Raw genomic sequence first — 57,147 nt, forward strand, 5'->3', positions numbered from 1 at the left:
CAGTGCCAGGGAGGGCGGGCCGGCTGTCGCCGTGTGACAGCCGGAACGCCCGAGCCTTGTCTTGACGTCAGCGTCACGCCCCCGCGTGCGGTGTCGTCAGGGCAGGGATGCAGTGGCTGTTCCTACTCAAGGAGTCATCCCCCAATGTCTGAATCCTTGCCGCAACTGTCAAGCAGGGGCGTATGCCCATGTCCACCTGAAGCACCGCGTGTCTGGTTATTACAGGCCTTCGCCGCGGTGCTCATGGCGGTGTCCCTCCTGGGAGCTTCCGAGGCCCGTGCGCAGACGAACGTCGCGCTGAACAAGGTCACCTCTACCTCCACCGCGGAGGGTCCATTCCTGGGCCAGTACGCGGTGGACGGCGACGGTGGCACCCGCTGGGCCTCCGGCTTCACGGCGAATGAATGGATCACCGTGGACCTGGGCCAGACGCGCACCATCTCGCGCGTGGTGCTCACCTGGGAGGCGGCCTACGCCACGGCGTATAAAATCCAGGTCTCCACCAACAACACGACCTTCACCGACGCGCTGGTGGTGAACAACGGCGACGGCGCGGTGGACGACCTGTCCCTGCCGGCGGGAACCACGGGCCGCTACCTCCGCATGCAGGGTGTCACGCGCGCGCTGCCCGCGTATGGCTATTCGCTGTGGGAGCTCGCCGTCTACGAGACGGGCGGCACGCCTCCGCCCACCAACACGGACCTGGCGAAGAACAAGCCCGCCACCGCGTCCAGCGTGGAGGCGAACGCGGCCGGGCTGCAGCCGGGCTTCGCGTTCGACGGCGACGTCAACACGCGCTGGGCCTCCGCGCAGGGCGTGGACCCGCAGTGGATCCGCGTGGACCTGGGCACGTCCCAGGTCGTGGGCAAGGTGGTGCTGGACTGGGAGGGTGCGTACGGCAAGACGTACACGATTGACGGCTCCAACGACGACGCCAGCTGGACGACGCTCAACACGGTGACCAACGGCGCCATCGGCCGCCGGGAGATTCCCGTCTCCGGCACCTGGCGCTACCTCCGCATGCGCGGCACGGAGCGCGGCACGGGCTACGGCTACTCGCTGTGGTCCTTCGAGGTCTACCAGAGCGGGGGCACCACGCCGCCGCCCACGCAGACCACGAACCAGACCATCAAGCTGAACTTCCCGGAGCTGGCGTACGCGAAGATCAACGTGTCGCCCACGCCGCTGTCCGTGACGCCGGTGCCGGAGGAGGGCAACACCACGCCGTCCGTGCGCAACCCGCCCGGCCCGTTCACCTACCAGCTCACGTTCCCGCCCAACACGACGGTGACGCTGTCGAAGAACCAGTTCTCCCCCACGCAGCCCAACACGGACATCCGCCTGGCGGTGGTGGACTACAACGGCGTGCAGCAGCGCGCGCAGTCCGTCACGGCGCTGGCGGTGCAGGGCGCGGACTGGAACGTCGAAATCTATTCCACGGGCGGCGGCAACCCGCAGGACCCGCGCGACCCCACCATCATCCCGGACCCGTACGTGGCGCCCGCGCCGCCGCCGGTGGCCGGAGCGTTCCGCCTGGCCGCGCCAGCCAACAACACGATGGTCACCGCGACCCGCCGCCCCACGCTGTCGTGGGCCCCGGTGACGGGCGCGACGAACTACAAGCTCTACGTCAACCTCACGCGCAACGACTACGACTGGATGGCGGCGGGCAACCTGCTGGACAGGTACACGCAGGTGGCGTCGCAGACGGGCACGTCCTTCACCTTCACGGAGGACCTGCCGGACCGCTGGACGTACAAGTGGTACGTCGTGGCCACGCTGGCGGGTGGCAGCACGTCGCGCTCGGACATCGGCAACTTCAGCGTGTACCTGCCGGTGGTGGAGACGCAGGCGGACGGCGTGAACGTCATCAACGGCGCGCGCGACCTGAACAAGAACGGGACGATTGAGCCGTACGAGGACTGGCGCAACCCCATCTCCGTGCGCGTGAACGACCTCATGGGCCGCATGACGCTGCACGAGAAGGCGCTGCAGATGTTCTACGACGCCAAGACGTACCCGGAGGCGGGCTTCCAGATGGGGCCCCTGTCGCCCACGGACATCCCCATGTTCCAGAGGGCGTCCGCGGCCACGCGGCTGGGCATCCCGCACATCGACGCGGGTGACACCATCCACGGCTACAAGACGAGCTGGCCCACGCAGCCGGCGCTGGCCGCCACGCGCGACCTGGACACCATCCACGAGATGGGTGACATCCAGCGCCGCGAGCAGCTGGCCATTGGCAGCCGCGGCACGCTGTCACCGCTGGCGGAGGTGAACACCAAGGTCCTCTATCCGCGCATCCAGGAGGGCAACGGCGAGGACGCGGACCTGGCGGCGGGCATCACCCGCGCGCTCATCGCGGGCCTCCAGGGCGGTCCGGAAGTGAACCCGTCCTCCATCTGGGTGACGACGAAGCACTGGCCGGGGCAGGGCGCTGGCGGTGAGGCGGGCATCACCTACGACGGCACCACCATCCACTACCACATGCGTCCGTGGCACGCGGCCATCGAGGCGGGTACCAGCGGCATCATGCCGGGCTACGCGGGCAGCTGGCTCTTGGGGCCGGAGGGCTACGGCGCGGGTGACAACCCGGGCATCCTCAACTACCTGCGCACGAAGCTGAAGTACGACGGCGTCATCTGCTCGGACTGGCTGCCTTCGGGCGCGTGGGTGCGCTCGGCGACGGCGGGCTCGGACGTGATGGGCGGCGCGACGCCGCAGTACCTGGGCAACTTCGAGAACGAGGTGCCGCTGTCGCGCATCAACGACTCCGTGCGCCGCATCCTCGACCTGAAGTTCCGCCTGGGCATCTTCGAGGACCCGTACAAGCAGGGCCCTGCGGGCACGTCCCAGTGGCACACCGCGGACAGCAAGGCGGCGGTGCGCCGCGCCTCCCAGGAGGCCATGACGCTCTTGAAGAACGACGGCGCGCTGCCCATCCGCCTGCCGGCGGGCGGCAAGCTGGTCATCGCGGGCCCTCGCGCGGACGACATGTCCTGCATGGTGACCTGGCGCTCGGACTTCCACGGCTACGAGTTCGGCGACCCGACCATCTACGCGGCGGTGAAGGCGCGCGCGGAGGCCGCGGGGCTCACGGTCTACAAGGACAACGCCCCCGCGGGCGTGACGCCGGACGCGGCCATCGTCGTGGTGGGCGAGAGCTACTTCACGCACGGCACGGAGTGGGACAAGGAGAAGCCGTACCTGCCGGGTGACCCGATTGGCCCGGCCCACGAAGCGAAGTGGGGCGACCAGTACGGCATCATCAACAGCTTCAAGTCGCGGGGCATCCCCACGACGGTGGTGGTCATCAGCCCCCGGCCGTACGTGCTGACGAACGTGGTGCCCCTCTCCAACGCGCTGATGCTGGCGTACCGCCCCGGCGACATGGGCGGCTACGCGGTGGCGGACGTGCTGTTCGGTGACGTGCTGCCCCGCGGCAAGACGCCGTGGCAGCTGCCGCGCTCCATGAGCCAGATCGGCACGGACGTGGAGAACAACCAGCTGGAGAAGTGGGACCTGCCGTTCGACCTGGGCGCGACAGACGCGGAGCGCACGGCCATCCGCCAGAAGATCGCGGCGGGCCAGCCGGTGCCTCCCACGTACGGCAACCCGCTGTACCAGTACGGCGCGGGCATCCAGGGCTTCGGCCTGACGGACGCGACGGCGCCGGTGGCGTTCAACCTGATGACGCCGTCGAACAACCTGGTGATTACGGGCACGCGTCCGGCGTTCACCTGGTCCGCGAGCAGCGATCCGCAGACGGGCATCCAGCGCTACGAGGTGTACCTGGACGGCGGCGCGATGCCGGTGGCCATCACCAAGACGCCGTCGGCGGCGCTGGACGGACTGAAGCTGGCGAACGGGACGCACACCTGGTTCGTGAAGGCGTTCAACTGGGCGAACGGCGTGACGCAGTCCGCGACGTTCACCTTCACGCTGAACGACACGACGCCGCCCGCGGCCTTCGCGGCGCTGTCGCCGTCGGCGGGCCAGGCGGTGCCGGGCACGTCCACGCGCTTCATCTGGGAGCAGACGACGGACGTGGGCGCGGGCGTGGCGGAGTACGTCCTCATCGTGGACGGCACGGACCGCACGCCCTCCATCCTGCGCAGCACGCCGGTGGCGGCGGGCACGAACCTGGCGCGGGGCAAGAACGCCTACGCCACGTCCGTGGAGTTCGGCAGCGCGAACGACGCGGTGGACGGCAGCCTGACCACGCGGTGGTCGAGCGTGGGCACGGCGACGACGGGTGACACCGACTCCATCACGGTCGACCTGGGGGCCATCTACTCGCTCAAGCGCATCGTGCTGAACTGGGAGGCCGCGTACGGCCGCCGGTACGTGCTGGAGGCGTCGCTGGACGGCTCCACCCACTGGACGGCGCTGAGGACGGTGGACACCGGCGACGGCGGCATCGACGACTGGACGGTGGCTGGCGTGGGCCGCTACGTGCGCATGCGCGGCGTGCAGCGTGCGACGGCGTACGGCTACTCGCTGTGGGAGTTCGAGGTGTACGGTGTGGGCACGGAACAGACCACGCTGAACGGTCTGTCCACGGGCTCGCACACGTGGCGCGTCCGCGCGGTGGACGGCGCGAACAACACCACGCTGTCCTCGGGGCCCATCACCTTCACGAAGTAGGGGTGACGTCTTGAGATGAGGGGAGGGGCGGCCGGAGTCACGGGCCGCCCCTCTTTCTTTTCCGGGACGACCCGAGCGGGCGCTTGGGTCCGTATCCGGGCCGTGCTCCGTCTCCTGTGCTTGCTGTGTTTCGTCTTGGGCGCGGCGGGCTGCGAGTCCGGGGAGCCGCCGCTGGCGCCACCGGAGCGGCTCGAACCTCCGGACGCCGGTGGAGCGCCGCTGGCATACACGGTGGACCGCTACGACTTCGCGTTCGACCTTACGACGGGACAGGCGGCCTCGCGGTTGTGGCTGGACGTGGAGGCGGGGGCACGGGGCTGCGTCTCCCTGTCGGCGCCAGCGGAGGTGACGGACGTGCGGTGGGGGAAGTCGGCTCCCACGGGCTTCCGCGTGGCGGACGGGCAGCTGGAGGCCTGTGGCGCGGCGCCGCTGGAGGGGCCGCTGTGGCTGGACAGCCGGTTGCGTGTTCCGGAGGCCACGGCGCCGTACACGCAGGTGGGGTTCTCCCGGCGGCTGGATGCGCAGGGGCGTCCCTTCACGTACCTGCTGGGGTGGCTGGAGTCCTGCGACCGCTTCGGTCCGTGTGACACCGCTCCCGGCCGGCTGGCGCACTTCACCTTCGACGTGACGCATGCGCCCGGCGCGGTGGTGCTGTGTCCCGGGAGCCTGTCGCGGCGGGATGAAACGCATACACGCTGCGAGCTGCTGGGCACGCGCGCCCCCACGTACTCCGCCTTCATGATTGCCTCGCATCCGGCGTGGATGCGCACGCGGCTGGTGGACTCGGACGTGGGGCGGGTGGAGTTGTATGAGCCTCCAGGAGGACTGCTCGGACCGGCGATTGACGCGGGCGCGGTGGCGGAGTTCCTGGCGTGGATGACGGCGCGCTTCGGGCCGTTGCCCTATGGGCCCGAGCTGCGCGTGGCCAGCGGGCGCACGGACTGGCTGGGCATGGAGCACCCGGCCAACATCATTCTGCGCGACGACCTACCGTGGATTGGCGGGGCCTACGCCAACGTGACGATGCACACGTTGATGCACGAAATCGTGCACCAGTGGGCCGGTGACCGGACGACGCTGGCGAGCGCGGAGGACTACCCCTGGAAGGAGGCGGTGGCGGAGTACCTCACGTATGTCTTCGAGGACGAGCACCGGAGCGACGAGGCCGCCGCCACGCTGACGTACTGGGACCGGCTGGCCCGGACGTCGTCCTATTACCTGCGTCCACGAGACACGCCCGCGCCGCCGTTCCTCTCCTTCGTGAATGACATCTACGGCACGGGCCCGATGATCCTCCTGGTACAACTGGAGTCCCTGCTGGGGCGGCCTCAGGTGCTCGCGGGGCTCCAGGCGTTCCTGGCCGAGCCAGGAGTCCGGAGCATCGAGGACCTGCGCCGGGCGCTCGAAGCCGCTTCGGGGAAGGAGCTCCAGCGCTACTTTGACACCTGGGTGGACGGGGAAGGGGAGCCGGACTGGCCCTACTTCCAGGTCGAGTGGACTCAGGAGGACGCGCTGACGCTGACCGTGACACAGCGGACGCAGACCGGGAAGGTGTATCCCTGCGAGGTGGAGCTGGAGCTCCAGGGCGTGGCGCCGGAGGAGCGTCGACGGGTCACGGTTTCATACGGCCTGGAGCCGGAGTCCGCGACGGCGCGGCTTGTGGTGGAGGAACCGGAGTGGGCCGTCCAGCAGATCGTGGTGGATCCACGCAGCCGGCTGGTCAATCGCAGGAGTCCGGGGCTGGTGCGGGAGCCCGCGCCTCACGCCTGGAGGTTGTGAGAACGACAAGGCCCCTCGAGCCTGGGAGGCGCGAGGGGCCGGGAGTCACGAGGCGGACGCCGTGGGACTACGGCGTGGGTGCAGCGACGGCGGGCGCAGGCGCGGCGGCGGCAGCTTCCTCGGCGGCCTTGGCCTCGGCAGCCTTGGCCTCGGCGACCTTGCGAGCGGCTTCGGCCTCCGCGCGCTTCGTGGTCTCGGCCTGGGCGGCGGTCTTCAGGCTGGCGAGGCCCTTCTCGAAGTCCTTGCCGATCATCTGGTCCATGTCCATGACGAGGCACATCGCCTTGCTCATGAAGTTGTGGTCACCGGCCATGGTCCAGGTGACGGTCGTGCCGTCCGTGGCGGGCTTGAAATTGAAGGTGGTGATGCTGGTGTCGGCGAAGGGCTTGATGAACTCCAGCTTGATGCGGACGGACTCGTTGGCGGCGACCTCTTCGATGGTCATGCGGCCTTCGCCCACGTCGTCATTGCCCGTCCACCCATAGATGGCGCCAACGCCCGCCTCCGCGCCGGTAAAAGTCTTCTTCATGTTCGGGTCGAGGGCTTCCCAGGGAGACCACTGGTTCCATTGGTGGAAGTCATTGACCAGCCCGAACGCGATGTCGGGCGTGCCCGGCACGGTGGTGGTGCGCGTGACGGTGTAGGTATCGGGGCGGGTGGCGATGACGCCGACGAGCAGCAGGAGCGCGGCGGCGAAGCCAATGGCAATCTTCTTGAACATGGAGGTCCTCGGAACGGGATCCCGGACAGGGAGGACGCGTCTTAGGTCGCCCGCTCGCTCCGGCTCAAGCCCCCCTGCGAGCGGCCCTCCTTGACGCAGCGTGCGGTGCGGGTCATCGCGGCCTCGCCACCTCTGAAACCGCTTCAAGCTCCGCGCTCGAGCAGCTAAGGCGACGTCTCCCGGACCCGCGCCATGCTCACGCCTCCCTTGCTGCTGACCCCTGACACCGCGAGACACCTGTCGCTGCTGCGGACGCTGGGCGAAGCGGAGCTGTCGCCGTACTCCCGTTGGCAGTGGCTGGGGTGGGACGCGTCGTCGCGCTACCTGCTGTCCGTGCAGAAGCAGGGCGGGATGTCGCTGCGATGGTGGGACCTGCACTCGGAGGGCGCGGATCCGCTCGCTGCGCACTTCATCTCCGGCTGCGTGGCCGCGTGGTTCCTTCCCGGCTCCCAGCGGCTGCTGTCCGTGACGGTGCGCGGCACGCTCCAGACGTGGTCCATCTCCGACGGCCGGCTGTTGTCCTCCGTGGAGACGGGCGGCACCGTCTCCCATGCCTTCCTGTCCTCGGACGGGACGCGCCTGCTCCTCGTGGCGAGCGTGGGCCGCGTGCTGCTCTGGGACCTGGAGCGGCGCTGGCTCGTCTGGAGGAAGGAAGAGCCCTGGCAGCTCCACGACTGCGCGCTCTCACCGGATGGCGCGTTCGCCGCAGTGGGGGCTGCCGAGGACCAGCAGGACCTGGACACCCGCGCGGCCCTGCTCCTGTGGGACGCGCGGACCGGCAGGCGCATCACGACCCGGGCCTTCGATGCGCGGCGCATCTGGGCCGTGGCCTTCACGCCCTCGGGCGAGCACCTGGTCGCCGCGAACTCCTCCGGGGAGCTGCTGTTCCTGACGCTGCCCACGCTGGAGACCGCGCGAACCCTGAGGGCGCCCGCATCGTTCGCCCTGCATCTGGAGTTCAATCCCGAGGGCACCTTGCTGGCGGCCAGCCCGGACACGAGCGCGTTCGCCGTCATCAACGTCCGGGATGGACAGCGCGTCTTCGCCTATTCCGACCTGGACGACCAACAGGGGAGCACCGCGAACTTCTCTCCGGATGGCCGTTTCGTGGCCTGGGGCATGGACGACGGCAAGGTGGGCCTCTGGGGCGTGAAGCCCAAATCCTAGCCCTGGGCGGGTGGCTGCTCGCGGGCCTCGTCTGGCGGCCCCGCCGCGCGCAACCCGGCAGGCAGCGTCCCTCGCTCAGCGGCCGGATGGGGCGCGGGATGTCCTGAGGAAGAGTGCTCCCGCGAGCGCGACAACGAGCGCGGCGATGGCAAGCACGCTGACGCCATCGTACTTGGACAGGTCGAGCACGATGACCTTCCGGGCGATGGCGATCAGGGCGACCTCCAGGACGATTTCAACGTGAACGACGTTGTCTCGCAGGTACGCCTTGATGGTCTCCAGCAACTCCACGCCGATGAGGATGAGGAGAACGAAGCCGAAGATCTCCAGCAGTTCATCCACCTCCAGCAGGAGGATGGGCGGCGTGATGATGTCCTGGAGGATGATCCATCCCAGCTCCAGGGTGGAGAGGAATAAGACCACCATCATCATGACGATGATCGAGACGATGACGAAGCGCTCGAACTTCTTGATGACGAGACCCAGTCTCCCCCCTGGAGATGGAGTGCTTTCAGTGCTCATGGGCCGGCCTCCTTCTTCTCCTGGGAAACTTCGGAGCAGATGCCTGTCGGGCCCCTGACGAGCGCCTGGCCTCGTGGTCGCTGCCGCGAGAGGGCCCGGGCGCTTCCCCCTGGAGCGAAACTGGGCGTTGGGAAGCGGGTTGGCAATTCTTCCGGATGTTGCCGGCCAACGAACCGCACCAGGCGGGGGCTCCGCCTCCTGCCCGGGGATGATTAGCGTTCACCCAACGGGAGGTGGACGTGGCGAAGCCGCGCCAGGCGGTCCGGAAGCAAGCTCGCACGCCGCATGAGCGGCGGCATGACACCGCGCTGCTCATCATCGACGTCATCAACGACCTGGAGTTCCCCGGCGGAGAGAACGTCCTGCCCTGGGCCCTGCGCATGGTGGAGCGCCTGAGCCCCTTCGCCGAGCGGATGCGCAAGGCGGGCGTCCCGGTCATCTACGTCAACGACAACTTCGACCACTGGCGCAGCAGCTTCACGGACGTCTACAAGCACTGCACCCGCAAGGACAGCCGGGGCCAGCGGGTCGCCCGCGCGCTCAAGCCCCAGCCGGACGACTACTTCATCCTCAAGCCCAAGCACTCGGCCTTCTTCGCCACGTCGCTGGTGCCGCTCCTGGAGCACCTGGGCACGAAGAAGCTGCTGCTCGCGGGCATCGCCACCAACCTGTGCGTCTTCTTCAGCGCCCACGACGCGCACATGCACGAGTACAAGATCACCGTGCTCAGCGACTGCTGCTGCGCGGAGAGCGACAAGGACCACGACCTGGCCCTGGATCAGCTCCAGCGCTTCTTGAAGGTGCGCGTCTGCCGGGGCGACGAGGTGCACCTGGAGCCCCGCTCGCGCCGCCGGGCCACGCGCCGGCCCCCGCCGGAAGGAAAGTGACGGGGGCCGCCTGACGACAGGACCGGCTCAGACGTCCTTGTCGTCGTCGTCCTCGTCATCCTCGTCGTCATCGAGGATGTGGCACTTGCCGGCATCCTCGTCGAGCGCCTTGCCGATGAACTCCTTCACCAGGTCGTCGCCGTTGAGGACCAGGGAGAAGTCGACCGTCTCGCCGCCGACGTCCTCCTTCTTGTCCAGGCGGAGCTTGCCGCCCAGCGCCGTCGCGCTGCCGTCGACGTGCGCGCCCGCGGGCACCCGCACCTCGCCGCCGATGGACACCACGTCGCCCTTCACCCGCGCGCCGGGCTCCAGGATGACGCGGCCCCGGACGGCGGCCACGTCGTTGTCCACCACCGCGCCCTTCTTCACGATGACGTCGCCGTCCACCGCGACCGCGTCCTTGATCTTCTCCCCGGGCTCGACGACCAGGTTCGTGCCCTGGACCGCCTTGCTCCCGTCCTTGGCGTTGACGCAGATGGTCTTCGCGGGCGCCTTGGACGGCGTCTTCGCGGGCTCCGCCGCCAGCGCGGGCACGGCCAGCGAGCAGGCGAGGAGGAGGGTGGGCAAGAGCGGGCGGCGCATGGTGGAGACCTCCGGGACGCGGAAGGGGAGCGGCATGCCCTTCCTACGGCCGGCCGCATCCCCCATTGCATCCCGTGCTCCGCGTCAGCCGAGCACGCCCTTCGCCGCGTCGATGGCCTCGTGCGTCCCCGCGAGCGCCAGGATGTCGCCCGCGCGCAGCACCTCCTGCGCGGTGGGCACGAGCACGCCCGCGTCGCCCCGGCGGATGGCCAGCACCGTGGCCCCCGTCATGCCGCGCAGGTTGAGCTCCGCCAGCGTGCGGCCCACCGCCGCGCTGGACTCGCCGAGCGCCACCGACTCCGGCTCGCCAATGCCGGGCAGCATCTGACGCACGCCGTGCAGCACGTCCGGTGCCGGCTCGTCCTCCTCGCCCTTGGCGTGGGACTGGGCCGCGAGCGCCTCGACGATGACCTGCGCGCCCGCGCGCATGTGCCCCTGCAGGTTCGTGGCGCTCTTCCAGAAGGCGAAGCCCATCACCCCCAGGGACACCAGCAGCAGCACCGCGCCCGGCACGCCTGGCAGGAACGGCTGGGTGATGGCCAGCACCGGCACGCCCACCATGAAGACACTGGCCAGCTGGAGCGCCACCACCAGCACCCGCCGAGGCGCCGCCGCCAGGTCCACCCTGCCGTTGGCGGCCGCCGGCAGCGCGCCCTCCGCCAGCACCACGCCCAGCCGCCGCCCCATCCGCACGATGCCCACGCAGAAGGGCAGGGCCAGCGCCACGGCCAGGCCAATGACGACCCAGGGCGTCAGCGTGGTGCCCCAGCCCATGCGCTCGTCGATGAACGCCGTGATCCGCGGCAGCAGCACGGACGTGCCGATGACGATGAGGGTGATGAACGCCGCGTCCAATAGCATCAGCAGCCCCATGCGCCGCACGCGCGCGCCCACCGTCTTCTGGCGCGGCGACGTGCGCAGGTTCTCCACCCAGCTGCCGTACAGGGACGCGAACGTCTGCAGCGGCGCGGGCAGCTTGCGGTCCACCCAGTTGGCGATGGGGCCGGACGCGCGGATGAGCCACGGCGTCGTCAGCGTGGTGATGGCCGACACGGCCACCGCCACCGGGTAGAGGAACAGGCCGGTGGCCTTCAGGGACAGGCCCAGCCCCGCGATGATGAAGGAGAACTCGCCAATCTGGGACAGGCTCAGCCCCGCCTGCACGGACGTGCGCGTGCCGTTGCCGGTGAAGAACGCGCCCAGCGACACGCTGAGGATCTTCCCCAGGATGACCACGCCGGTGAGCACCGCGATGGCGGCCCAGTGCTCGCGGATGAGCGCCGGGTCGATGAGCATGCCCACCGACACGAAGAACACCGCGCCGAACAGGTCGCGCACCGGCTGCACCAGGTGCTCGATCTCCTTGCCCTCGCCGGACTCCGCCACCAGCGAGCCCGCGAGGAACGCGCCCAGCGCGACCGAGTAGCCGAACGCCTGCGCCAGGAGCGCGATGGCGAAGCAGATGCCCACGCTGGTGACGAGCGTCGTCTCCGGCCGCTGGAGCTTCGTGATGGCGCGCATGAGCCGCGGCACCACGAGCAGGCCAATGGCGACCAGCCCCACGAGGAACGCCGCCAGCTTGCCCACGGTCAGCACCAGGTCCCACGCGGACAGGCCGGAGCCGGTGGACACCGCGGTGAGCATGGCCATCAGCAGGATGCCGATGAGGTCCTCCACGATGAGGATGCCCACCACGATGCTCCGCAGCGCGCCCCGGATGTTCTGCTCGTCGAACGCCTTCGCGATGATGGTGGTGCTGGAGATGGCGATGCAGCAGCCGGTGAACAGGCTCTCCAGCATCGTCCAGCCGAAGGCCCGGCCGACGACGAAGCCCAGCCACACCATCACGCTGCACTGGATGACGGCGGTGAGCCCCGCCGTGGGCCCCACCTGGAAGAGCCGGCGCAGGCTGAACTCCAGCCCCAGGGAGAACATCAGCAGGATGACGCCCAGCTCCGACAGCGTCTGCACGATGCCCGGGTCCGCCACCAGGGGGACGGGGACGTGGGGGCCGATGATGAAGCCCGCGAGGATGTAGCCCAGCACCACCGGCTGGCGCAGGCGCTGGAAGAGGACCGTGGTGACCGCCGCGACACAGAGGACGGTGGCGAGGGCTTGGAGGAACGCGTGGGCGTCGTGCATGGGAAGGCGCCTCTGGAGGTGATGGGACTCGCGATGCCCGGCCCCGCCCGCGGTGCGCGGGGCCGGATCCACAGGAAGTTAGGGCGGGCTCAGGCGCATCGCTCGAGGGCGATGGCTCCGCCGATGATGAGCAGGCACACCAGGCCGCTCCACAAGAGGCGCGCACCCTGCCATTGGTCGTGGGTGGCGCCGCCCTGCTGGGGCGAGGTGGAGGTGGGTTCAGGGGAAGGGGACGAAGACATGGAAGAAGCTCTCGCGCGGCCGCGAAGGGCAGACCGCGTGTGGAAAAGGGTTGCGTTGGAGGGAGGGCCTGCCCGCCTGGCCACCGGAGGTCACACCGGAGCCGCCCGGACGCGGCGCCCTCGAAAGAAGAAGAGGGAAGGAAGACCGCTCAGCCCCGGACGGGCGGACCCTGGGCCGGGCAGTTCACCGTCCAGGGACGGTCCGCCAGCGGCGTGAGCCGGGGAGGCAGCGCGCGGGCAAGCAGCCCCTGGGCGTGCGCCAGCACCCGGGCGTCGTAGCGCGCGAGCAGCGCGCGAAGGGTGTCCCCCCGAGGAGTCAGGGGCGTCGGAGGACGGAGGTTGATGTTTCCCCGCTCCACGTGATCGCGCGGGCCCGGCTGCGGCGCGCCCACGTCGGAGCCGTGCGGCAGCCCCGCCTTCTCCCACCCAGGCTTCGGGCTGGAGGACGGGCGCGACGCCTGGAACGTCCGGGCCGCCGCCACGTCCGCGCGGGTCCCCTGGAGGAGCCCGGACCGGGGCCCCGCCAGCCCCAGGAACGCGGCCACCACCGCCGCGCACACGACCGCCGCCACGGCGAACCGGGTCTCGCGGAGGGCTTCACGCCCGGTGTGGGGAAGGGCCGGCGTCATGGGTGGGAGCGCTTAAGTGTGTCGCACCGGATGCGACAGTCGATGGACGACACAAAACCGTGTCAGCGGAAGGCCTTTATACGCAGCCGGGGGATCACGCACCTCGGAAAATCGCGCCCTTGGCGTTGGAATGGTCACGCGGCGACGCACCGGGATGATTTCAGCGGCCCGCGACATTGACGTTGCCACCCTCCAGGGGATATCCCCTTTCGGCAACAGAAAATGAGAACCATTCTCAACTTCGACGACGGATTGGGTGCTGCCCCGACGCTGCCTCAGGCTGTGACCGCCCGTGTGGATGTGGTGCGGGTCCCGGTGGGGCTCTTCCAGTCCGCGACCGCGTCGGTGGAGGGTGGGTGGGGCCGCTGGAGCGGGGCCCTGCTGGCCGCGACCGCGGCGCACGTGGTGGCGCTGGCGGTGGGGCTGACGATGGCGACCCGGCCGGCCCCTCCGGTGGCGAAGCCGGAGCCGGAGCTGGTGCTGATGGCGTACGCGCCGCCCCCGCCGCCGCTGGGCGGTGGCGCGCTGAAGCAGGCCTCCGTGGAGCCCGTGAAGCCGGTGGCGCACAAGCCCCGTCCGAAGCGGCAGGAGCTGGTGGTGCCCGCGAAGGTGCCGGAGCCGGTGAAGGAGACGCCGGAGCCGGTGGAGCAGGTCGCGGAGACGCCGGCCGTCACGGAGGTGGCCACGGCCGCGTCGCAGGCGCCCGCGGGGCCGGGCGTGCCGGAGGGCGCGGTGGGTGGCGTCGTCGGGGGCGTGGTGGGCGGGCTGGTGGGCGGCAAGGTGGGTGGGCAGGGCAAGGCGCCGCCCATCTATTCGCCGCGCGAGGTGATGAAGCTGCCGGTGCTGCTGTCCGGCAAGCCGGAGTATCCGCGCCGCGCGCGTGAGGACGGCATCACCGGCGTGGTGATGGTGATGGTGGTCATTGGCACGGACGGCTCGGTGGAGCCCGGCTCGCCCCGCATCCAGCGCTCGGTGCCCGGGCTGGACGAGGCCGCGCTCGAGTCCGTGGCGAACTGGCGGTTCTCGCCGGCCCTGGGACACGACGGCGCGCCGGTGCGCGTGAAGGTCGTGATCCCCGTGAAGTTCGCCCTCAGGTAGTTCCTTCGCAGTCACGCAGACGCCTTCATGAATCCCAAGCTCCGCTCGGTTCTCTTCTGGATCCACCTGGTGTCCGGCCTCGTCGTGGGGCTCGTCGTCGCGGTGATGTCGTTCACTGGCGTGGCGATCGCGTTCGAGTCACAGATCATCGACTGGGCGGACCGTGACGCGCGCCACGCGGCGCCTCCCGCGGAGGGAACGCCCCGGCTCACGCTGGAGGAGATGATCGCGAAGGCGAAGGAGGCGAAGCCGGCCGCGCAGCCCTCTGGCGTGACGGTGTCCCCGGAGGCGGACCGCATGGTGACGGTGGCCCTGGGCCGCGGCGCCGCGGTCTACGTCCATCCCTACACCGGCGAGGTGCGCGAGCAGGGCGCGCAGGGCTGGCGCGCGTTCTTCCACACCATGGAGGACCTGCACCGGTGGCTGGCGGCCTCTGGCGACAACCGCGCCGTGGGCAAGGCCGTCACGGGCGTGAGCAACCTGGCGTTCCTGTTCCTGGGCATCACCGGCCTGTTCCTGTGGTGGCCGCGCAAGTGGACGCTGCGCTCCATGCGGCCCACGCTGTGGTTCCGCCGGGGCCTCAAGGGCAAGGCGCGCGACTTCAACTGGCACAACGTCATCGGCTTCTGGTCGCTGCCGGTGCTGGTGGTGCTGACGGCGTCCGGCGCGGTGATCTCCTACCGCTGGGCGTCGAACCTGATCTTCACCCTCACCGGCAACGAGCCGCCGGCCGCGCAGGGCCCCATGGCCGCGGCGCCCGTGCCCGTGCCCACGCCCGCGCCGGGGACGAAGCCCCAGCCGCTGGACGCGCAGTTCGCGGCGGTGATGAAGCAGGCCAACGCCTGGGAGACCATCACCCTGCGGCTGGCCACGCCTCCCGGCGCCGGTGGCCAGGGTGGCCCGCGCGCTGAGGGCGGAGCCCCTCGTGGCGAAGGTGGCCCGCGCGCTGAAGGGCGCGGCGGCCCGGGCGGCGCGAAGGGCCCACAGGCCAGCGCGTTCACCGTCCGCGAGCAGGAGCGCTGGCCGCTCTTCGCCGCCAACACGGTGTCGGTGGATCCGTTCTCGACCCAGACCCTGAAGACGGAGACCTACGCGGACTTCAACAGCGGCCGGAAGGTGCGCACCTGGCTGCGCTACCTGCACACCGGCGAGGCGTTCGGGTGGTTCGGGCAGCTCATCGCCGCGCTCGCGTCCTTCGGCGCCGTGTTCCTCGTCTACACGGGCTACGCGCTCTCCTGGCGGCGGTTCGTCCCGCGCCGCCGGACCCAGCCCGCGGCGCCCGCCTCCGCCGTGCCTCCGCCCGCCGAGTCCGAGACGCACGCCGCCTGAAACACGTCTCACCCAACTCCAGACATCCCCAGGGCCCGGACCGCGAGAGCGGATCCGGGCCTTCTCTTTTTCACCCACCGGCGTGTGGCATTCGCCCGGCTGATGCGAAGCAGTGCCGCAACACCCGCCGACCCCAAAGGTTACATCCGCGTCCGGGAAGAAATTTCTTGTAACGCGAAGCCTAGTCCTGCATATGCGAATCATTCTCAATTAGGCAGCAAGCTCCTTCCCGAGGGGACTCGTGTCCACAGCCAAGCCCGGTCGTTCTGGTATCCGCTCTTCGAATGGCAACCCTGGAGGCGTGCGCGGCGCGCTCTGGCCCTGGGGGCCCGCGGCCGTGGGGCTCGCCTCCGCGCTGGCGGCGGGCGGCGCGGTGGCGCAGGAGACGCCGGTGACGGGCGACACCTCGGCCCCGGTGCAGGAGTCCCGGCCGGCGGAGACCGCCCCCGTGGGCCAGGAGGCTCCGTCCCCCGAGCGCACGCCGGAGTCCGCGCCCACCACCGCCCCGGCGACGAGCGCGGCGCAGGCCGGCCAGGATGACGCCTACGTGCTGCCGGAGGTGTCCGTCGAGGGTGAGACGGCCAAGTACAACGTCACCGAGCCCAGCCTGACCCGGCTGCCCCGGCCGCTGGTGGACACGCCGCAGACCATCACGGTGGTGCCGGAGCGCGTGATGGAGGAGCAGCAGGCGACGACGCTGCGCGATGCCCTGCGCAACGTGTCCGGCATCACGGTGACGGCGGGCGAGGGTGGCCGCCAGGGTGACTCCTTCTCGCTGCGCGGCTTCTCCGCCCAGACGGACACGCTGCGCGACGGCGTGCGCGACCTGGGCTGGTTCACGCGCGACACGTTCAACCTGGAGGGCGTGGAGGTCTACTTCGGCCCGTCGTCGGTGCTGTTCGGCCGCGGCTCCACGGGCGGCGCCATCAACCTGGTGACGAAGAAGGCGCGCAAGGGCTCCTTCACCGACCTGCGCCTGTCCGGCGGCACGTCGCCCACCGGCCGCCTGGAGGCGGACGTCAACCACGAGCTCTCCGACAGCGTGCAGTTCCGCGTGAGCGCCGTGGGGCAGCTGGCGGGCGTCGCGGGCCGTGACGTCGTGAAGGAGAACCGGGTGGGCATCGCGCCGTCCGCGCGCTTCCAGCTGGCGGAGAAGGTCGCGCTGGAAGTGGACTACTTCTACCAGCACGAGGACAGCGTGCCGGACTACGGCCAGCCGTACTTCAACGGCTACCCCGTGGGCGTCACCCTGGACGTGCCCCGCGAGAACTTCTACGGCGTGAAGGACAGCGACACGGAGCTCGTGAACGTGCACATCGGCTCGGCGCGCCTGCTGGCGGACCTGGGCGGCACGTTCCGGCTGACGAACACGCTGCGCTACGGCGGCGTGGACCGCTTCGCCCGGCCCACCGCGCCGCGCGGCCTGACGCCGGTCGCGGCGCCCACCACCATCGGCCGCCAGCGCTTCGAGACGACCGCCGACAACACCTACTTCGCGGACCAGCTGGACGTGCGCGGGGTGTTCACCACGGGCTTCCTCAAGCACAGCGCCAACATCGGCCTGGACATCTCCCGTGAGCAGCGCGAGCAGGGCCGCACCAACCTCACCCTGAACGGCGGCAACATGCCGGCGGACCTGTTCGACCCGGACAACAGCCCGGACCTGTCCGGCGTGGCCCGCGTCCCGGCCGCCACCAACTACAGCCGCCAGTGGAACCTGGGCGCGTACGCGTCGGATCAGATCCAGATCACCAAGTACGTGGAGGTGCTGGGCACCCTGCGCCTGGACAACCTGCACAGCGACTACGAGACCAAGGCCGCGAACGGTGACATCGCCGCCTTCGAGCAGGAGAACAGCCTGTTCAACTGGCGCGTGGGCCTGGTCCTCCACCCGGTGGAGAACACCAGCGTCTACGGCATGTACGGCACGTCCACGAACCCCAGCGCCGAGCTGGCCACGCTGTCCAACGACACCGTCACGCTGGACCCCGAGAAGAACGAGACCTTCGAGATCGGCGCCAAGTCCGACCTCATCACGGAGCGCCTGAGCGTCAACGCCGCCGTCTTCCGCACCCACAAGCTGAACGCGCGCGTGCCGAACTCCATCCCGGACGGCCCGCCCGTCGTGCTGGAGGGCAAGCAGCGGGTGCAGGGCTACGCCCTCGGCGTCGCGGGTTCGCCGGTGCGCGGCTGGAACGTGTTCGCCAACTACACGTTCCTGGACGCGAGCATCCAGGAGCACACCAACGACTTCCTGGAGGGCCAGCGGCTGGTGAACACGCCCAAGCGCAGCCTGTCGCTGTGGACCACGTACGCCATCCTGGACAGCCTGTCCGTGGGCGGCGGCGCCACCTACCAGGACGTGGCGACGGTGAACAACCCGGCCAACGCGACGACGCTGCTGTCCAAGGTCCCCAACTACTGGCGCTTCGACGCGTTCGCGTCCTACACCGTCCTCAAGAAGGTGGACCTGCAGCTCAACGTCTACAACCTGACCGACAAGCTCTACTACGACTCGTACTACGGCGGTCAGGCCGTGCCGGCGGACGGCATCTCCGCCCTGCTGTCCGCGCACGTGCGCTTCTAGTCGCGCGCTTCACCTGCCGGGCGTAGGAGGACGTTCATCATGATGGTGCACATCCCGCAGGTCCTCACGCCCGAGCAGGTGGCCCACTGCCGCGCCGTCTTCCAGAAGGCGGCGTGGGAGGACGGCCGGACCACCGCCGGCAAGCAGTCCGCGCAGGTGAAGAAGAACCTCCAGCTGCCCGAAGGCAGCCCCGCCGCGCGGGAGCTGGGGGACCTGGTGCTGGCCGGCCTGGAGAAGAGCCCGCTGTTCATCTCCGCCGTGCTGCCCCAGCGCGTCTTCCCGCCGCTGTTCAACCGCTACGAGCCGGGCATGGACTTCGGCTCGCACGTGGACAACGCCATCCGGCCGCTTTTGGGCACGAACCAGCGCATCCGCACGGACGTGTCCGCCACGCTCTTCTTGAGCGACCCGGACAGCTACGACGGCGGCGAGCTGGTGGTGGAGGACACCTACGGCAACCACTCGGCGAAGCTGCCCGCGGGGGACCTCATCGTCTACCCGTCCACCAGCCTGCACCACGTCACGCCGGTGACGCGCGGCGTGCGGCTGGCGTCGTTCTTCTGGGTGCAGAGCATGATCCGCGACGCGGGGCAGCGCTCGCTGCTCTTCGACATGGACACGTCCATCATGCAGCTCACGCGCGAGGTGCCGAAAAGCCCCGCGCTGGTGATGCTCACGGGCGTGTACCACAACCTCCTGCGCCAGTGGGCGGAGCCCTGAGCCCGCTCCAGGGCCCGGGGCGCCGCCGCTAGTCCGCGCTGACGTGCAGGGTGAGCACCGGGCACGCCGCGCGGCCCACCACCTTCTGCGCCACGCTGCCCAGCAGCATGCGCGTGAGCCCCTTGCGCTGGTGCGTGCCCATCACGATGAGGTCGTACTTCCCGCGCTCGGCCTCCTCCAGCACCACGTTGCCCGCCTCGCCAATCACCACGCGGTGGGACAGCGCCACCGGCGCGGTGCCGTCCACCGAGCGCAGCAGCGTCTCCAGATCCTTGCCCGCGGTGTCGCGCGCCATGCCCTCCAGGGACGTGGCGTCCCAGCCGGGCGAGGCCACCAGCAGATCCGGCGCCACGTACTGCGGCGGCTCCCACGCGTGGATGACGTCCACCGTCGCGCCGAAGGGGCGGGCGAGTTGCAGCGCGTAGTCCACGACGGAGCGGGACCCTTCCTTCAGGTCCACCGGCACGAGGATGCGTGAAGGGCCAGCCATGGGAGTCCTCCTCCTGAGGGAACGGTGAATAGGTAACGCCCACTCGCCGTGGGGGCAAGCGGGCGTTCGCGGGACGCCGAGCAGCGGGGCGGGCACGCCGGGCGACCCGCGCATGGACACCTTCCTGTCCGAGGCTCTACCCCCATATGCGCCCTCCCATCGACAACGGTACCGTGCTCATCATTGGCGCCGCAGGCGGCATCGGCCGCGAACTTGCCCGGCTGCTCTCTCCCCGGGTCAGGACCCTGGTGCTCGTCGCGCGCGACGTGGACGACCTGGGGGCCCTGCGGGAGGAGCTGCTCGCCCGCAACCCGACCCTGGGGGTGATGATCCGCGCCTGCCGCCTGGATGATCCGCGCGCCGTGGACGCGCTGTTCGACCACCTGGAGCGCCACTACGTCCGCGTGGACGTGCTCATCAACAACGCGGACTACGCCTCCAGCGGGGTGTACGCGGAGGAGCGCTGGAAGCGCATCGAGGAGCTGGTGCAGGCGAACGTGCTGGCCCCCGCGATGATCACCCACCGCCTGCTGGGCCCCATGCTGGAGCGCGGGCGGGGCGGCATCCTCACCGTGGGCTCGGGCGCGGCGCGCCTGTTCCTGCCGGGCGCGGTGACGTTCGCCGCCACGCAGCGCTTCCTGGACGGCTTCAGCGAGTCCCTGCGCCTGGAGCTCAAGGACGCGGGCATCCCCGTCACCTTCGTGGCCGCGGGCCCGCTGGCGCTGGGGCCGCGCCTGGAAGGGGAGGTGACGCCCCTCTTCGAGCTGTCCCTGCGCCAGTGCGCCCGCGAGGCCCTGGAGGGCTTCGAGCGGGGCGAGGCGCTGGTGTACCCGGGCCTGGGACACCGGTGGGTGATGCGGCTGTTGCGCTTCCTGCCGCGCTCCTTCAAGCGGGGCCTGGGGCGGCTGGCGCTGGGCGGGCTCAAGCGGACGCTGCTCTTGAGGCCGTCCGGGCCCGGAACGGATGCGCCCCCCCAGCCGGTGCTGCTGGCCGGAGGGGAGCCCTCGTCCGCGACGTGACGGCCGGCTACAGGCCGATTTCGGCGAGGCGCGCCTTCACGCGCGTCGCCTTCACGCCGGTGTTGGCCGTGCCGCGGCCCTGCGAGTTGCCGCCGATGCCGATGTGGTGCAGCGCCACCACCTGGTTCGTGGACGTGGAGAGGACGGGCGAGCCGGACGAGCCGCCCAGCGTGTCCGCGTCGTAGGAGATGTCCGTGGTGCTGTAGTTGCCGTTGAGCACCTTGCCCGGCGAGGACTTCTTCGTCGGCGTGCAGGACGGCGTCGTGTAGTAGTCGCAGTTCTGGTTCACGACGTACACGGCGGAGCTCGTCGCCGCGTTGGTGCTGGAGACGGTGAGGAAGCCGTACACCTGGCCGGGCAGCTGGCCGTTGACGGCCGAGCAGCGCAGCGCCGTCATGTCATCACTGCTCCACGTCTTGATGAACGTGGCGCACGGGTACCAGACGCGCGACGCGGACGCGACGCCGTCCTCGTAGTTGAACGACACGCGCGCGCCCACCGCCTCCGAGCTGCTGCCGACACAGTGGTTGTTGGTGATGATGACGTCGTTGGACACCAGCCACGCCGTGCAGCGGCTGCCCACCGCCGGGATGGAGAGGTAGCCCACCGCCCGCGACTTCGTGAGCTGGGTGCCCGAGAGGGACGTGGAGCTCACCCAGTTCAGCGTGCCCACGATGACGTTGGACTCCTGCGACGCCAGCGCCTCATTGGGCTCCGCGTCCGGCACGTCCATGGGATCCACGGAACCACACGCCGTCAGGCCCATCACCAGCATCGCACCCACGAGCTTCTTCGCGGCCATCTGAGTCTCTCCCCCCGCGCGGCATTGCGCGGCGCGGAGGGCCTACGCACACGGCATGCCACGGCGCCTCCCAGAGGGGACCCGGGGCCAGGCACCCGCACGGGTGGTGCGTGGATGCTCCGTGCAACCCGGTTGCGTCTGTAAAGAAACGTCACGTTCCCCGGCGAATCCCCAGCCATCCCGGGCGCTTGCGAGGTTTTCCGGGAGTGCCGTTTTTACGGACATGCAGGGACCGCCCCTGTCCCAGGCGGAGACAGGGGCTCAGGCGGGCGGAATTCTTCAGCCGATGATCATGTCCTCGCGCTCGAGGGTGCCTTCCTCGAAGCGGCGGAGGTTGAAGCGGGTGAAGAGCTCGTCGGAGGCGCCGGAGGTCATCCACTGGGCCATCCGCTCCGCGACGGCGGGGGCCATCATGAAGCCGTGGCCCACGAAGCCGGACATCTGGAGCAGGTTGTCCAGGCCGGGGGTGCGCCCGAGGATGGGGTTGTTGTCCGGGGTGACGTCGTAGAGGCCGCCCCACTGGCGCAGCACCTTCACCTGGCCCACGTGCGGCAGCTGCTCCGTGAGGGCGCGGGCGAAGCGCGACACGAAGCGCAGGGTGCTGCCCATGTTGGGGCCGGAGGGCTCCTTCGGGTCGCCCATGCCGCCGACAATCTCTCCGCGCATGGACTGGCTGAAGTACAGGCCCGTGTCGAGCACCGACACCAGCGGCGACAGGAAGGGCTTGAGCGGCTCGGTGCTCAGGATTTCATGCCGGTGCGGCTCGTTGGGGAGCTTCACGTCCAGGAGCTTCGCCACCTGGGGGCTCCACGCGCCGGAGGCGATGACGACGGTGTCGCAGGCGATGTCGCCCCGGTCCGTCTTCACCTTGCGCACCTGGCCGTTGCTCGTCTCGAAGCCGGTGACGTTCGTGTACGTCTCCACCTTCACGCCGCGCTTCACGCTGCCCTGCGCGTAGCCCCACAGGAAGGCCCAGGGGAAGATGACGCCGTCCTCCGGGTTGTAGGCCGCCGTCACGCAGTCCTTCATCGTGAGGCCCGGGACGACCTGGCGCGCCTCGTCCGCGGTGATGATGCGCGTGGGCACGCCGTACTTGTTGTGCAGGGCGGCGTTGCGATCCAGCCGGTAGGCCGTGTCCTTGCGCTTGGCCAGGAAGAGGTAGCCGCCCTGGCGCAGCCACACGTTGACGCCCAGGTCGCGCGCGAAGCCCTTCATCAAATCAATGGAGCGCTTGGCCAGCTGGATCAACGCCGGGGTGCCCCACTGCATGCGCACGCCGCCGCCGTTGCGGCCGGACGCGCCCGCGCACAGGTAGCCGCGCTCCAGCACGACGACGTCCGTCTCCCCGCGCAGCGCCAGGTTGTACGCCAGCGACAGGCCCATGATGCCGCCGCCGATGATGACCACCTTCGCCTTCCGCGGCACCGGCCCCTCCGGGCGCAGCGCGGACGGGAAGTGCTCCAGCTCCTGGGGCACGCCGCCCACGGGCGGGACGGATTCGTCCACCGGCGCGCTGGCGAGCACGCGCAGCTCCGTGGGGTACAGCGGCGGGCGCGGCGTGAAGGGCACCACGCCCTCCGGCTTGAGCGCCGGGGCCTTCTGCTTGAGCAGCGCCGCCACCGCCGCGTGGCAGCTCTTGCCCTGGCAGATGCCGGTGCCGAAGCCCGTGTAGCGCTTCACCGACTCCACGTCGTGGTAGCCGCGCTCGATGGCGTGCTCCACGTCCGTGACCGTGACGTCCTCGCAGGTGCAGACGAGCGCCTTGCTCATGACAGCCCTCCCAGCAGCGCCTGCGCCGCCCGTGCGCCCATGGCCGCGGCGTCCTTCGCCGTGCCGACCTTCGCCACGTCGCCCGCGACGAACACGTCCGCCGCCTGCGTGCGGCCGTCCGCGTCCGCCTCCACGCGGAAATGGCCCGCGTCCGGGTCGAACTCCACCTTCGCGCCGCCCTGGCGCGCCAGCTCGAAGCCCGGCGCCACCGGCACCGACACGACGACGGCGTCGCACGACACCTTCTGCTTGCGGCCGCCCTGGGGCGTGAAGCTCAGGGCCGTCACGCCGCGCAGGCCGTGGCCCTTGAGCCCGTCACCGACGACGGCCTTCGGGTGCGCGTTCGCGGGCAGCGGACCCTTCAGGTCCACCACCGCCGCCACCTCCACGCCGCGCTGGGTGAACAGGTGCGCCAGCGCGTGCAGCTCCGGGCCGTGGCCCACCAGCGCCGCGACCTGGGGGGCGACGTCGTGCTTGCGCAGGAGCAGGCTCGCCGCGCGGCCCGCGATGACGCCCGGCAGGTCGTTGTTCTCGAAGGGGAGGGTGGGGGGATGGCCGCCCACCGTGAGCAGGAAGCGCTTCGCGTAGACCTTGAGCAGCCGCAGGTTCGCGGCCTCCTGGGACGCGACCGCCAGGTAGCGGCCGTGCTCGTCGTCATACAGCCCGATGACGGTGGCCTTGCGCACCACGCTGCCCTGCGGGAACGCGGTGGCCTCCGGCACGAAGGGCGCGCCGTCCTCCGGGGCGCCATGGGCCAGCCGTCCGCCCAGGTTCGCGTCGCGCTCGAGGAGCATGAAGGGCACGCCCTGGCCGGACAGCACCCGCGCCGCCTCCAGGCCCGCCGCGCCGCCGCCCACCACCGCGACGGAGGTGTGGAAGGTGCGCGGGGGCAGGGGCTCCGGGCCCGCCTCCCTGGGCAACAGGCCCAGGCCGGCCAGCTGCCGGGCCACGCGCGCCATCACGTCCTCCGCCACCGGCACGCCCGCGAACATCTCGTGGTGGTCCAGGCGCTTGGGGAAGAACCAGTCGATGGTCTCGAAGATGTCCACCTTCGCGGAGGGGTACGCGTTCTGCCGCTCCAGCCGCATGCCCTCCTTCGCGGGGGTGCGGCAGGTGTAGACGTTGGGCAGCCCGTCCACGCGCATGAGGCAGTGCGAGCAGGCCGCGGCGAAGCAGTACGGCCCGCGCGGGCGGTGGTACTTCACGGAGCGGGAGAGGACGTTCTCGCCCGCGGCGATGAGGGAGCACGCCACCGGCTCGCCTTCGATGGCGGGGATGCTCTCGCCCTCGAGGTCCACGGTGATGGCCCTGCCGCGCGGGGTTGCGTCTGGGAGGCGTCGCATGGGTGCCGCGCAAAATGGCGCACCGGACGGGGGCGGTCAAAGCCTGTCAACGGCCGCACGCCCCCGGTCAACACCCGCTTCCGACAGCCCAGGTGATGGCGCGCGAGCGTGGGGCTTGTTGGAGAAGGAAAAGCCCCACTCCCGGTACGCTCGGGAGCGGGGCTTCATGATGCAGTGTGGCAATCCCGGGTGGCCGTGAGGCCGGGTGCGTCAAACCGGGTGCTCGCTCCGGGGGAAGATGGGCTCCGGCATGCCCCGGCCGCGGTAGCCGAAGCGGGTGCGGATGACCGCGCCGAAGGCCAGCGGGAGGAGGAAGAGGTTGAGCAGGACGCCAATCACCGGGATGTGGCTGACCAGGAGGATGAGGCCCAGGCCCAGCGCGAGCACCACCGCCTGCGTCTTCCTGCCGCGCAGCACCGGCAGCCGCGTGCCCAGCTCGCTGGCGATGGCCGCGTAGCCCAGCGCCGTGCCCAGCATGGAGGCGACCAGGAGGGCGAACGCCACCGGGATGCCCACGAGCGTGACACACAGCACGACCGTCAGCGGGATGAGGGCCAGCGCGCCGACGAAGCCCACGAAGGCGTTGCGGCGGGGGTTGGCGCGGATCTCATCCCCCAGCTCCTTCATGCGCGCCGGGAAGAACATCTGCCCCAGGAAGCCCAGGCCGAAGAGGAGCGCGAACTGGAGGATGAACGACGCCAGGCCGCCGCCGCTGTCGTGGTCGCCATCGTCGTCGGTGTCCTCCACCTGCGCGTCGTGGCTCTTCACGTCATGCATGCCGCGGCTGATTTCACCCGCCACCAGGCTGCCCAGGCCCGCGCCGCCGAAGGCCTCCAGGCTGCCCTCCACCCGGGCGCCGTCCGCCTTCTGCACCTGGCCTCCGAAGGCGGACACGTCGCCGTCCACCTGCGCGTTGGGCCCCAGGATGACGTTGCCGCCGAAGGTGTGCGCGTCTCCCTCCACGTGGCCCTGGATCTCCAGGTTGCCGCCGAAGGCGACCGCGTCGTCCTCCACGGTGCCCTTCACGATGAGGTTGCCGCCGTAGACGACGGCGCTCTCCACGGACTCGCCCTCCTTCACCTCCAGGTTCTGTCCGCGGGCCACCACGTCCCGGGCGCCGCGCTTGCCCTTCTTGTGCTTGAAGCTGTCGCGGAAGTTGCGCAGCTCCTCGCGGACGCGCTCCTTGGCCGCGGCCGCCTCTTCCTTCGCGGCCAGCATGGCCTCCTCGCGGGCCTGCCGGGCCTCCTCGCGAGCGTCCTCGCGCGCCTGCCGTGCGTCTTCACGGGCCTGGGCGATCTCCTCCGGCGTCGCGTTCGGATCCATGGCGGGCGCCGGGGGGGCCGGCGGCGCGGGCGGGGTGGCGGCGATGACCGGGGGCACGGGCGGCGTGGGCAGGGCGGCGGTGGGGCTGGCGCCGGACTCCTTCTCCTTCGCCGTGAGCGGGCGCAGGGTGAAGATGGAGCCGTCCTGCTCCAGGTGGAGCGAGTAGGCGCGGGCCACGGTGCGCAGGGCCTGCTCGGCGCTGATGCCGCGCAGCCGCACCTCGGAAGGGACGTCCAGGTCGCCGGTGACGACCAGGTTCAGGCCGCCCTTCTCCGCGATGGTCTTCAGCGCGTCGCGCAGGGAGCCGCGGAAGCTCACGTCGATGGTGCGGGCCGGCGCGGCGGCGGCCGGGGCCGAGGGGGCCGGGGCGCCTTCCGCGAGCGCCATGGGGGCGCCGAGGAGGAGGGTCGGAAGCAGCAGGCGGGGGAGGATCTTCATGGACACGCTCAGGCTTCGGAGAGGGACGGGGGAGGGGAACCGACCAGGCGCTTCAGGCCGAACAGCGACGAGAACACGACGACGGCGACGAAGCAGGCCACCGCCAGCCCCGCGGTGCTCCACAGGGCGTGCGCGCCGCTGAACAGGCCTTCCACGAACATCCGGCTGTCACGCACGCCGGACGCGAACGCGGTGCCCATGCGGCCGAGCGCCCTGTCATTGGTGAACAGGAAGCCCAGCCCCACGCCCAGGGACGTCAGCAGGATGCAGAGGCCCGTCCACACCTCGCGGCGCTGGGGCACGGGGCTCTCCGCGACGCGGGCCATCACGTTCACGACCAGCGACGGAGGCGGCAGCGGATCCGCCAGCCGGAACAGGTCCTGCTCCAGCAGGCGGTGGTCCTCCATCAGGGCGGCGCACGCCTCGCACTCCGCGGCGTGATCCAGCGCGGGGCCCTCGCCGGCCTCCAGCTCCGCGAAGAGGACTTCCAGGTCGGGGCAGGGGGTGGGGGTCATCGCGTCTCCTCCTCGGCGGGCGTCATCTTCTTGCGAAGCTTCTCACGGGCCCGGAACAGGCGCGCCATGATGGTCCCGGGCGCGCAGCCCATGATCTGCGCGATCTCCTTCGTGGTGCGCTTCTGGACGTAATAGAGGGCCAGCACCTCACGGTCGTCCACGGAGAGCGTCTCCATGGCGGCCTCCAGCGACTGCCGCTCCTCGCGCGCGATGGCCCCGTCCTCCTGGGACACCTCGTTGCTGGGGAGCACCTCCTTCATGGGCTCCAGCTCCTCCGTGCGCACCTTGGTGCGGCGGCGGAGCAGGTCCAGGCAGAGGTTGCGCGTGATGGCGAGCACCCAGAGGTCGAACGGGCGCGCGTCGTCGTAGCGGTGCAGGTTCTGATAGGCGCGCAGCAGGGCCTCCTGCGCGACCTCCGCGGCCTCCGCCTCGCTTTGCAGCAGGCGCAGCGCCAGGCCGTACACCGGGCGCTGCACGCTGCGCACGAGCGCTTCGAAAGCGGACGGGTCCCCCTTGCGGGCGGCCTGCACGTCCGCCTTCCAGGGGAGCGGGGCGGCTTCCTCAGCCATCAGCATTCCGATGGCCATGGGGAGCGAGTCGAGGGCAAGAGCGTTCACGCCCTGGACTACGGGCGGGGCCAAAGGCCATTGCGCTGCCCCCGAGCATCACTTCCGCTTCTGTTTTTTCGCGGACTTGGCGGCGGCCAGGCGCTGCTTTTCGGCCTTTTCCGCCCGCCCTTCCGCCTTCGCCTGCTTGCGCTGCTTCTGCTTCGCCCGGAAGCCCAGCGGAATCTCCGGCTCCGGAGCAGGCGGGGGGGCGGCCCGGACCTCATCCCGCTCCGGCAGTGCCTCGCGGGGCTGGCGGGCCGGCCGGCCGATGCGGCTGGCGGGCCGTGCTTCCTTGCCCGGCGCCTCGGCCCGGCGTGCGGGGCGCTCGGAGGAGGCCGGACGCGCGGTGCGGACAGGTGCCCGGTCCGCCAGGGTGCGGTGGCGCGAGGGCCCTTCGCTGGCGCGGGCGGCGCGGGCGGCGTCCACCCGGGCCTCCTCGTGCTCGGTGGTGACGAGGCGCGGCCGCTGCGAGGTGCGGATGTCCTCCTTCGTGTCCTCGGTGTACTCGAAGTGGAACAGGCGCTTGATGACCAGCGTGGCGTACGCGCCCGGGGGCAGCGTGAAGGCCACGTTGACCTTGATGTCGCCGCGGTTCACGTCGTCGTGCTGCGTGCGGCCCACGACGAGCTTGTGCGGGAACATCACCAGCGGGCGCTGCTCCTCCTTGAAGTAGAGCATCCGCTCCGCGCCCTTGATGCGCAGGTCGGGGAGCTTGAGCTTCTCCTTGCCCAGCACCCACGTCATGGCCTCCGCCACCTTCGGATCCTCGAAGGTGGTGTCCGGCCCCACGAGCGGGAAGGTCTTCTCGCGCAGCGTGTGCAGCACGTCCGGGGTCGCGTCCCGGTAGTGCAGGAGCGTGCCGGCCTGGTAGCGCATGGGGAACATGGCCTCGCGCGGCAGCATCAGCTGGAGGTAGCGCCGGACGCCCTCGTTCCAGAGGAAGCTCTGGTACTCGAAGAGGATCATCGCCCGGTAGTCCGAGTCGATCTGCAGGAACGCGCGGAGCCAGTCGCCCGGGTGCTCCCGCAAGCTGCGCAGGATGCGGTGGTACTTCTTCGCGCCCTCGAAGGGCACGCGCGCGTCCCAGCGGCCCCAGTTGTCGCGCCAGAAGCCCTTCACCTTGGCGTCCTCGGTGCGGTCCAGGTCCGAGGGGCGGGCGAAGTAGTTGTGCAGCGCGGCCTCGAAGTCGCCCCGGATGAGGTCCTTGGCGATGAAGCCCTGGCCGTGCTTGAGCGCGCCGAAGCGCTGGCTGTCGAAGTAGTTCACCACGCCCAGCCGGTTCACCTCCGCGGCGGCCAGGTTGAGCGGCGCCAGCGAGTCGTGCGTCAGGGCGCGCACGGTGACGGAGAAGCGGTTGGAGGTGATGTTCTTCGCGGACAGCGGCTTGTCCGTCCGGCCCAGGTACTTCAGGCGCAGGTCGGGCTCCTGCATGTCCACGTCGGCGCCGTCCACGGCGATGATCTGCTCGGTCCGGCCCTGCTTGTCCTTGAGGCCGCAGTAGCTGATGGCGCCGGGCTTCAGACCGAACGCGTCACGGATGCGGTTGACCGCGTCGAACGTGGACAGCTTCTGCTTGTCCATGAGGTAGACGCGATGCTTGCCGTTTTCGACTTCGTCGAAGCGGTAGGACTCCTTCACGGAGAAGTCCTCGGGTTTTTGCTTGATTCGCACGACAGCCCCCTTACCAGCGTGGACGCACGGATAGAAGCGTTCGCGCCTGAAATGGGCATAACCTGCAACCCCATGAGAAACCTTCCCGCCCTGTTCCTGCTGGGGCTCGCTGGCCTCGCCGTGGGGTGCGCGACCCCGTTGTCCACCATGCAGACGGCGAAGACGCTCTCCCCCGGCCAGGTCCAGGTGACGGGCAGCATGGGCGTGTTCGTCCCGGTGGGGACGCTGGGGTCGGTGGTGGACGTGGGCATCGACCAGGGGCGGGCGGCGAAGCGCGCCATCGACAACGACGAGCCCTACACCCTCACGGAGGAGGACCAGCAGCGCCTGCTGACGGCGGGCCTGGCCCTGGTGGTGGCGCCGCCGGGCGTCAACCCGGAGCTGATGGTGCGGGTGGGGCTCGTGGACGGGTTCGACGTGGGCGGGCGCTACAACGGCAACGCGCTGCGCTTCGACGGCAAGGTGCGCCTGGCGCACGGCGGTCCGGGCCCGCGCCGCTCCTATGACCTGGCGGTGGGGCTGGGGGTGTCCAAGCACCTGTTCTCCGGGGCGGTGATGGACGTCCTGGAGGTGGTGCAGCTGGGGGACTTCAGCCGGACCGACGTGGAGATACCCCTGTACCTGAGCGCCGAGTACGGCGACGTGTTCAAGCTCTACGGCGCCCCCAAGTACGTCTTCAGCCACACCTCGCTGGACGCCCAGCTGGTGGACTTCTCCCAGCAGGGCAAGCCGGTGACGGGCTTCGACGCGAGCCTGCCGTCCACCCTGAACAGCCACTTCGTGGGCTCCACGGTGGGCATCGCGGTGGGCTACAAGTACGTGCACTTCTACGCGGAGCTCACCGGGGGCTACGTCTTCTGCGATCCCGTCATCTTCGGGCAGAAGCGGGACCTGGGCGGGATGACCTTCCTGCCGTCCATTGGCCTGGGCTTCCGCGCCCCCGAGCGACGTCCGCCCGCGTCAGCGGACCCGGCGGCCCCGGGGACGCTGGCCCCGCCGTCCACATGAGCGGCCGGGTGGGAGCGGGGACTGACCGGCCGTGCAGGGCGGCGGCGGCCCGTCCGTGGGGCAGCGTCGCGAGCGTTCCTTTGGGGCGGAAGGCTCTGGTAGTGTCCGGGCCGGTGAGGATTCGCGCGTGAACCAGGCACCCGCCCCATTCCCGCCCAGGTCCGGGTCGCACCCGCGCGGGCCGCACCTGACGGGGCGGTTCGCGGACGGGACGCTGGGGGAGTTTCCCCTGGGTCCGACGACGTCGCTCGGCCGCCACCCCTCCAACACGCTGCGGCTGGTGGACCGGGAGGTCTCCAAGGAGCACGCCACCATCGAGAAGGTGGGGCGCGACTTCGTCCTGCGCGACCTGAACTCGTCCAACGGCACCTTCGTCAACGGGCGCCGGGTGACGGGGGAGATGCGCCTCAGGGACGGGGATGAGATCGCCCTGGGCTCCTCCCGGCTCGTCTTCCACAGCGGGGAGGCGGCGCCCGGTGGGCCCAACCCGCCCACGCTGCCGGGCGTGACGGTGGTGGCCAACGCCGTCTCCATGCCGGCCTTCCTGGCGCAGATGGACCAGGTGCCGCAGAACTTCCGCCCGGCCGACCAGGTGACGGACGTCGCCGCCCTCCGCCGGGACTACGAGAAGCTGCGCATCGTCCACGAGTTCCACCGGCAGGTGAGCCTCAAGGGCACCCAGGACGACCTGTTCGAGCAGATTTTGAAGGTCGCCTTCGAGCTGCTCGCGGCCGACCACGGCGTCATCCTGAAGGTGGGCCCGGAAGGGGAGTTCATCCCGGCCGCGGTGCACCACCGGCAGGGCAAGCAGGTGAACGTCATGCTGTCGGACACCGTGCTCAAGCGCGTGGTGGAGACGGGCAAGGCGGTGCTCACGGCGGACGCCATCATCGACGAGCGCTTCTCCGCCGCGGAGAGCATCGTGGCGCAGGGCATCCGCTCCGCCATGGCGGTGCCGCTCCTGGTGAACGGCGACATCATGGCGGTGCTGTTCCTGGACAGCCGCCAGCAGATCAACGCCTTCTCGGAGAAGGACCTGACCATCCTCTCCGGCATCGCCGCGCAGGCGGGCATCGCGCTGGAGAACGCGGCGCTGGCGGAGCAGATCCGCAACGAGGCGGTGACGCGCGCGGAGCTGTCGCGCTTCCTGTCCAAGGCGGTGGCGGACGCGGTGATCAACGGCGGCACGGAGGACCTGCGCCAGAGCCGGCTCGCGGAGGTGAGCTGCCTGTTCGCGGACATCCGCGGCTTCACCACCCTGGCGGAGAGCGACTCGCCGCAGGAGGTGGTGTCGATGCTCAACAGCTTCTTCACTGCCATGGCGGACGTGGTGTTCCGCTACGAGGGCAACCTGGACAAGTTCATCGGGGACTGCGTGATGGCGGTGTGGGGGCCGCCGTCGTCGCACCCGGATGATCCGGCCCGGGCCCTGAGGGCCGCGCTGGAGATGCAGGACGCCGTCACGGAGCTCAACCGGCAGCGCGTGCTGGACGGCAAGAAGCCCATTGAAGTGGGCATCGGCGTCAACACCGGCCAGGCCGTCGTGGGCTACATGGGCAGCGCGGAGCGGCACGAGTTCACCGCCATCGGTGACACGGTGAACACCGCGTCGCGGCTGTGCGGCATCGCCCGGAGCGGGGAGGTGCTGGCGTCGGAGGCCACGGTGCGCAAGTCCGGGCCCGGCTTCGACGTGGAGGAGCTGCCGGTGCTCCAGGTGAAGGGCAAGGAGAAGGGCGTGCAGACCTTCCGCGTGCACGGCGCGGAGCTGACCACCTCCACCTCCCGCAAGGTGCGCTGACGGTGCGCTCCGCGTCCATGACGACGACCCAGTCGTGCCCCAACTGCGGCACGGTGCACGACACCCGGGTGTACGTGAGCGGCCAGAAGGTCACGTGCCGCTGCGGCATCCGGTTCGAGGTGCGGCGCGCGGACGTTTCCGGCATCCACCGTCCGAATACGGCCGAGCCGTCGGGCGTCCGTCCGGCCGTGAAGGCCAACGAGGAAGCAGGCGTCGCGGTGACGTTCGTGCCGCGCGCGGCGGAGAATCCGCCAGAATCGGCGTCACCTTCTGTCGCTCCCGGTGTTGGAGCGGACAGGGAGGACGCGGTGGGACAGGAGATGAGGGCCGGCTCCGTCCCAGGGGGCAGCGACATGAACATCCCGCGACCGGATGGCGTGGGGAAGGCGGACGAGGGCGAGGTTCCCGCGGGGGTCGTTCCGGCCGCCGCGGAGGGCCGCAACGCTCCCGCGTCCGGAGTGGCGGTGCCCACGGCGGACCCGGGGGCACTGGCCCCGGACGTGAACGGGGCCACGCTGGTGCGCGCGGGGACTCCGGGCGTGAAAGCCCCGCGAGCGCCGGTGAACACGGGCCTGCGCGCCATCGAGAACGCGGAGACGCTGCTGACGGGCGCGAAGCCCGAGCTGCCAGGCCTGGAGCTCCTGGAGGTGCTGGGGCGCGGCGGCATGGGCGAGGTGTGGCTCGCGCGCCAGCAGTCCCTGGGCCGCACGGTGGCGGTGAAGGTGCTGCCGCCCCGGCTGGCGAAGGACGAGGAGTTCGTGTCGCGCTTCGACAAGGAGGCGACCGCGCTCGCGGCCCTGAGCCACCCGAACATCGTGCAGATCATCGACCGGGGCGTGCAGGGCGAGCACTACTACTTCGTCATGGAGTACGTGGAGGGCCAGTCGCTGCGCCACGCGCTGAGCGGCCGGGAGGGGCTCACGCCCGCGCAGGCCCTGAAGGTGCTGCTCCAGGTGGCGCGCGCCGTGGAGTGCGCGCACGCCAAGAACATCATCCACCGCGACCTGAAGCCGGAGAACATCCTGCTGGACGCGCGGCTGCACGCGAAGGTGGCGGACTTCGGCCTGGCGGGCATCCGCGAGCCGGACTCGGAGAAGCAGCTCACCGCGACGGCGGTGGCCATGGGCACGCTCAACTACATGGCCCCGGAGCAGCGCCGGGACGCGAAGAACGTGGACGGAAGGGCGGACCTCTTCTCCCTGGGCGTGATGATGTACGAGGCGCTCACGGGCGAGCTGCCCGTGGGCCGCTTCAAGCTGCCGTCCGAGCGCGTGCGCGGCCTGGACCCCCGCCTGGATCCGGTGGTGGAGCGGCTGCTGGAGACGGACCGCGAGGCCCGCTACGCCACCGCCTCGGAGGTGTGCGAGGCGCTGGAGGCGCTGGTGTCGGCCTCGTCGTCGCCGCACGTGGCGCCCGCGTCGGCGCTGGCGCGCGCGCAGCCCTCGCACGTGGCGCCGATGAAGGCCCCGACGGGCCCGGAGACCGCCGTGCTGGAGGCGCTTCACGCGGGCTGGGGCCGGGTGCGCACCGGCCTGTCCGTGGTGGGCGGCCTGGCCGTGCTGGGCTTCGCGGTGCGTGCCTTCGTGGGCTTCGGGGGCCTCGCGGGGCTGACCGGCCTCCCGAAGGAGCCGCCGCCCCCCGTGCTGCACTTCCCGGCCAACACGGAAGGGGAGGTGTTCGCGGGCCTGAAGCTCACGGCCCCCGTGGCCGGCTCCGGCGACAGCACCCTGGAGCTGGGCTTCGAGCCCGGCGAGGAGGAGATCAACGTCCACAGCGGCACCTGGACCATGGACCAGGGGGAGCTGCGCGTCGTGCAGGCCGGCCGCGAGGCGGACGGCAAGCTGGTGCCGCGCGCGTACCTGGCGCACCGCTACTTCACGAGCGACGACTTCACGGCGGAAGTGCTGATGGACGTGAAGGCGCTGGGCAAGGAGTGGTCCGTCGAGGAGGACGGGCAGCACTTCGGCGAGCTGGCGTTCCGCATCCGCGACGTGCAGGTGTCCGTCTTCGCCATCCCCGACGCGGGCATGCGCCTGTCGTGGCGCTACTTCTCCCCGGACGACGGGCACGAGGTGGTGGGCAACAGCGCGGAGGACACCAAGAACCTGGTCCAGGACGAGATGCCGGTGCCCAAGCAGGGCCCCTTCCTGGTGAAGCTCCAGCTCAGGCGTCAGAAGAGCGGCGTGCGGGTGGACGCGTTCCTCAACAAGCGGCTCTTCGCCTCCAAGGTGCTGCCGGGCTTCGAGGGCCGCGTGGGCAAGCTGGCCCTGGGCTGCCGCAACCTCCAGTGCACCTTCGATGACCTGAAGGTCGTGGGGCCGCTGCAGGAGCGCCCCGTGCGCCGCGCCGCCACCGGCGAGTAGTCCGCCTTTCGCGAGCGGGGCTTGCCGCTCCGTCCGCCCGTCCCCACCTTGCTCCCGCCGGGCTCCGTGCGTCGCGGGGCCGTCCGGCACTCAGGGCGGGGGTGGGGCATGGCCGTGGACCTGGACCTGGGGCGCGTGCTCCTGCTGCCGCTCTGCGGCGTGGGGCTGGCCCTGCTGCTCTGGGCGACCTTCACCCTGGGACGGACGCCCGCCGGCTCGCGGCCCCGCTGGCTGCTCGCGGGCTTCGGGGCGCTGGCCCTGGGGCTGGTGCTCTTCGTCCCGTGGATGCGCGGGAGGGCCCTGGTGCCCGTGTCGCCGGACGTGCTGGTGAAGGCGCTGGGCGGCGTGCTGCTGGTGCTGGCCGCGGGCGTGTCGGCGCGGGGCGCCCGGGTGCGCCTGCGGGCGGATGCGCTGCGCGGCGCCGCGCCCGTGCCCCTGGACGAAGCGGTGGCGGCCCTGCGTGAGGGACGGCCTCCGGGCTTCGGCGTGTACCGGGGCCGGCTGGAGTCCCTGGACACGCTGACGTCGCCGGGCGGCGTGCCGTGCGCCTTCTACGACGCGGCGGTGCACGCGGTGGGGGCCCATGGCCGCAAGGGGCCGCTCCTGTCGCGCGAGCGCGCGTACTCGCCGGTGCTGCTCCTGAAGGGCGAGCGCACGCGGGCGGCGGTGGGCTTCGCGCCGTCCGCGCTGCTGGCCCCGGTGGAGGTGCGCCGGTGCGAGGCACCGCCCGCGCTCACCCGGGCGGAGCTGCTGGGCGCGCCCGCGCAGGCGTTGTCCTGGGAGCGCGTGGGCGTCCCGGGGGAGGCGTGCCTGGTGGTGGGGGAGCTGAAGCGCGGTTCCCGCGACGGCACCTACGAGCTGCGCGGGCGCGGCGGGCGTCCGGCGCTGGTGGTGCTGGGGGAGGGTGCCGCGGGCACCGGCGGGGTGTTGTCCCGCCAGGCCTGGAAGCACTTCGCGGCGGCCGGGGCGCTGTCCCTGGCCGCCGCGTTCATGCTCGCCCGGACCCTGTGAGGTCCGGGCGGAGAGCCCCGGCCCGTGAGGGCGCCGGGGCGGACGTCATCAGCCGATCTCGCTGCGGCAGATGGCGCTGCAGCCGTCGCGGGGGTTGGTGTTGCCGTCGTCGCAGTCCTCGCCGTCGGCCTCCTGGATGATGTTGTCACCGCAGCGCGCGTTCCAGATGCAGGTCAGGCTGCACTTGCCGTAGCCCGGGCCGTTGTTGTTGCCCTGGTCGCACTGCTCACCCTTGTCGAGGGTGCCGTTGCCGCAGGTGGACTTGCACTCGGTGCGCTGGGTCTCGAAGTTGTTCAGGGTCAGCTTGTACGAGGACTGGGACGTGTGGCGCTCGGCCTGGAACACGACGACCTCGTAGATCTTGCCCTTCACCAGGCCCAGGCCGGAGACCGTGTCCGCGTCCGCCAGCGACACCGTGCCGGACGTGGCGCCGTGCACGCCGCCCAGGTCCAGCGCGAGCTTGCGGTTGATGAACACCCACACGTCGTCGTCACCCAGGAACGTCAGGACCTCGGTGCCCTTGAACTCGAACCAGTAGCGCGTCTCGCTGGTGAAGCTGAAGTTGCGCGGGGTGCCGGTGTTGTCGTTGAGCTTGCTCTCCTTGCCCTGGCCCACCCAGCCGCTGGCGTCGAGCGGGAAGAAGGTCTGGTCGTCGAACAGGTAGGAGCCGTTGGCCTGCTTGTTGAGCTTCAGCGTGCTGACCTCGGTCACGTTGATGCCCGCCTTGTCGTTGTACCACTGGTCGAAGGCCGTCTTGCCGTGGGTGACGGCGGAGCCGGCGCCCTTGGCGTAGATGGGCTTGCCATCCGCGCCCAGCGGGCCGAACTTCGGGCCGACGATGCCCTGCTCGGCGCCGTTCGCGTCATTGAAGTCCGGGTGGGCGGTCAACGGGGCCACGCAGCCCGAGCTCACGCCGCAGAAGTCGCGGTACACGACGGGGATCTCCACCGTGCTCGGCGGGGACTCGGTGACGCGCACGCAGGCGAAGCCCGCCTCCAGCTTGCACGTGGACGAGCAGCCGTCGTTGGAGCGCACGTTGCCGTCGTCGCACTCCTCGGTGGTGTCACCCGGCAGGATGACGCCGTCGCCGCAGCGGGCCTCGCAGGTGCCGTCCACGCACTTGGGCTCCAGCACGCACAGCGGCGAGCAGCCGTCGCCCATGTCGTGGTCGCCGTCGTCGCACTGCTCGGTGCCTTCCTTCTTGCCGTCACCGCAGGTCGTCTTCGTGCACGCCTGACCCACGACGTCGCACTTGTAGCCCTGCTCCAGGCGGCAGGTGTCGCTGCAGCCGTCGCCCTTGGCGGCGTTGCCGTCCTCGCACTCCTCTTCACCGGCGATGACCTTGTCACCGCACGAGGCCGCCTTGCAGCGCTGGCCCTGCAGGGGGCACGTCCAGCCCGCCTCCACGGTCTTGCAGTCCGCGGAGCAGCCGTCGTTGGACTCCGTGTTGCGGTCGTCGCAGACCTCGTTCGCCTCCAGGAGGCCGTTGCCGCACGCCGCGGCCTTCACGCACGCTTCGCCCGGGTACGGGCAGACGTAGCCGGACTCCACCTCCAGGCAGTTGGCCCGACAGCCGTCGCCAGACGAGTTGTTGGCGTCGTCACAGGCCTCGCCCCGCTGCTGCTTGCCGTCGCCACAGACCTGGGGGCCCGGATCATACGAGCCGCCGTCGGGCAGCGTGTCGCCGCCGTCGGTGCTGCCACCGTCGGTTCCACCGTCGGTGACGGTCGTGCCGCCGTCGTCATCCGGGTCGTCGCTGCCGGGGCAGGCTGTCAGTGCGAGGAGGAAGGAAGCGAGCACGATGCTCGCCAGTCGAGTCCGAGCGGGGGGGGAATGTTTCAGCATGAAAGGGATGCTGGAAGGGCCTGACCCCACGTGTCAAATGGATCAGGTGTTATTCCACCCAGCCGGTGCGTAAAAATGGAGAAAGCCCGTACGGGTGTACGGGCCTCAAGCATTGCCCTGCCTCGCGGGGCTACATCTCTTCCAGCTCCCGACCTTTTGTCTCACGGATGTATTTCGCGGCGAAGAAGACGGAGAACACGGCGGCCGCGGCATACAGGCCGTACGCCCAGCCCAGCCCGGCGGCCTGCAGCGACGGGAACGTGGCGGACACCAGGAAGTTGGCCAGCCACTGCGCCATGGCCGCGATGGACAGCGCGAGCGCGCGGATGCGGTTGGGGAACATCTCGCCCAGCAGCACCCAGACGACGGGGCCCCACGAGAAGCCGAAGAAGACGACGTAGAGGTTGGCGGCGATGAGCGCCGTGGTGCCGGCCGCGCCCTGCAGCACGGGCTTGCCCGCGGCATCCAGCGGCGCGGTGCCGAAGAGATACGCCATCAGCCCCAGCGTGAGCGCCATGCCCAGGGAGCCGATGAGGAGCAGGGGCTTTCTGCCCACCTTGTCCACGAACGCGATGGCCACGAGCGTGGTGAGGATGTTGGTGACGCTGGTGATGACGGTGATGGCCAGCGAGTTGTGCTCGGAGAAGCCCACCGCCTGCCAGAGCACGCTGGAGTAGTAGAAGATGACGTTGATGCCCACGAACTGCTGGAGCATCGCGAGCACGATGCCGATCCACACGATGGGCAGGAACCCGAAGCGGCCGCCCTTCAGGTCCGCCAGCTGAGGCGTGTAGTTCGCGCGCAGCGAGCGGCGGATCTCCACGACCTTGGAGGGCGCGGCGTCCCCCTCGATGTCGCGCAGCACGCTCAGCGCCTCCTGCTCGCGCCCCTTGGCCACGAGGAAGCGCGGGGACTCCGAGATGAAGACGGCGCCGATGCCGTAGAGGAGCGCGGGCGGCAGGCCGCTGAAGAACATCCACCGCCACGCGGTGAGGTCCAGCCAGGTGGGGTTGGAGGCGGAGCCCGCGTAGAGCGCGATGGCGAAGTCCCCCAGCAGGGCCACGAAGATGCCGGTCACGATGGCCAGTTGTTGCAGGGACGCCAGGCGGCCGCGCAGGTACGCCGGGGCGACCTCCGCGATGTACGTGGGCGCCACGACGCTGGCGAAGCCCACCCCCAGGCCGCCCACCAGCCGCCAGAAGCTCAGGTCCCACAGGGAGAACGCGAGCCCCGACCCGATGGCGCTGATGATGAACAGGGCCGCCGCGAACATCATCGCGCGCCGTCGGCCGTAGCGGTCCGCGAAGGGCCCCGCGGCGAAGGCGCCCGCGGCCGACCCGACGAGCGCGGAGGACACCGCCAGCCCCAGGCCCAGGCTGCTCGCGGCGAACTCGGCCTTCAGGGCGGCGACGGTGCCGTTGATGACGGCGGTGTCGAAGCCGAAGAGGAACCCGCCCAGGGCGGCCACCACGGAGATGCCAATGACCCTGCCGGTCCGCGTCTCCCGCTGCGCTGGGGGGCCGCTCACCGGGACATCGAGGACATCCGCCATGACGTGCTCCTCCCCCTCGGACGGGCACGTGCGCGGCCCTCGCGGTACGCACCACGGCCTTCCAGAGAGGTGCCCCCGGTGGCCACCGGAAGGCACCCCCGGACAGGCCGCCGCTCGCGGGGCCGCCCGTTGGGGGCAGGGCCGCGAATCCCAAGGGCGAGCCGGAGCTCAGCCCTCGTCCGCCAGGCCGTACTCCTTGAGCTTGCGGGCGAGGGTGTTGCGGCCGATCTCCAGCGTCCGCGCCGCCGCGGTGCGGTTGCCCTTCACGGCCTCCAGCACGCGCAGGATGTGGCGGCGCTCCACCTCCGCCAGCGGCAGGAGCAGCGGCGCGTCCGGCGCGGCGGCGGGGGCCTCCGGCGCGGTGGGCGCGCCAGGGGACAGCGCCCGGTCCAGGGAGGGCAGGGGCAGGTGCTCCTCCAGGATTTCTCCCTCGGACAGCACCACGGCGCTCTCGATGCAGTTCTCCAGCTCGCGCACGTTGCCGGGCCAGCGGTAGCGCTTGAGCCTGGCGAGCGCGGCGACGCTGAGGCGGGGCACGGGCAGGCGGTGGCGCTTGGCGGCGGTGGCGACGAAGTGGCGGGCGAGCCGCTCGATGTCCTCCGCGCCGCGCTCGCGCAGCGGAGGCAGGAGCAGCTCCACGACCTTGATGCGGTAGTAGAGGTCCTCGCGGAACTTCCCTTCCGCCACCATGCGCGGCAGGTCCCGGTGGGTGGCCGCGACGATGCGCACGTCCACCTTGACGGCCTGCGTGCCGCCCACGCGCTCGAACTCGCGGTCCTGCAGCACGCGCAAGAGCTTGCCCTGCACGGCCTGGGGCAGCTCGCCCAGCTCGTCGATGAAGACGGTCCCGCCATCGGCCGCCTCGAACTTGCCGGGCACGCGGTGGTCGGCGCCGGTGAAGGCGCCCTTCTCGTGGCCGAAGAGCTCGTTCTCGATGAGCGCGGCGGGCAGGGCCGCGCAGTCCACCTTCACGAAGGGCTTGTCGCGCCGGGGGCCGTTGACGTGGATGGCGCGCGCGAAGAGCTCCTTGCCGCAGCCGCTCTCCCCGCGCAACAGCACCGTGGCGTCCGTGGGCGCGGCCTTCTGCACCAGGCGGTAGAGGGCCTTGAGCGGCGGGGCCTCTCCGATGATGCGGTTGAAGAAGTAGCCCACGGGCGCCTGCGGCTGATCCTTCGCGCGCTGGAGCTCCTGGTAGAGGCTGGTGGTCTGCAGGGCGGTGCTCACCTGGGCCGCGATGTCGGTGAGCTTCTGGGTGTCCTCCTGTGTGAAGGCGCCGCCGCCCAGGCGGTTGAGCACCTGGAGCACGCCGTACACGGCGCCCGCGGAGTCGCGCAGCGGCACCGCGGCCAGGCTGATGGTGCAGTAGCCCGTCATCCGGTCGATGTCCGCGAAGAAGCGGCGCTCGCCGCGCGGATCCGGCACGTGCACGGGCTCGCCGGCCTCCGCCACGTAGCCCGCGACGCCCTGGCCCAGCTTCACGCGGATCTGCGCGACCTCCGGCAGGTGCGCCGCGCGGCTGAACAGCTCGCGGCGCACGGGGTCCAACAGCCACAGCGTGCCGCGGTCCGCCTGCAGCGTGATGGCGATGCGGTCCACGAGCGTCTGGAGGAAGGCGTCCAGGTCCACCTCGCGCCCGACGAGGCCGCCAAGGGGGAGCAGGACCTGGGACACATCCGGCGGGGACGAGGGCATGGCGGCGGGCAGCGGCGGAAGTGAGAAGGGCGCTGGGGGCACTGTATCAGCGCAGGGCTCCAGGCTCGCGGCGCTCATGCGCCCGCCGCGCGGCCCAGCAGCATGCGCTGGCCTTCGCGCGCGGGCTCGGTGAAGGGGAACAGGCCGCGCGCCTCCTGCGCCATGTCCTCCAGCAGCTCGTCCGCGTGGGACGGGTCGTGGTGGAAGAGGAAGAGGCGCCCGGCGTGCAGGTCCTTGGCCACCTTGGCCGCGTCCATCATCGTCGAGTGGCCCCAGCCCTTCTTGGACATGCCCTTCCGGCCCTCGTACTCGTCGGGCGTGTACTGCGCGTCCAGGCACAGCGCGTCCGCGCCCTCGAAGTGGCGGGCCACGTCGGAGGTGAGGCGCTCCGGCAGCTCCACGTCCGTGGCGTACACGAACGAGTGGCCGTCCGCTTCCACGCGGTAGGCCATGCAGCCGTCCGGGTGCGGCACGTCGATGGGCGTCACCTTGAACGGGCCGACTTCAACAGTGTGGCCGTGCAGCGCGGCGCCGAAGGCCATCTTCGAGCGCATGGTGGACAGCGGCACCGGGAACTGCGGCGGGCGCATCTGCTGCGACAGGGTGGACTCCAGCGCCTGGGCACCATTCGCGCCGGGGCTGTACATCATCAGCGACGTGGTGGGCAGGTACGCGGGCGTGAAGAAGGGGAAGCCCTGCACGTGGTCCCAGTGCAGGTGGGAGAAGAACATCGTCGCCTTCTGGGGCGCGCCCTCGCGCATCATCACCTCACCCAGCGCCCGGATGCCCGTGCCCGCGTCGAGGATCAGCCGCTCGCCCTGGCTCGTCACCTCCACGCACGCCGTGTTGCCACCGATGCGCGAGCCCGACACCGCGATGCTGCCCCGAACGCCAAAGAAGCGGATTTCCATGATGGGTCTCCAGATGCTCCGGCACCCGCTGGGGGCGCCCTGACGTGGAGGGGACAGAGCACGTCCGGTGCCAGCGCCAAGGGGCTGGAATCATTGGGGTCGGTGGGGAGGGGGAGGGCAGGCCGCTCCATTCTGGAGCGCCCCGGATGGGGCGGGCGGTCCAATCCGGCGCGGCCCCGCGACGCGGCGGATTCCTGGTAGACCCCGGGCCCATGCCGGCGATTGCGTTCTGCACCATCAAGGGTGGCGTGGGGAAGACGACCCTGTGTTCGCACGTGGCGGCGGCGCTGGCGGACACAGGCCGCCGGGTGCTGCTGTTGGACCTGGATCCGCAGGCCCATGCGTCGTTGGTGCTGGGCCTGGAGACGCGGGAGGGCCCGTGCGTGGCGGACGCCTTCGGGCCGAGGCCGAAGCACCGGCTGGATGAAGTCGTGGTGGCGTCTCCGAAGCGGCCGGGGTTGTTCATCGCGCCGGGAGCTCCGCGCATGGCGGCGCTGGAGCGCGAGCTGTTCGGGTGGGGCCACCGGCTCCAGGCGATTCCGCGCGCGCTGAAGACGCTGTCGTGGACGCCGGACGTCATCGTCGTGGACACGCCGCCGAGCATCGGCGCATTCACGGAGGCGGTGCTGTGCTTCGCGGACGTGGTGGTGGCGCCGGTGCCCACGGGCGCGTTCGCGCTGCAGGGCCTGGGGGAGATTGAAACCGCGTGGCGCGACGTGCGCGAGGGCGGTGGCCAGCTGGTGGCCGCCGTGAACCTGTGGGACCGGCGCACGCCCGCGACCAACGAGGCGATGGAGGAGGCGCTCAAGGACGTGACGGTGCCGGTGCTGAAGGCCCGCATCCCGCGCTCGGAGGCCATCAACCAGGCGGGCCTGGGCTACGAGGTGGTGTTCGACGTGAGCCCGAACGCGGCGGGCGCGGAGGAGCTGCGCGCCATGGCCCGCGAGCTGGCGAAGCTCTCGGGCCTGCGCTGACGCCTATCGCTGTTGAGCGACGATGAGGCCACGACGCACATCGACGGCGTAGAGCCCGCCTGCGTCCGTGGCTGAGTCGTTCGGGTCGCAGAGTTCGGTGCGCGCGTAGACGCCGACCAGGTAGATGCCGTCCGGCAACTGTTCCACCGACACCTGATAGATGTCGCGACGGAAGAGGCACAGTTCGACCGGTGTCGCGTCCTTGGGCGGCCTGCGGTCCAAGGGGAGGAAGTCATCCATCGCGAGTTGGACGGCGGTGGCGATGTCCCCACTGAGGAGTGTTGTCCGGCCCTCCTGAAAGGGAAGGGGCGGGAAGACAAACTTCTGGGCCTCGTCGGGAGGCGCATGCGGTGGGCGCATCGAGCGCTGGAACAAGGAGCACCCGCTCAACGCAACGAGAGACAGAGCGAGCAGCGACGCGCGTGTCATCGGGAGCCCTCCGGCACAGGCAGAATGATGCCATTCACCTTGTCAACGACGCGCCCGATGAGCATCCAGCGGCGCCCCTGCCGCACGTAGACCTCCCCAGGGCGCTCCTGCTCAAGATGCGGGACGTACATCTGCACGTTGCACGTAGCGTCCATCTGCACGCGGAATGAGTATCGCTGGCGAGACTTCCAGCGGTCCTGGATGGACAGCGGCGAGTAGCGCCACGGGTGGGTGTGATAGTCCGCCAGGATTGCTGTCCGCCCCCGCTCATCCACCACTTTTTTGGGCACGCGGCAGTCCTTGAAGTCTTTGTTCTCAGCGCTGAGACGCGGGGTCTCAAGCGCTGCGGGCCAGGATGCATAGTAGCGGCCTTCATGGGAGTAGATGACCCCGCAGTACTCCTGGCCATAGGCGCCTTGAGGTGGCGCGGCGGCGGGCAACTCCATGAGCGGGGCGCACAGCTGGTCGACGATGGCATCCGCTTCAACGGAAGGGGCGATGACAGGCCACGGTCCACGGACCCATGGAACCTCGCGGCCGTCGCGGACTTCAATCCCGAAGTACGTCCCGTTGCCATCCCGGAGATACGAGTAGCCGCCGCATGCCACGGACAGCGTGAGCGCTGCCATCCAGAGCAAAGGCACCATGCCTTCCCTGACGCCCCTTGAGACGCGGGGAGCAGGGACGCTGGCATCGCGCAAGAGGTGGCGGGAGTCCGGCATGGCACAACATGCCATGGCCGAAAAACGTGAAAGTCAAGCTGGCGAAGCTCTCGGGCCTGCGCTGACGCTTGAGCGCCTCAGTCCGTCTGCCCGATGGTGCCCACCTTCAGGGGTCCACCGCGTTGGTAGGTCAGCAGCACGACGCCCGTGGGCGTGATCTTCGATGCGGCGAGCCGCAGCGTGCGGGGCTGCGTTCCCGGTCCGAAGAGGCGCCGGCCGCTGCCCAACGTCACGGGGAAGACGTGCAGATGCAGCACGTCCACCAGGTCATGCTCCAGCAGGGTCTGCAGCAAGCCGCCACTGCCATGCACCTGCAGCTCGCGGCCGGGCAAGGCCTTGAGGCGGCGCACCGCCTCCACCGTGTCCCCTTCCAGCAGCGTCGAGTTCGCCCACTCCGCGCGGCGCAGGGTGGCGGACGCCACGTATTTGGGCAGTCTGTTGAGCGGCCCGGCGATGGGGTCCTTTGGCTCCGTCATGCGCGGCCAGTAGCCAGCGAAGATGTCGTACGTCCTGCGCCCCAGCAGGAACGCGTCCGCCCGGCTGAAGATGTCGACGACGTGCGCGCCGAACTCCGGGCTGGAATGCGGTTGCACCCAGCCGCCGTGGGCGAAGCCGCCGCTCGTGTCTTCCTCCGGGGCTCCCGGGGACTGCACCACTCCGTCCAGCGTCACGAACTCCGTCACCGTCAGTTCCATGGTCGCATCCATCCCTTCCGGGCCTTCCATCCGCCCGTCCATCCTGACGACGAATGGGCCGCGCGCGGATCGACACACCATCATTTTCCGGCGGCGTGGGAGTCGAGCGGACGGGCCCTGACTCAGGGTGTCGGAAGGCCAGGAGCGAGCGCCGAGCGCACGTTGGCGTCGGTGAAGCTCGTGCCCCAGACGGCGTTGAGCTCCTGGGCGACGAAGGCGGCGCCCGGCTGGAACGTGCCCAGGGACGGCTCGAACATCTGCACGCGCGGGTCGGTCAACTCCACCAGCCGGGGCACCACGTCGCTCACGTCGCGGCCCTGCTCCTGCGCGGCGCGCACACCTTGCAGCCACGCGCGCACGGTGCCCTGCGCGTGGGGGATGTAGAGGGGCTGCTCCGCCGCCCCCAGCTTCACGATGAGGTGCCCCACGCCCAGGGTGATGACGACGCTGCCGTGCGTGGCGAGCAGCGGCCCGTGGTCCGGCGGCAGGGTGTTCCAGTCCACGGCCGCGAGGTTCTGGAGGTACATCGGCGTGAAGCGTTGCGGGGCCTGGGAGACGAGCGCGCGCGTGTGCTCCACGGGGATGAGGGTGTCCCAGTCGTCGTGGAGGATGAGGAACGGCGTCTGCACGGTGCTGGCCAGGTGGGCGGCGGTCCAGCGCGTGTAGTCCGTGCCGGGCGTGGTCGGGTCGCCGCCGGTGGTGGCGAAGATTCGGCGGAAGTAGGGCTCGAAGAACTGCTGGTAGCGCGAGCGCATCACCGGGTCGCTCACGCGCGACGGCACGACGCGGCTCACGTAGTCCACCTCCTGCGCGAAGTCGGACAGCGGGGCCAGGGCGACGCCCACGCCAGGCACCACCGTGGCGGGAGCATCCGCCGCCGCGTAGAGCGCCTCGTAGCCGCCCCACGAGCCGCCGAAGATGCCGATGCGCTGGGTGTCCACGTTGTCGGCCTGGGCCAGGAAGCGCAGGCCCGCGTTCATGTCGTCGCGGTCGTTCTGGAGGTCCCCGCCCGCGTAGAAGCGGCCGAAGACGGCGAGCACGCCGAAGTCATGGAAGAGGTAGATGAAGGCCTCGCCCGCGATGAGCTCCGGCGTGGTGGGCGTGAACGCGATGGGCGAAGAACCCGGCCCGTGGTGCGGCTCGCTGTCGTCCGGGTGGATGCCGGCGCCGCGCGCGGCCCACTTCGCGTCCACGGCCTCGCCCGTCCACGCGATGCCATCGTAGGGCTTGGTGAGCATCACCACGGGGGACACGCCCGGCTTCCGGGGCGGGAACCACTGCGCATAGGTGGCGGCGCGGCCGGGCACCTCCAGCTTGAGCAGCTGGTAGGGCCACGTCTGGCCCGCGGCGTTCAACTGGCCGGAGCCCAGCCGGGTCACCTGGACCGAGCCCGGCTCTGTCGGCGTCTCGTCCGGGGTCTGGCAGGAGTTCGTGGACGGACTGGGGTTGCTGCAGCACGCGGTGGGGAGGGTGCCCAGGAGGCAGAGGGCCAGGAGCGTGGTGGAGAACAAGCGCATGCCCCAAGAGACACCGCGCCGCGGATTTTCTGAAAGCCCCCATGCGCGTTCCGGACCAGGATGGCGGCACATGGACTACCAGGCGGTGTTGTCGGAGGTCTGGGACGCGGTGCGGCCGGTGCTGGGGCAGGGCCGCGTGGCGACGTACATCCCGGCGCTGGCGGCGGTGGATCCCCACCGCTTCGGCATGGCGCTCGCGACGGTGGAGGGGGACGTGTACGGTGTGGGGGATTGGCGCGAGCCGTTCTCCATCCAGAGCATCTCCAAGGTCTTCACGCTGGCGCTCACGTTGGCGCGGGACGGGGACGCGCTGTGGAAGCGCGTGGGCAAGGAGCCGTCGGGCAACCCGTTCAACTCGCTGGTGCAGCTGGAGTACGAGCAGGGCATCCCGCGCAACCCGTTCATCAACGCGGGCGCGCTGGTCATCACGGACCGCCTGCAGCGGCTCACCGGGGATGCGCGCGGCACGCTGCGGGACTTCCTCCGGGCGGAGAGCGGCAACCCGTTGGTGGACTTCGATCCGGTCATCGCCGCGTCGGAGGCGGAGCACGGGCACCGCAACAGCGCGCTGGCCCACTTCATGGCGAGCTACGGCAACATGGAGGGCGCCGTCCCGGAGGTGCTGGAGCACTACTTCTGGCAGTGCTCGCTGGCGATGAGCTGCGCGGACCTGGCGCGGGCGTGCGGGTTCCTCGCCCGCCATGGACAGCGGGCGGACGGGGCGCGGCTGCTCACGCGCAGCCAGGCGAAGCAGGTCAACGCGGTGATGCTCACCTGCGGCACGTACGACGCTGCGGGAGAGTTCGCCTACCGCGTGGGGCTGCCCGGCAAGAGCGGCGTGGGCGGAGGCATCATTGCCGTCATCCCCAACCGCTGCGGCCTGTGCGTGTGGAGCCCCGGGCTGGATGCGCGAGGCAACTCGGTGGCGGGCGTGGAGGCGCTGGACCGGTTCACGACGCTGACCGGCCTGTCCATCTTCTGATGCGGCCGCTTCAGCGCAGGCCGTCTTGAGGTCACCCGCCCTGTTCTTCGAGGGCCTTCAGCCAATAGGACCGCCCACCGGACGCCAGTGCGCCCGCCAGGAACTCCGCGAACGAGTGGGCAATGACCGGGCAGTAGTAGGGGTCGGGAAAACCCTCGCGGTAACCGTCGCGGAGGGAATAGCGCCCATGCGTCTGTTGCCCCACATCCAGGAGCGCGTAGTTGCTGTCCTGGAGCTGGCACACCGCGTACCAATCCGCAGGCCCCGCCGCGTCGGTATCGGCTTGGGACATGACGACCCGCGCGCGCCGCACCTCCGCGAGCGGCAGGATGTGGTACGGCGCGTTGGACTCGCGGAACAGCCTCGCTCCATCAAAACGCGTGTAGAAGGCGCGCAAGTCCGGATCCAGGCGCCACCCCATTCGATGTTCGAACGCGACGACCGCTGCCTCCGTCGCGGGCGGATGCGGAAAGTGCTGGGCTGCCACTGCGTCGAGAAGTCCGGTCATCGTCGGCACGTGGCTACTCTCCGTAGGGATGGCTGACCCCGGCGCTTGTCCACGGGGGTTGGGCTGCGTAGCACTGGTTGTAGACCTGATTCAGGCCGGAATGGAGGTCGGCCGGATAGGGGATGATGTTGTCCCAGTCAGTAGGGTTGCCACCGTGCTTGAGATCGCGGATGTGGTGGGCCGGGTAGTTGTTCCCGCTGGCGTCAGTCGGCCATTGGCCGAACTTCTCCGCCCATCGCTCGCGGAATCCATCCCGGATGGACTCCCATCGGCCCCGTGCCGTTGCGTTCTGGCTGACGCTCAGCGCTGGGTAGTTACAGCAGCAGTTGGTGATGCCGAACCGGCTCCCCGCTCGGAACATGTTGCCGTCGAAGTCCATCTTCACGTCCGCGAGCCAGACGCAGCCTTGGAGCGCGTGTCCCTCCCCGGAGCATTTGTCGCGGCAGTAGTCCATGAGCTGCGGACTGCACTGCCACGGGCCGTAGAAGATGTTCGTCCTGAACTGCCCGCCGCCTGGGACCGTGACCTGCGGCCCCACCCATTTGCGCACACCGGCTGCGGCGCCCATGGCGCCCTCGGTACATGCGGACAAGGACAGCGCTCCGGCCAACAGCGTGGCAACGCGACGGCGTGAGGCATTGATCGTGGTTGTCATGCCGGGCACGGTACAGGCCGGCACCGACACACGATGCGGCCGCTTCAGCGCAGGCCGTCCAGTAGCGCGGCCAGCTTCTGGGGTTGGGACGCGAAGGGCGAGTGTGACGTGTCCAGCGTGTCCACGGTGAAAGCGTTGCCGGGCGTGAAGGCGTCCGCCTCGCGGATCATCAAGTCCTGGAGCGCTGGGACCAGGGCGCGGTCCTGGGCGCAGCGCAGGTAGCTGCGCGGGATGCGGCCCCAGCGCTCCTTCGTGGCGCCGACCTTGCCCGTCCACAGCGACAGCGGGATGTCGGGCGTGAGCGTGAGCGCGAAGGGCAGGAAGGCCGCTTCGTCCACGTCGTGGTAGAAGCCCGCGCGCAGGGCCTCCCGGTACTTCGCATCGCCCCGCGGATTGATCCGCACCGCGCCCAGCTTCGCGGGGTCGCCGATGAAGAGGGACGCGCTGTAGGGCGTGTGGGCCTCGGGCAGGGCGCCGTAGCCGCTGGCGCTCTGGAGGCGCAGCGGGACGTAGGCGCTCAGGTACACCAGCCGTCCGATGAGGTGCGGGGCCTTCTCCGCCGTGCGGGTGATGACGGTGCCTCCCGCGCTGTGGCCCACGAGCACGGGCTTGCTGACACCGCCCTGGAGCTTCTCCAGCGCGGCGACCACCGCGTCCGCGCAGTCATCCAATGTGACGTCCGCCTGGGGCGAGCGCTCCTCCTGGAAGCGCGCCGCGTCGCCCGTGAGGTAGGACTCGGGGAAGCGCGCGTTGAGGCCGTGGCCGGGCAGGTCGATGGCCACCACCTGGTGCCCCTTCGCGGAGAGGGCCTCCGAGACGCGCGTCCAGTGCAGGGCGTTGTGCCACGCGCCGTGCACCAGGAGGAACGTCCGGGCCTTGCGCGGAGCCTTCGCGGGCGTGGCCGCGAGGCCGATTCCTGGCAGCAGGCCCGTGCCCAGCAGGGCGGTCTTCATCACGTCACGACGGTTCATGGGGGACTCGTTCGTTGGGGGGAAGCACGGCGAGCAGGCGCTCGCGCAGGCGCGCGAGGTCGAAGAGCTGCCGCTCCACTTCCGCCAGGCGATCCCGGTGCGCCGCGAGCGCGTCCGGGCAGATGGCGTCCGTGACCTGCCGGAGCATGCAGCGCGGGAAGGTGGCGATCTCCTCCAGGGAGAAGCCCAGGCGGATCATCCGGGCCACCTGCATCACCTGGGGGACGGCCACCTCGTCGAAGTCGCGGTAGCCGTTGTCCCGGCGGTGGGAGGCGAGCAGCCCGGCCTTGTCGTAGTGGCGGATGGAGCGCGCGCTGCTGCCCGTGCGCCGGGCGAGTTCTCCAATGTTCATCCTGCTCTCCTGAAGCCGGACGCTAGGGCCTGACACTGGTGTCAAGGTCAAGACCGGGCGAGGGAACGTAACGAGGTTGGCCCTGACGGGATGCGGGACCGCGTTCTAGGGTGCGCCGCGTGAGCCTCTCCCCGCCCGTGCCCCGTCCGCGTCCCGCGCTCCTCACGCTTGCCTACCTGGCGTTCGTCAGCCTGGGGTTGCCGGACGCGGTGCTGGGCGTCGCGTGGCCGTCGCTGCGGAGCACGTTCGGGCTGTCGCAGGCGATGATGGGCTCCATCCTCGGGACGGCGGCCGTCGCGTACTTCAGCTCCGGGTTGCTCGCGGGCCGGCTGATGCGGGCGATGCGCCTGGGGCTGCTGCTGGCGCTGAGCACCGGCTCGGTGGCGCTGGGGCTCACGGGCTACGCGACGGTGCCGCTGTTCGCGCTGTTCCTGGCCGCCGCCTGCTTCATCGGCTTCGGCTCGGGCGCCATCGACTCCGCGCTCAACAACTACGCGGCCCAGAACTTCGGCCCCAAGCACATGGCCTGGTTGCACGCGGCCTACAGCGTCGGCGCCGCGCTGGGGCCGGTGTTGATGACCGCGCTGCTCACGCGGGGGGCGGGGTGGCGGACGGGCTACGCCGTCCTCGCCGGGGTGCTGGGGGCGCTGGCCCTGACGTTCCTGGTGATGCGCCGGCATTGGGACGCGCCCGCGAGGGCCCCCGGAGAGGAAGCGCCGGCGCAGGTCGCCACCGCGTCCGCGATGGAGGCCGTGCGCCGTCCCCGCGTGTGGCTGCAGATCCTGACGTTCTTCTTCTACACGGGCGTGGAGGTGACGGCGGGCCAGTGGAGCTTCACGGTGCTGACGGAGGGCCGGGGCCTGCACACCGCCGCGGCGGGCACCTGCGTGAGCCTCTACTGGGGCAGCCTGCTGGTGGGGCGCGTGCTGTCAGGCTTCGTGGTTGAACACATTGGCCCGGTTCGGATGCTGCGCGGGAGCACGGTGCTGGCGGTGGTGGGCGCGCTCCTGTTCGCGGTTCCGTCGGTGCCGCCCGCGCTGGGGCTTGTGCTGTTGGGGCTCGCGCTGGCGCCCATCTTCCCGGTCCTGATGTCGGAGACGCCGCGCCGCGTGGGGCTGGACGTCTCCCACCACGCGGTGGGCTTCCAGGTCAGCGCGGCGACCGCGGGCGTGGCGGCGCTGCCCAGCCTCGCGGGCGTCATCGCGGAGCGGTGGGGGCTCCAGCTCATTGCCCCCTACATGCTCGGGGTGGCCGTGCTGCTGACCGTGCTGCACGGCGCGCTGTCCGCCGTGGCGGACCGTCCCCAGCTCTCCCGCTGAGCTAGCCGCCGGACGGAAGCTCCGCGCTGCGCAGGGTCTTCGGGCCCTGGGCCGTCCACTGCGACAGCCGCAGCGTCGCGCCCTTCGCGGAGGCGTGGGGCTCCACCTCCACGAAGGTGAAGCGCTGCTCCAGCTTCGCGTGCTTCTGCTTCGCCGGGTCCAGCGACGGGTTGCCCTGGAGCTCCGCGAGGTATTCACCCCATTCCTCGTCGGAGGCGTCCGGAGCGGGGAGCTGGAGCAGGGAGATCCACGTGCCGGTGTTGGCGTAGAGGGGGCCATTTCCCTCATGCCAGCGGGCCGCGTGCGTGTGGCCCATCACCACGGCCTGGGGGTTGTACTTCTTGCCCAGCCGCGCGGTCTCCGCGAGCTCGGCCTTGCCGGGCTCCAGCGCGAAGTAGTCCGTGCCGCTCCTGCCGGCGACCGCGCGGTGCAGGCGTGCGTAGAGCGAGAAGCCCGCCTTCGCCAGCTTCAGCCGGGCGCGGCCCAGGGCCTCCGGGTTGTCGAAGGCGTTGAGCTTCTCCGGGTCCAGCACCGACAACAGCGCGTCCACCTCGTCGTCCTTCAGGTCCACGCGCGCCAGGCTGCGCGCCAGGTGCGCGTCCGCATCCGACGCGCCCACCGCATCCATCGGTTCGAGCGCGAAGGCCGGCGCGAGGCCCCGGTTCTCCAGCAGACGCCGGATGAGCGTGAGCGTCCCGGACGTGAACAGGACCTTGAGCGCGTCGGGCTTCACGCCGAGCGCCACCATCACCGCGCCCTCGAAGTCCGGCTTGAGCAGGTCCATGTACCGCATGCGGTGCTGGTGCTTGAGCGGGTTGAGCAGCGTCTTCACCAGCACCGAGCCCGGCGGATACCGGAAGCGGTTCGCCCGCTCCGGCGACAGGAGCGAGTCGTAGTCGATGCGGTTCGCCACGTCGGTGTGCTCGCCGTGCGTGACGAGCACGCGCGACCCGCCGACCTCCAGCTGGAGCGGCGCGGTGCCGTCCCGGAACTCCAGCCGCGAAGCCACGTCCGGCGGCTGCCCGAGCGCCGAGCGGATCACGTCCTGAACCTCCGGCAGCGCCAACTCCAGGTCATGGTTGCCCACCACCATCGTCGCCCGGCCCCCCGCGGCCAGCACCCGCCCGAGCGCCTTGAGCGCGGGCGCGGTGGTCGCGGACGTCACCAGCGCGCGCGCCTGCTCCAGCGTCCGCTGTGGATCCACCGCCAGCGGGTCGTCGTTGAGGAGGAAGTCGAAGCTGTCCCCGTTGAGGACGACGTGGGTGGGCGTGCCGGTGAAGGAGTTGAAGAGGGCGGGCAGCTCGGCGGCGCCCGCGAAGATGTCGTAGGGGCCTCCGTTGCCGAGGTGAAGGTCGCTGAGAATGAGCGTTCGCATCGGTCGATGCTCCTTTCAGGGAAGCGCCTGCAGGTCGTTGTGCCGGAGGCTCACGGCGGGATCGCCAAGCACCACGTAGTTGCGTGCGTCGTTGCGTTCGATCCACTGGAACAGCAGCTCACGGGGTCCGAGCTTGCCGTCGGAGGTGTTGGTGTCCAGGTGCGCCAGCAGGGCGCTGTTGGCGTTGGAGAACCGGTCGCGGAAGCCGCGCAGCGCGTGGCCCACGGGCTCGCCCGCCATGATTGCCCTGAGCGTGTTGTGGAAGGGTTGGAGGGTGGGCTTCGACACGCCCAGGGGCGTGATGGAGAAACCCCAGGCCCGCTCCACGTGGCCAATCACCGCCAGCGCGCCCCCGTTGGGATGGGCCAGCAGCCGCCGGGGCAGGGCCGACACGAAAGGCGCGCTCGCGAGCGCCTCGCCTTTCCGGGTGGGAGTGAGCGGGAACTCGTCGTTCGCGGGCGTGCCCATGCCGAAGCAGGCGAAGAAGAACGCCACCAGGCCATGGAGCCGGGCGTCATCCTGGATGTCCGACGCCGCCACGTAGTGCGCGGGGGCCATCGCGCCAAAGCCGCTCCAGTCCTGGCTCAAGAGGGCGCCCTGCTTCGTGAGCTGGAGCGGATCATTCGCCTTGAACCCCACGCCATGGGACGCGGTGAAGAGCACCGCCGGGCGCTCCTCGCGGCCGTGGAGCGCGTCGAGCAGCCATTCGCGGGTCGCGGCCTGCTCGATGGCGTCCCGGCTGGCGAAGCCCGCCTGCGCGGCGACAGGGACCTTCAGGAAGGAGGTGTCGTCCACGTCCGCGCCGCGCACCAATGGGGCGACAAGGCTGTCCGCGCTGAGCTCCGTGGAGCGATCTCCCGGGTGCTTGGGCCCCCACCAGCTCACCTGCCGGTGATTGGGAACGGATGCGCCCGTTTCATAGGCCACCACGCTGTCCGCGTAGCGCGAGTACTCCTCTGGCGAGTCGAAGGAGAGGCGGCCCACGGCGTGCGACAGGGAGAGCGAATGCTGCACGTCGAACGGGATGACGTCGGGCCCGCCCACGAGCAGGAGGTAGTAGGGCACCACGGTCGGATCCACGTCGCCGAGGGGCGCTCCGTGCCGCCTCAAGAACTGATGTGCCGTCTCGCCGGGCTGGTAGGTGAGGACGTGGAACCGCGCCGCGTCCATGCGCTTGCCACGGTGGGCGATGAGCGGCTCCAGGCTCTTGCGAAGCGCGTCGGAGGCGGACGCCGGAAACACCACCCCCCAGCCCGCCTGCGTGTAGTCCCCATACGGAACGCCGTAAGGCAGGTCGAACTTCAGGAGGCGGGGGACGAACCCGAGCCACTTCCTCCACGCATCGAAGTACGGCTCCTTTCGCCGGGGCTCCGCCACCTCCGCGACCGCGGGCAGCGCGACGGGCGGCACCAGGTACTGCCCGGTGGCACCATCGATGCCATTGAGGATCAGCGGATCCTCCAGGCTGGGGATGGGGTCCTTCACGTTCACCTCCTCCTCGCCATCCTAGGCCTCCGCGCTGACCTGGAAAGAGCGGACAGGGGCCTGGCTGTCCGCCCCTCGGCTTTCACGGGAGGTGGATGTCGCGAGCCGGGCTCGCATTCCGACCCCGGGGCCGTCGTGTCTCCTGGTCCACAACTCCCTCGCCCCCTTGGACAGGGGACCGGCCGCTGCGTCGTGGCAATCCCTTACGTCCCGTTCGCGCCCCGCTGGACTTGTGTCGTGCGGACACAAGCCATTGTGTGATGTCTGACTTTGACCTGCCGCGTCTGGCATTGCGGGGCGTGTCTGTGTTCACGTCCGTTCCGCGTCCGGCACGTCTGGCACCCCTCGCCATGCGGGTCCGGCCGCAAGGGAGAGCACTCATGACGAAGAAGGCCTCGGTCCAGGATGTGGTGCAGGGCTGGCTGTCCGGTGATGAGGAGTCCCATGGCATGACGAACCCGGCGGGCCCGGTGTTCGTGGGAGGTGCGCGCACGGAGCAGGCGCTCACGGAGTCCAACCTCGTGGCGGACACGGGCTGCAGCAGCTGCAGCGCGTCCAGCACCGCCTTCTGCTGTTGATCCATCGCGGGCCCCCGCCCGCGTGAATCTCCCCTCCGGCGCCGTGCGCGGTGCCGGAGGGCTTCGCGCCGTTCCCACCTCCGGTCCCACCCCCAGGGAGCCCCCTCTCATGGTCCACGAGGAAGCGTCGATGGCTGCCGAGGTCCCTCCCGAGGGATGGCTCGCGCGCCCCGTGAACGTCCTGCTGGCGCCGCACCTGGATTCGCTCGCGGAGCGGCTGTCGCGGACGGAGGGGCTCTCCCCGGCGGAGCGCGGCGTGGTGGAGGCCGCGGCCCGGGAGACGCTGGGCTTCAGCGCCCAGCTCAAGCTCAACCGCGTGCTCCTCCTGGAGCTGCACGCCGCGTCGCTGGAGGGACGGCTCGACGCCGCGGACCCGCCGGGACGGTGGGCCCAGTTCCTCGAGCACGCCTGCACCTCCGACTTCCATACGCACCTGCGCGAACGCTACCCACCGCTGCTGGACAGGCTGGCGACGCTGGGCCGGCTCCAGACCCAGGCGGTGCTGCGGCTGGCGGACCGGTTCGTCGCGGACCGCGAGTCGCTGACGGAGCTGCCCGGCCGTCCTCGCGGCGCGCTCAAGCGCCTGCGGCTGGGGGAGGGCGATGCGCACCGGGGCGGCCAGACGGTGGCGCTGCTGGACCTGGAAGAGGGCACGGTGCTCTACAAGCCCCGGTGCATGCGCGTGGATCGCGCGCTGGAGGGACTGCTCGCGCGCGTGCTGGCGCCGGATGCCGAGCCCACGCGGATCCGCGTGCCCTCCGTGCTGGTGCGCGCGGGCTATGGCTGGGCGGAGTTCGTGGAGCACCGCTTCTGCGCGAACGACGCGGAGCTCTCGCGCTTCTACCGGAACCTGGGCCACTGGCTCGCGGTGATGCGCCTGCTGGGCGGCACGGACCTGCACTCGGAGAACCTCATCGCGCACGGGCCGGTGCCCGTGGTGGTGGACGTGGAGAGCCTCTTCACCCCCGACCCGCCCGTGCCTCCGGCGGAGCGCGGACTGGCGGTGGACCTGGCCGCGAAGGCCATCCGTGGCACCGTCCTGCGCACGGGCCTGCTCCCCGTGCGAAGCGGAGGCCCGGGCCTGGGCGGCCTGGACATCTCCGCGGCGGGTTCGCTCCCGGGACAGCAGCCGCGCGTCCCCGCGCCCCTCATCGTCGGCGGAGGCACGGACGCGGCCCACCTGGGCATGACGCTGATGGAGCGCCCACACGCGAAGAACCACCCCAGCCCGGACCCCGTGCTCGCGCGGCACTGGGACCAGGTCGTGGAGGGCTTCCACGAGCTGACCTCGCGGATGAAGACGCTGGACGCGTACGGGGGGCTGCGCCCGCTGCTGGAGCCCTTCACGGGCGCGGTGGTCCGGCGCATCCTGCGGCCCACGCAGACGTACGCGGAGCTGCTGCGCATGCTCTGGCACCCGGCCTCGCTGTACGACGCGCCCAGGGCCCACGCGCGGGCGCGGGACGTGATGCGGAAGAACGCGGACGTGTCCCCCGGCGCGCCCTCCACGACACCCATCATCGACGAGGAGCTGGCGGACCTGTGCGTGGGGGACATCCCCGTGTTCACGCAGCCCGTGACCCGGAGCGTGCTCGACGCCTCGCTGGAGGCCTGGCGTTCGGTGGATGAGTCGCTGGAGGAGATGACCATCCAGAGCACGCTGATCAGCGCGTACCTCAACGAGAAGGCCGTGCCTCCTCGCGTCCCCGCGCCGGCCACACCCGCGCGCCGGGAGCGCCTGGACGCGCGGCGCCGGGCCCAGCTGTCCAAGCTGGTCCGCCGCGTGAGTGAGGCGGCCGTGCGGGGACCGGACGGGACGGTGACGTGGATCAGCCCGGTGCTCGCCGAGTACGGCTGGGCGGTGCGCCCGCTCTCCGCCGAGCACTACAGCGGGCAGGGCGGCGTCGCGGTGGTGCTGGCCCAGTACCTGCGCGAGGTCGACCACGGCCGCGCGGACGCGGTGGACGGCCTGCCCGAGCTGCTGGCGGGCGCGCTCGCGGTGCTGCGCGCCACGGAGGACCGGGTGCCGGTGAAGCAGCCGGGCGGCTTCTCCGGGCTCGCGTCGCAGGTGTGGATCTGGTCCACGCTGCACGACCTGGGCACGGTCCCCGACGCGCTGGACCGGGCCCGGGAGCGCGCGGCGGCGCTGACGCCCCAGGTGCTGGACGCGGACGGCCTCTTGGAGGTCCTGGGCGGCGTGGCGGGCGTCATCGTCCCGCTGCTCAACCTGGTGGACCAGACCGGCGAGTCGAGGTGGCTGGACCTCGCGGCGCACGCGGGCCGGCGGCTGGAGGACACGGCGCGCGGCGTGGCGGGCGACGCGCGGTGGTCCACGTCGATGTTCCCGGAGCCCATCGGCGGCTTCGCGCATGGCACGGCGGGCATCGCCTGGGCGCTGGCGCGGCTGGGCCTGAGCGCGGCGGGGACGGCGGCGGACCGGCGGCGGTGGCGCAGCCTGTCCGAGCGCGCCTTCGACTTCGTGGACGGCCTCTACCGGCCGGAGCTGGGGAACTGGACGGACCTCCGCCGCCCGGAGGCCACGGATCAGCTGACGACCTGGTGCCACGGGAGCACGGGCATCGGCCTGGCGGCGGCGGACCTCTTCGCTCGCACCGGGGCCGCGCGCTACGGGGACCTGTTCCAGCGGGCCCGGGCCGCGGCCGTGCGCGAGGGCTTCGGCTGGACCCACACGCTGTGCCACGGCGACCTGGGGTTGTGGGAGCTGCTGGAGACGGCGCGGCGGCTGTCCTCGGCGCCGCTCGGGCCGGACCGCGAGGTGCTGGACGCGGAGCTGATCTCCGGCCTGGAGGCGCGCGGCCCGGTGGCGGGGCTCGCGCGCGACGCCTTCTCACCCGGGCTGATGGCGGGGCTGGGCGGCGTCATCCACACGCTCCTGCGCATGCACCCGGAGAGCCGGCTCGTGTCGCCGCTGCTGCTGGGACGCGCGCCGGACATGGATCCGGACGCGCCCTGAGGCCGTGGGTCACCGGCCGCCCATGAAGGGGGGCCGGTGACACGCGGGGTGCATCAGTCGCGGGTGTCGCGGCGCACGGTGACCTTGCGGCCGCGCAGCGTGGAGCCCTTCAGCGCGGAGATGATGCGCGCGGCATCCGGCTCCGGCACCTCCACGATGGAGTACATGTCCGCGATGTGGATCGCGCCGATGCGCGAGGACTCGAGCCCCGCCTCGCCCGCGATGGCGCCCACGAGGTCCGCCGGCCGCATGCCCGCGGTGCGGCCCGCGCCGATGAACAGGCGCGTGACGTTCCACTCCGGCGCGCGCTGGGGCCGCGAGGGGCCCCGGTCACCGCGCTCGCCGCGCTCTTCCCGGTCCTGGCGGGGGCCGCGTGACGGGCGCTCGGAGCGCTCACCGC

General features: G+C 70.8%; 47 protein-coding genes (1 of these 47 only partly in view). 18 read left to right on the forward strand and 29 right to left on the reverse strand.

The genetic code is table 11. The features are described from left to right. The first annotated feature begins 243 nt into the window (after positions 1–243). Positions 244–4,647 carry a discoidin domain-containing protein gene (locus NR792_RS07040; protein WP_375759294.1) on the forward strand — a complete coding sequence of 1,468 codons (4,404 nt, stop codon included), beginning with the start codon at positions 244–246 and terminating at the stop codon, positions 4,645–4,647. A 102-nt stretch (positions 4,648–4,749) separates the two neighbouring features. Then, entirely contained in the window at positions 4,750–6,426 is a 1,677-nt protein-coding gene (locus NR792_RS07045; RefSeq protein WP_375759295.1) for a M1 family aminopeptidase, read from the forward strand. Between the two features lie 67 nt (positions 6,427–6,493). Here NR792_RS07045 and NR792_RS07050 read toward each other — a convergent pair whose 3' ends face one another. Further along, complete coding sequence (locus tag NR792_RS07050) at positions 6,494–7,147, reverse strand: SRPBCC family protein (RefSeq protein ID WP_375759296.1); 654 nt, start codon at positions 7,145–7,147, stop codon at positions 6,494–6,496. 192 nt (positions 7,148–7,339) lie between these two features. On the opposite strand from NR792_RS07050, the gene NR792_RS07055 reads away from it, so the two are divergent. Continuing rightward, positions 7,340–8,314 carry a WD40 repeat domain-containing protein gene (locus NR792_RS07055; protein WP_375759297.1) on the forward strand — a complete coding sequence of 325 codons (975 nt, stop codon included), beginning with the start codon at positions 7,340–7,342 and terminating at the stop codon, positions 8,312–8,314. 75 nt (positions 8,315–8,389) lie between these two features. Here NR792_RS07055 and NR792_RS07060 read toward each other — a convergent pair whose 3' ends face one another. Further along, positions 8,390–8,836, reverse strand: a complete 447-nt coding sequence (locus tag NR792_RS07060) for a phosphate-starvation-inducible PsiE family protein (protein WP_375759298.1) — start codon at positions 8,834–8,836, stop codon at positions 8,390–8,392. 239 nt (positions 8,837–9,075) lie between these two features. Here NR792_RS07060 and NR792_RS07065 point away from each other — a divergent pair, with 239 nt between their 5' ends. After that, the gene (locus tag NR792_RS07065; RefSeq protein ID WP_375759299.1) at positions 9,076–9,723 is read left to right on the forward strand and encodes a cysteine hydrolase family protein; all 648 of its coding nucleotides are present in this window, start codon (positions 9,076–9,078) and stop codon (positions 9,721–9,723) included. A gap of 27 nt (positions 9,724–9,750) precedes the next feature. Here the strand turns inward: NR792_RS07065 and NR792_RS07070 are convergent, their stop codons facing one another. The 4 genes from NR792_RS07070 to NR792_RS07085 form a co-directional block, all read right to left on the reverse strand. Next, on the reverse strand, positions 9,751–10,341 hold the full coding sequence (locus NR792_RS07070; protein WP_375759300.1) for a hypothetical protein: 591 nt from the start codon (positions 10,339–10,341) through the stop codon (positions 9,751–9,753). Between the two features lie 48 nt (positions 10,342–10,389). Beyond that, positions 10,390–12,447 carry a cation:proton antiporter gene (locus tag NR792_RS07075; protein WP_375759301.1) on the reverse strand — a complete coding sequence of 686 codons (2,058 nt, stop codon included), beginning with the start codon at positions 12,445–12,447 and terminating at the stop codon, positions 10,390–10,392. Positions 12,448–12,536: 89 nt separating this feature from the next. Then, positions 12,537–12,689, reverse strand: coding sequence for a hypothetical protein (locus NR792_RS07080; protein ID WP_375759302.1), 153 nt, complete (start codon positions 12,687–12,689; stop codon positions 12,537–12,539). A gap of 149 nt (positions 12,690–12,838) precedes the next feature. Further along, positions 12,839–13,318 (reverse strand): hypothetical protein, encoded by a 480-nt coding sequence (locus NR792_RS07085; protein ID WP_375759303.1) that lies wholly within the window; start codon positions 13,316–13,318, stop codon positions 12,839–12,841. Between the two features lie 294 nt (positions 13,319–13,612). Between NR792_RS07085 and NR792_RS07090 the strand changes: the two genes are divergently transcribed. The 4 genes from NR792_RS07090 (at position 13,613) to NR792_RS07105 (ending at position 19,052) form a co-directional block, all read left to right on the forward strand. Then, the gene (locus NR792_RS07090) at positions 13,613–14,416 is read left to right on the forward strand and encodes a TonB family protein (protein WP_375759304.1); all 804 of its coding nucleotides are present in this window, start codon (positions 13,613–13,615) and stop codon (positions 14,414–14,416) included. 27 nt (positions 14,417–14,443) lie between these two features. Continuing rightward, entirely contained in the window at positions 14,444–15,745 is a 1,302-nt protein-coding gene (locus tag NR792_RS07095; protein WP_375759305.1) for a PepSY-associated TM helix domain-containing protein, read from the forward strand. Positions 15,746–16,046: 301 nt separating this feature from the next. Beyond that, positions 16,047–18,332, forward strand: coding sequence for a TonB-dependent siderophore receptor (locus NR792_RS07100; protein ID WP_375759306.1), 2,286 nt, complete (start codon positions 16,047–16,049; stop codon positions 18,330–18,332). 39 nt (positions 18,333–18,371) lie between these two features. Next, positions 18,372–19,052 carry a Fe2+-dependent dioxygenase gene (locus NR792_RS07105; protein ID WP_375759307.1) on the forward strand — a complete coding sequence of 227 codons (681 nt, stop codon included), beginning with the start codon at positions 18,372–18,374 and terminating at the stop codon, positions 19,050–19,052. 28 nt (positions 19,053–19,080) lie between these two features. Here NR792_RS07105 and NR792_RS07110 read toward each other — a convergent pair whose 3' ends face one another. Beyond that, positions 19,081–19,542 carry a universal stress protein gene (locus NR792_RS07110; protein ID WP_375759308.1) on the reverse strand — a complete coding sequence of 154 codons (462 nt, stop codon included), beginning with the start codon at positions 19,540–19,542 and terminating at the stop codon, positions 19,081–19,083. A gap of 146 nt (positions 19,543–19,688) precedes the next feature. Between NR792_RS07110 and NR792_RS07115 the strand changes: the two genes are divergently transcribed. Next, on the forward strand, positions 19,689–20,561 hold the full coding sequence (locus NR792_RS07115) for an SDR family NAD(P)-dependent oxidoreductase (protein ID WP_375759309.1): 873 nt from the start codon (positions 19,689–19,691) through the stop codon (positions 20,559–20,561). Positions 20,562–20,568: 7 nt separating this feature from the next. On the opposite strand, the gene NR792_RS07120 is transcribed toward NR792_RS07115, so the two are convergent. From NR792_RS07120 to truD, 7 genes are all read right to left on the reverse strand, one after another. Continuing rightward, the gene (locus tag NR792_RS07120) at positions 20,569–21,363 is read right to left on the reverse strand and encodes a trypsin-like serine peptidase (protein ID WP_375759310.1); all 795 of its coding nucleotides are present in this window, start codon (positions 21,361–21,363) and stop codon (positions 20,569–20,571) included. Between the two features lie 279 nt (positions 21,364–21,642). Continuing rightward, positions 21,643–23,133, reverse strand: a complete 1,491-nt coding sequence (locus NR792_RS07125) for an FAD-dependent oxidoreductase (protein ID WP_375759311.1) — start codon at positions 23,131–23,133, stop codon at positions 21,643–21,645. Continuing rightward, on the reverse strand, positions 23,130–24,476 hold the full coding sequence (locus NR792_RS07130; protein ID WP_375759312.1) for a 2Fe-2S iron-sulfur cluster-binding protein: 1,347 nt from the start codon (positions 24,474–24,476) through the stop codon (positions 23,130–23,132). Before NR792_RS07130 ends, NR792_RS07125 begins: the two co-directional genes overlap by 4 nt. A gap of 210 nt (positions 24,477–24,686) precedes the next feature. Further along, positions 24,687–26,237 carry a hypothetical protein gene (locus tag NR792_RS07135; protein WP_375759313.1) on the reverse strand — a complete coding sequence of 517 codons (1,551 nt, stop codon included), beginning with the start codon at positions 26,235–26,237 and terminating at the stop codon, positions 24,687–24,689. Positions 26,238–26,245: 8 nt separating this feature from the next. After that, positions 26,246–26,752, reverse strand: a complete 507-nt coding sequence (locus tag NR792_RS07140; RefSeq protein ID WP_375759314.1) for a hypothetical protein — start codon at positions 26,750–26,752, stop codon at positions 26,246–26,248. Further along, positions 26,749–27,321 carry an RNA polymerase sigma factor gene (locus tag NR792_RS07145; protein ID WP_375759315.1) on the reverse strand — a complete coding sequence of 191 codons (573 nt, stop codon included), beginning with the start codon at positions 27,319–27,321 and terminating at the stop codon, positions 26,749–26,751. Before NR792_RS07145 ends, NR792_RS07140 begins: the two co-directional genes overlap by 4 nt. A 96-nt stretch (positions 27,322–27,417) precedes the next feature. Then, a complete protein-coding gene (gene truD, locus NR792_RS07150; protein WP_375759316.1) occupies positions 27,418–29,031 on the reverse strand; it encodes a tRNA pseudouridine(13) synthase TruD in 1,614 nt (537 codons plus the stop codon). A gap of 72 nt (positions 29,032–29,103) precedes the next feature. Between truD and NR792_RS07155 the strand changes: the two genes are divergently transcribed. The 4 genes from NR792_RS07155 (at position 29,104) to NR792_RS07170 (ending at position 35,211) form a co-directional block, all read left to right on the forward strand. Continuing rightward, positions 29,104–30,039, forward strand: a complete 936-nt coding sequence (locus NR792_RS07155) for a hypothetical protein (RefSeq protein WP_375759317.1) — start codon at positions 29,104–29,106, stop codon at positions 30,037–30,039. Positions 30,040–30,166: 127 nt separating this feature from the next. Continuing rightward, complete coding sequence (locus tag NR792_RS07160) at positions 30,167–31,837, forward strand: adenylate/guanylate cyclase domain-containing protein (RefSeq protein ID WP_375759318.1); 1,671 nt, start codon at positions 30,167–30,169, stop codon at positions 31,835–31,837. Between the two features lie 17 nt (positions 31,838–31,854). After that, positions 31,855–34,200: a protein kinase gene (locus tag NR792_RS07165; RefSeq protein ID WP_375759319.1), complete on the forward strand. Its 2,346-nt coding sequence runs from the start codon at positions 31,855–31,857 to the stop codon at positions 34,198–34,200. Between the two features lie 108 nt (positions 34,201–34,308). Next, positions 34,309–35,211 (forward strand): hypothetical protein, encoded by a 903-nt coding sequence (locus NR792_RS07170; protein WP_375759320.1) that lies wholly within the window; start codon positions 34,309–34,311, stop codon positions 35,209–35,211. Between the two features lie 48 nt (positions 35,212–35,259). Here NR792_RS07170 and NR792_RS07175 read toward each other — a convergent pair whose 3' ends face one another. The 4 genes from NR792_RS07175 to NR792_RS07190 all read right to left on the reverse strand — a co-directional run bounded on the left by NR792_RS07175 (position 35,260) and on the right by NR792_RS07190 (position 41,211). Then, entirely contained in the window at positions 35,260–37,056 is a 1,797-nt protein-coding gene (locus tag NR792_RS07175) for a DUF4215 domain-containing protein (RefSeq protein WP_375759321.1), read from the reverse strand. 130 nt (positions 37,057–37,186) lie between these two features. Further along, entirely contained in the window at positions 37,187–38,608 is a 1,422-nt protein-coding gene (locus NR792_RS07180) for a sugar porter family MFS transporter (protein ID WP_375759322.1), read from the reverse strand. Between the two features lie 168 nt (positions 38,609–38,776). Next, positions 38,777–40,378: a sigma 54-interacting transcriptional regulator gene (locus NR792_RS07185; protein ID WP_375759323.1), complete on the reverse strand. Its 1,602-nt coding sequence runs from the start codon at positions 40,376–40,378 to the stop codon at positions 38,777–38,779. Continuing rightward, positions 40,375–41,211 (reverse strand): MBL fold metallo-hydrolase, encoded by an 837-nt coding sequence (locus tag NR792_RS07190; RefSeq protein WP_375759324.1) that lies wholly within the window; start codon positions 41,209–41,211, stop codon positions 40,375–40,377. Before NR792_RS07190 ends, NR792_RS07185 begins: the two co-directional genes overlap by 4 nt. A 212-nt stretch (positions 41,212–41,423) precedes the next feature. On the opposite strand from NR792_RS07190, the gene NR792_RS07195 reads away from it, so the two are divergent. Then, positions 41,424–42,185 (forward strand): ParA family protein, encoded by a 762-nt coding sequence (locus tag NR792_RS07195; RefSeq protein ID WP_375759325.1) that lies wholly within the window; start codon positions 41,424–41,426, stop codon positions 42,183–42,185. A 3-nt stretch (positions 42,186–42,188) separates the two neighbouring features. On the opposite strand, the gene NR792_RS07200 is transcribed toward NR792_RS07195, so the two are convergent. The 4 genes from NR792_RS07200 to NR792_RS07215 all read right to left on the reverse strand — a co-directional run bounded on the left by NR792_RS07200 (position 42,189) and on the right by NR792_RS07215 (position 45,548). After that, a complete protein-coding gene (locus NR792_RS07200) occupies positions 42,189–42,560 on the reverse strand; it encodes a hypothetical protein (RefSeq protein ID WP_375759326.1) in 372 nt (123 codons plus the stop codon). A 50-nt stretch (positions 42,561–42,610) separates the two neighbouring features. After that, positions 42,611–43,261 carry a hypothetical protein gene (locus tag NR792_RS07205; RefSeq protein ID WP_375759327.1) on the reverse strand — a complete coding sequence of 217 codons (651 nt, stop codon included), beginning with the start codon at positions 43,259–43,261 and terminating at the stop codon, positions 42,611–42,613. Between the two features lie 152 nt (positions 43,262–43,413). Continuing rightward, complete coding sequence (locus tag NR792_RS07210; RefSeq protein ID WP_375759328.1) at positions 43,414–44,031, reverse strand: dihydrofolate reductase family protein; 618 nt, start codon at positions 44,029–44,031, stop codon at positions 43,414–43,416. Positions 44,032–44,153: 122 nt separating this feature from the next. Further along, positions 44,154–45,548: an alpha/beta hydrolase family protein gene (locus tag NR792_RS07215; protein WP_375759329.1), complete on the reverse strand. Its 1,395-nt coding sequence runs from the start codon at positions 45,546–45,548 to the stop codon at positions 44,154–44,156. A 70-nt stretch (positions 45,549–45,618) separates the two neighbouring features. Here NR792_RS07215 and NR792_RS07220 point away from each other — a divergent pair, with 70 nt between their 5' ends. Beyond that, positions 45,619–46,530 carry a glutaminase gene (locus NR792_RS07220; RefSeq protein ID WP_375759330.1) on the forward strand — a complete coding sequence of 304 codons (912 nt, stop codon included), beginning with the start codon at positions 45,619–45,621 and terminating at the stop codon, positions 46,528–46,530. A gap of 31 nt (positions 46,531–46,561) precedes the next feature. Here the strand turns inward: NR792_RS07220 and NR792_RS07225 are convergent, their stop codons facing one another. From NR792_RS07225 to NR792_RS07240, 4 genes are read right to left on the reverse strand one after another with little or no spacing between them, the layout of a single operon-like run. Then, the gene (locus tag NR792_RS07225; RefSeq protein WP_375761581.1) at positions 46,562–47,038 is read right to left on the reverse strand and encodes an SMI1/KNR4 family protein; all 477 of its coding nucleotides are present in this window, start codon (positions 47,036–47,038) and stop codon (positions 46,562–46,564) included. 13 nt (positions 47,039–47,051) lie between these two features. Continuing rightward, complete coding sequence (locus NR792_RS07230) at positions 47,052–47,693, reverse strand: hypothetical protein (RefSeq protein WP_375759331.1); 642 nt, start codon at positions 47,691–47,693, stop codon at positions 47,052–47,054. Between the two features lie 44 nt (positions 47,694–47,737). Next, positions 47,738–48,664, reverse strand: a complete 927-nt coding sequence (locus NR792_RS07235; RefSeq protein ID WP_375759332.1) for an alpha/beta fold hydrolase — start codon at positions 48,662–48,664, stop codon at positions 47,738–47,740. Then, a complete protein-coding gene (locus NR792_RS07240) occupies positions 48,651–49,016 on the reverse strand; it encodes a MerR family transcriptional regulator (protein ID WP_375759333.1) in 366 nt (121 codons plus the stop codon). The genes NR792_RS07235 and NR792_RS07240 overlap by 14 nt, the downstream gene beginning before the upstream one ends. A 119-nt stretch (positions 49,017–49,135) precedes the next feature. Between NR792_RS07240 and NR792_RS07245 the strand changes: the two genes are divergently transcribed. After that, positions 49,136–50,335, forward strand: a complete 1,200-nt coding sequence (locus NR792_RS07245) for a sugar MFS transporter (RefSeq protein ID WP_375759334.1) — start codon at positions 49,136–49,138, stop codon at positions 50,333–50,335. A 1-nt stretch (position 50,336) separates the two neighbouring features. Here the strand turns inward: NR792_RS07245 and NR792_RS07250 are convergent, their stop codons facing one another. After that, positions 50,337–51,710, reverse strand: coding sequence for a metallophosphoesterase (locus tag NR792_RS07250; protein WP_375759335.1), 1,374 nt, complete (start codon positions 51,708–51,710; stop codon positions 50,337–50,339). Positions 51,711–51,725: 15 nt separating this feature from the next. After that, on the reverse strand, positions 51,726–53,195 hold the full coding sequence (locus NR792_RS07255; RefSeq protein ID WP_375759336.1) for a hypothetical protein: 1,470 nt from the start codon (positions 53,193–53,195) through the stop codon (positions 51,726–51,728). 380 nt (positions 53,196–53,575) lie between these two features. On the opposite strand from NR792_RS07255, the gene NR792_RS07260 reads away from it, so the two are divergent. Together NR792_RS07260 and NR792_RS07265 are read left to right on the forward strand one after the other, a co-directional pair. Then, positions 53,576–53,773 carry a DUF6229 family protein gene (locus NR792_RS07260; protein ID WP_207057058.1) on the forward strand — a complete coding sequence of 66 codons (198 nt, stop codon included), beginning with the start codon at positions 53,576–53,578 and terminating at the stop codon, positions 53,771–53,773. Between the two features lie 130 nt (positions 53,774–53,903). Next, the gene (locus tag NR792_RS07265) at positions 53,904–56,747 is read left to right on the forward strand and encodes a type 2 lanthipeptide synthetase LanM family protein (RefSeq protein ID WP_375759337.1); all 2,844 of its coding nucleotides are present in this window, start codon (positions 53,904–53,906) and stop codon (positions 56,745–56,747) included. A gap of 53 nt (positions 56,748–56,800) precedes the next feature. Here NR792_RS07265 and NR792_RS07270 read toward each other — a convergent pair whose 3' ends face one another. Continuing rightward, positions 56,801–57,147 carry the 3' end of a DEAD/DEAH box helicase gene (locus NR792_RS07270; protein ID WP_375759338.1) on the reverse strand. The gene runs 1,429 nt beyond the window's last position, so 347 of the gene's 1,776 nt are visible here — the last part of the coding sequence; the start codon falls outside the window, past its right edge; its stop codon occupies positions 56,801–56,803.

It is taken from the genome of Corallococcus exercitus, assembly GCF_042231735.1.
GTDB classification, from domain to species: domain Bacteria; phylum Myxococcota; class Myxococcia; order Myxococcales; family Myxococcaceae; genus Corallococcus; species Corallococcus exercitus_B.

Bases quoted from the DNA above. Each gene is read 5' to 3' on its own strand.
- NR792_RS07040 (WP_375759294.1), top strand. From the start codon at position 244: ATGGCGGTGTCCCTCCTGGGAGCTTCCGAGGCCCGTGCGCAGACGAAC.
- NR792_RS07050 (WP_375759296.1), bottom strand. From the start codon at position 7,147: ATGTTCAAGAAGATTGCCATTGGCTTCGCCGCCGCGCTCCTGCTGCTC.
- NR792_RS07055 (WP_375759297.1), top strand. From the start codon at position 7,340: ATGCTCACGCCTCCCTTGCTGCTGACCCCTGACACCGCGAGACACCTG.
- NR792_RS07060 (WP_375759298.1), bottom strand. From the start codon at position 8,836: ATGAGCACTGAAAGCACTCCATCTCCAGGGGGGAGACTGGGTCTCGTC.
- NR792_RS07070 (WP_375759300.1), bottom strand. From the start codon at position 10,341: ATGCCGCTCCCCTTCCGCGTCCCGGAGGTCTCCACCATGCGCCGCCCG.
- NR792_RS07075 (WP_375759301.1), bottom strand. From the start codon at position 12,447: ATGCACGACGCCCACGCGTTCCTCCAAGCCCTCGCCACCGTCCTCTGT.
- NR792_RS07080 (WP_375759302.1), bottom strand. From the start codon at position 12,689: ATGTCTTCGTCCCCTTCCCCTGAACCCACCTCCACCTCGCCCCAGCAG.
- NR792_RS07085 (WP_375759303.1), bottom strand. From the start codon at position 13,318: ATGACGCCGGCCCTTCCCCACACCGGGCGTGAAGCCCTCCGCGAGACC.
- NR792_RS07095 (WP_375759305.1), top strand. From the start codon at position 14,444: ATGAATCCCAAGCTCCGCTCGGTTCTCTTCTGGATCCACCTGGTGTCC.
- NR792_RS07105 (WP_375759307.1), top strand. From the start codon at position 18,372: ATGATGGTGCACATCCCGCAGGTCCTCACGCCCGAGCAGGTGGCCCAC.
- NR792_RS07110 (WP_375759308.1), bottom strand. From the start codon at position 19,542: ATGGCTGGCCCTTCACGCATCCTCGTGCCGGTGGACCTGAAGGAAGGG.
- NR792_RS07115 (WP_375759309.1), top strand. From the start codon at position 19,689: ATGCGCCCTCCCATCGACAACGGTACCGTGCTCATCATTGGCGCCGCA.
- NR792_RS07120 (WP_375759310.1), bottom strand. From the start codon at position 21,363: ATGGCCGCGAAGAAGCTCGTGGGTGCGATGCTGGTGATGGGCCTGACG.
- NR792_RS07125 (WP_375759311.1), bottom strand. From the start codon at position 23,133: ATGAGCAAGGCGCTCGTCTGCACCTGCGAGGACGTCACGGTCACGGAC.
- NR792_RS07130 (WP_375759312.1), bottom strand. From the start codon at position 24,476: ATGCGACGCCTCCCAGACGCAACCCCGCGCGGCAGGGCCATCACCGTG.
- NR792_RS07135 (WP_375759313.1), bottom strand. From the start codon at position 26,237: ATGAAGATCCTCCCCCGCCTGCTGCTTCCGACCCTCCTCCTCGGCGCC.
- NR792_RS07140 (WP_375759314.1), bottom strand. From the start codon at position 26,752: ATGACCCCCACCCCCTGCCCCGACCTGGAAGTCCTCTTCGCGGAGCTG.
- NR792_RS07145 (WP_375759315.1), bottom strand. From the start codon at position 27,321: ATGGCTGAGGAAGCCGCCCCGCTCCCCTGGAAGGCGGACGTGCAGGCC.
- NR792_RS07155 (WP_375759317.1), top strand. From the start codon at position 29,104: ATGAGAAACCTTCCCGCCCTGTTCCTGCTGGGGCTCGCTGGCCTCGCC.
- NR792_RS07165 (WP_375759319.1), top strand. From the start codon at position 31,855: ATGACGACGACCCAGTCGTGCCCCAACTGCGGCACGGTGCACGACACC.
- NR792_RS07170 (WP_375759320.1), top strand. From the start codon at position 34,309: ATGGCCGTGGACCTGGACCTGGGGCGCGTGCTCCTGCTGCCGCTCTGC.
- NR792_RS07175 (WP_375759321.1), bottom strand. From the start codon at position 37,056: ATGCTGAAACATTCCCCCCCCGCTCGGACTCGACTGGCGAGCATCGTG.
- NR792_RS07180 (WP_375759322.1), bottom strand. From the start codon at position 38,608: ATGGCGGATGTCCTCGATGTCCCGGTGAGCGGCCCCCCAGCGCAGCGG.
- NR792_RS07185 (WP_375759323.1), bottom strand. From the start codon at position 40,378: ATGAGCGCCGCGAGCCTGGAGCCCTGCGCTGATACAGTGCCCCCAGCG.
- NR792_RS07190 (WP_375759324.1), bottom strand. From the start codon at position 41,211: ATGGAAATCCGCTTCTTTGGCGTTCGGGGCAGCATCGCGGTGTCGGGC.
- NR792_RS07195 (WP_375759325.1), top strand. From the start codon at position 41,424: ATGCCGGCGATTGCGTTCTGCACCATCAAGGGTGGCGTGGGGAAGACG.
- NR792_RS07205 (WP_375759327.1), bottom strand. From the start codon at position 43,261: ATGGTGCCTTTGCTCTGGATGGCAGCGCTCACGCTGTCCGTGGCATGC.
- NR792_RS07210 (WP_375759328.1), bottom strand. From the start codon at position 44,031: ATGGAACTGACGGTGACGGAGTTCGTGACGCTGGACGGAGTGGTGCAG.
- NR792_RS07215 (WP_375759329.1), bottom strand. From the start codon at position 45,548: ATGCGCTTGTTCTCCACCACGCTCCTGGCCCTCTGCCTCCTGGGCACC.
- NR792_RS07220 (WP_375759330.1), top strand. From the start codon at position 45,619: ATGGACTACCAGGCGGTGTTGTCGGAGGTCTGGGACGCGGTGCGGCCG.
- NR792_RS07225 (WP_375761581.1), bottom strand. From the start codon at position 47,038: ATGACCGGACTTCTCGACGCAGTGGCAGCCCAGCACTTTCCGCATCCG.
- NR792_RS07230 (WP_375759331.1), bottom strand. From the start codon at position 47,693: ATGACAACCACGATCAATGCCTCACGCCGTCGCGTTGCCACGCTGTTG.
- NR792_RS07235 (WP_375759332.1), bottom strand. From the start codon at position 48,664: ATGAACCGTCGTGACGTGATGAAGACCGCCCTGCTGGGCACGGGCCTG.
- NR792_RS07240 (WP_375759333.1), bottom strand. From the start codon at position 49,016: ATGAACATTGGAGAACTCGCCCGGCGCACGGGCAGCAGCGCGCGCTCC.
- NR792_RS07250 (WP_375759335.1), bottom strand. From the start codon at position 51,710: ATGCGAACGCTCATTCTCAGCGACCTTCACCTCGGCAACGGAGGCCCC.
- NR792_RS07260 (WP_207057058.1), top strand. From the start codon at position 53,576: ATGACGAAGAAGGCCTCGGTCCAGGATGTGGTGCAGGGCTGGCTGTCC.
- NR792_RS07265 (WP_375759337.1), top strand. From the start codon at position 53,904: ATGGCTGCCGAGGTCCCTCCCGAGGGATGGCTCGCGCGCCCCGTGAAC.